Source organism: Sphingopyxis bauzanensis (assembly GCF_002205675.1).
In the GTDB taxonomy this organism is placed as follows: Bacteria; Pseudomonadota; Alphaproteobacteria; order Sphingomonadales; family Sphingomonadaceae; genus Sphingopyxis; species Sphingopyxis bauzanensis.
On record NZ_NISK01000007.1, the window covers coordinates 1 to 57,205 of the forward strand.

Consider the following 57,205-nt stretch of genomic DNA (forward strand, 5'->3'; position numbering starts at 1 on the left):
CCGAGGTCATATGGCGCCAACGGTCATGGCCGAGCGCATCGGCGGTCGAGATGGCGACCTTGAACTGGGTCGAATGGTTCAACAACCATCGCCTCTTCGGCCCCATCGGATACATCCCGCCCGCCGAAGCTGAGGCCAATTACTATGCAACCGTTGAGACCCTCGATATGGTCGCATGACTCAAACGAAACAGCCTCCAGAAAACCCGGGGCGCTTCACCTGGTTTCCGTTCAGGTCTGGTGGAAAAGAAAGGGGTGATCACACTAATCGACGGTCCTCCACGACCGAGACGGATTCGATCCATCCCCTTCCGCCCGATCCGGGGTGGCCACCCCGGATCGGGCATCCCTTAATGCCTAAAACCAGCGGAAAAGTCATAAGACAAGACGACCCCATCAGTTCAAAGAAGCAGCTTCGCCAGATCGCCGAGAGGGTGCTGTCAAAGCAAATGCACCTGATTGAAAAGTGAGCGGGCGCGGGTAGGGGATGCGTCATGCCCAGACCTCGCAAACCAGCTAACGTACATCATCACAACTAGCCGGATGATCTCCGGCGACGAGTTGAAATAGCGAAACGGGCTGGTGGGATTCTTGGGTTTGGGCATGGGGATCCCCTACCCGATTACGCAAACCGGTGCATTTGCTCTGACAGTGCCCTTCAAATGGACCGCCGGCCCAAACAAAATTATCGCCGCTGTCAAAAGAGGGCACCAAGCGGTAGATTCTATCCACTATATCCGGCTAAGGGTTCTTGCCGGTCAATTTGAGGAGCGTTCATGTCTGAGGATGCCAGAAAATCTAGGAAAATGGCCAAGCTTTCAAAGGAAATCTGGCTGAAGTCTACACTAGATAAGGTAGGTGATGTAGGTGTCGCTTCTATTGAAGTAGAATCCTTGGCGATGGAGCTAAAAGTAACCAAGGGTAGTTTTTATTGGCATTTTCAGAGCAGGGATTCTCTTCTATCGGAAATGCTCAATTATTGGTATAATTCGGCTACCTTGGCAATTGGCTTGGTCGGAAAACGCGATTTCAACGACCCCCTGGATCGGTTGCGATACTTCTTCACCTTGGCTTTGAACAGAAGCCCGGACGTTCCTGGCGGCCCTATCGAGCAGGCGCTGCGTGAATGGGCACGCGTGTCCGACATTGCTGCGGAAATGACTAGGCGCGTTGATCAGGACCGAATCAGCTTGATATCCGATGCCTATATTGAACTTGGTCAGAGCGAGGACCAGGCACGTCTGACAGCGGAAATGGCTCTCGCCCAGCTAATTGGCCTTAACATACTCATGCGATCGAAAAGCTTGCGGCACCATGCTGAAGGTACCAAAGCATTCCTCGAACTGTTCCTTTCGGCAAAGGTCGGAGAAGGTGTCTGACGTGCTCACCTGGAATGTGACCTGAAATGGGTAGAGTCCCGAGCCGCAAGGAGTCGGACGCATGAAGCGCAGCGGGTTCAGCGAAGAGCAAATTATCGGGATCTTGAAGGAGCAGGAGGCGGCCATGGCGATGGTGGGGGTATGCCGCTGCCACGGGGGCAGCCCTGCGACGTTTTACAAGTGGAAGTGGAAGTTTGGCGGCTTGGAAGTGTCGGAAGCCAAGCGGTTTCGCCCGCTCGAGGATGAGAACGCCAAGCTCAAGATTGTGCAGGGCGGTCGGATTCCCGATTCAGGTTGTCCTTGACCTGACGTGCTCCCCTGAAATGTGACCGCTTTTTGGTAGAGTCTGACGCAAGGTGCACTGCTACTGACCTGCACCCCGATGCTGGACCACTTGGCTGGCGGCCTTCCAGCGTGCGTGCATCAGGGCGGGCCATGTGCCGCTGATGCCAACATGAGCGATATCGGCGGTTTGTTGCCGATCGCGCTGTGCGGTCGTACTTCGTTGTAGTCTCTACGCCAAGCCTCGCATTTTCGGACCGCGTCATCCAGGCTCATGAACCAATGCTGGTTCAGGCATTCCGCCCGGAACTTGCCGTTGAAGGACTCGATAAACGCATTATCCGTTGGCTTGCCAGGCCGCGAGAAGTCGAGCGTCACTCCTTTCATGTAGGCCCACAGATCCAGCTCGCGGGATATAAACTCGCTGCCCTGATCAACCCGGATCGAGGCTGGATAGCCGACCTCGGCACAGACCCGTTCCAGTACTTCCACCACATCCGGAGCGCGGAAGCGGAACCGCGGAACTGATCTTCCCCCGTTTCGGCGGACACACTGGGTTATCCGGTCATGCTCTGCTCGGCTTGCTCGGGGGTTAGATACCCGAGGGCCGAGTGCATGCGGTGCCGGTTGTAATAGCATTCGATGTATCCGAACAGGGCCTGCCGCGCTTCGGCCTGCGTCGCCCATCGGCACTGATGGACAAGTTCGACCTTGAGGGTGTGGAAGAAGGTAACCGACCGGTTGTGGCCGCCTGCCGGGGTGTGGGTTGAGAGCGTAAGAGACGTCCTTAAGGACGCCCATATGGACGTCCTGAACGAGAGTGAGGGACGGCGATGGAGATATTGGGCCGGGAACGGCGTCGTCGATGGACGCAAGCGCAGAAGCTGGAGATTCTCGGTGCTGTGGGGGCGAACGGCGAGCCGTTGGCCCGCGTTGCGCGGCGCTACGATGTGTCGCGAAGCCAGATTTATAATTGGCGCCATCAGTTCAAGAAGAGTGGACTGTTGCCCGCGATGGTTGGGCCGACCTTTTTACCGGTAGGCATCGGCGCTCCCATGCTGGAGGCGGAGCCCGCACTCGAACGCCGCATGGGCTCACCCTCCATTGTCGAGCTGTGCCTGGCGCAGGGCCGGCGCCTTCGCTTTGATAGTGGCATCGCGGCCGCTGCCTTGACCCGGCTCATCCGGTCGGTGGAAGCTGCATGATCGGACCAGGAACCGGCGTTCGGGTCTATCTCGCCTGCGGCGTCACGGACATGCGCAAAGGGATTTCGGGTCTCGCCATGCTCGCCCAGGTCGTGCTGCGGCAGCAAGCAACCAGCGGTGCCGTATTCGCCTTTCGGGGGCGGCGCGGCGACAGGCTGAAGCTGCTTTACTGGGATGGCCAAGGATTTTGCCTCTATTACAAGATCCTCGAGCGGGGCCGTTTTCCTTGGCCCTCTGCGGCCGACGGGACGGCGCGACTGACCTCGGCCCAGCTCGCCATGCTGTGGGAAGGGATCGACTGGAGGCGTCCGAACTGGGGCGCGCCGCCGGCACGCGCGGGGTAGGGTTTTCTACCTGAAAGCGCCTGTTTTTCTGGACTTTCTGGCTGTTTTTCGGTAGCAAAGGTCATGCTGAACGCGGCATCTGATCTTCCCGAAGACCCGCATCTTCTCAAAGCGATGATCGCCGAGCTGCAGGCCGAGAACGCCAAGCTGACGACGACGCTGCACGCCCATGACCTGATCGTTCAAGCGCTCCGTTTGCAGATCGCCAAGCTGAAGAAGCAGGCCTTCGGCAAATCCTCCGAGAAGATCCAACGCGAGATCGAGCAACTCGAGCTCGCGCTCGAAGATGTGCTCGTCTCTGTCGCGCGGCAGGACCTTGTGACGAGCGACCAGGACGATCCGGACGAGGAGCCCGCGACCGCTTGTGCCGACACCAGCTCCAGGCCGCGTCCGTCCCGGCGCCCGCGCGTTGCGGCGGACACGCCGCGCGAACGCCGCGAACTCGATCCCGGCAACACCTGTCCGGATTGCGGGGGCAACCTACGCCTCGTCGGCGAAGACGTGAGCGAGATCCTCGAGTTGATCACGGCAAAGCTCAAGGTCATCGAAGTCGCCCGTCCGAAGAAGTCCTGCCGCTGCTGCGAGAAGATGGTCCAGGCGCCGGCCCCCAGCCGCCCGATCCCCGGCAGCATGGCCGGCGCGAGCCTCCTCGCCTATGTGCTGGTCTCCAAGTTCGACGACCATTTGCCGCTGTACCGCCAGCACGAGATCCTCGCGCGCATGGGCGTCGACATTCCGCGCAGCACGCTTGCCGACTGGTGTGGCCGCTCGATGCGGATCCTGCAGCCCGTGATCGATCGGATCGAGGCGTCGGTCCTGGGCAGCGACATTCTGCACGCCGACGACACACCCATCCGCGTGCTGGCTCCGGAACGCCGCACCAAGGGGATCGGCAAGGGCGTCAAGCAAGGTCGGATCTGGGCATATGTCTGCGATCAGCATCCCTGGGCCGGCGCCGCGCCGCCCGGCGTCGTCTATCGCTATGCGCCCGACTGGAAAGCGGAGCATGTCCAAGACCATCTTCGCAACGCGAGCGGCATTCTCCAGGCCGATGCCTACAAAGGCTATGCGAAGCTCTACCAGCCCGGCGCTGACGGGAACCCGCGCTTCCGGGAAGCCGCCTGCTTTGCCCATTGGCGACGCGATTTCCACGACATCTGGACGTCGCAAAAATCCGGGATCGCGCACGAAGCGCTCGAGCGTATCGGGCAGCTCTATGACATCGAGCGCGAGATCATGGGCAAGCCCGCCGATATCCGCCGTGCCGTGCGCCAGGAACTGAGCAAACCCAAGCTCGAGGCTTTGCATGCCTGGGCCGAGACGCAGCTCACCCGGATCCCGGGCAAAGGGGATCTCGCCACGGCCTTTCGCTACGCCCTGGGGCGCTGGCACGCGTTCAGCCTGTTCCTCGACGATGGCCGCGTCGCCATCGATAACAACGCCGCCGAACGCGCTGTCAGACCCATATGCCTGGGCAAGAAAAACTGGCTATTCGCCGGATCCGAGTCCGGTGCCGAGACTCTCGCGCGTGCCATGACGCTCATCGAAAGTGCCAAGATGAACGGCCTCGATCCCCAAGCCTACATCGCCGATCTGCTCGAGCGCATTCACGACCACAAGATCAACAGAATCGAAGAGTTGCTCCCATGGAACTGGGCGCCGCTGATCACGTCGCGAGCCGCGGCCGCCTGATGGCCACCGTCACCCACGTCTGCACCGTCGACTATGTTGCCAGGTTATTCGACGAGGATCCCGAGTTGCTGGATGCCATTCTCTCGAACAGCGACAACTTGACCTACGGCTCCGTCATCACCGTCCACACTGGCACGGATGAGGCCATCACAGCTCTCACTGACGACGGCATCGACGAACTGACGAACATGCTCAGCGAAGCACGCCTCACAACCACGGCCTGGCACCAGTTCCTCGATGACTTCGTCGATGATCCCGAACTCGCAGCCCGCCTCAAGACCTCGGCATCGCGTTAGCAATCGGACGGTTACCGATCAACGACGCCCTGGATCAGTTCCTGACATGATTACGCCTCGCTTGGCGAGATGGTGAAATCCGGCCGACTGCCCGGGCGGCGTCGAAACAGAAGAGAGAGCGGCGGCGGCCTGATCCCCTTCTATCCGTGACGGGCGAACTGCACGACTGGTTCCTGGCCGAGCCATGGCGGACCGGGCGTGAACTGCTGGACAAGTTGCAGGCCGTCCATCCCGGAGAACATCCCGACGCCCTGCTTCGGACGGTGCAAAGACGCCTGAAGATCTGGCGCGCAGAGCAAGCGCATCAACTGGTGTTCGGCCCAATGGCGCAGACGCCAAGCGTCTCCATGGCGAGCTGACGCTGGAGGGGCGATGGGCGGCTACGCTTCGGCAATATCGCAGGCCTGCGCTTCGCCGCCCATCGCCCCTCCAGCCCAAATATGCTACGGGAGCATTTACCTGAGGCAACTGAAGGTAACTTCGGGAGCATGAATGAATGAGGCAATACGTGTTCTCACCTTGATTGTCGCGCAGCATCGGTTGGCACTCCGGCGCGCTTGCCGCTGTTCACCTCCGCCTTCTTCACCCGTCCAGCATCATGCGCACCGCACGCTGGCGCACCTCAGGTGCAAACTTGTTCGTTGTCTTGCTCATAACAGGCCCTTTCTCTCAGGAGTTGGGGCCTCCGGCAGTCTCGGGGCGCTTCACTTCATATTCGACGGCGTATACGACCATGCCTTCGACAAACGATTTTAACCGGTGCAACTGAGGCCGAGCCAGCAAACCCAAGCATACACCGCTACGATCGCGACATCATCGATCGGAGAAAGATGCAAAAACCCCTCTTGACGGTCACGCTATTTAGTCGACCGTTACAAGTCCACGTTATTTTACCAGGTCCTTGGATATGACCTCGCGCTGGATTTCGGAGGCGCCGCCGAAAATAGTGCCCGCCAAACCGTTCAGATGCCTACCGACTATTGCCCAACCGTGTTCTGGCACGGGAGCCTCATTGGAAACTGCGAATGCTGGACCATCGAATGCCAAATCAGGCAGCGCATGGGGCCCAAGGGCTTCCACCGAAGCTTTTTCGATCTCTTGGAGAAGCTCAGAGGCGAGCGTCTTGATGAGCGAAGCTGACGTGCCGAGACGTTCTCCGGTCTGTCGCTTTGCGACTAGCCGCATGTCTAGCGCTTCGAGCGCCATCACTCGCGCCTCCAGTTCGCCCAATCGAAATTGCCTATCTTTTTCGTCAATCAGGCGACTGCCATGGGAATCGCCGACTTCGTTCCGCAGGACATTCTTGAATCGCTCAAGCGCCACGCGCGATCGAACGGATGGCGCGCCGCCGCCTCGTTCGAATTCAAGCAGGTACTTGGCCTGGTTCCAGCCTTTTCCTTCTTCACCAACGAGGTTTTCGACCGGCACGCGAACGTCGTCGAAGAACACCTGGTTAACTTCATGATCGCCGCCAAGAGTAATGATCGGTCGAACCGAAACACCCGGTGATTTCATGTCGATGAGGAGAAAGCTGATCCCTTGCTGCTGCCGTTCCTCCGGCGACGTGCGCGCGAGCACGAAGATCATGTTCGCGAAATGCGCATGGGTCGTCCAGATCTTTTCACCGGTGACGATGTAATGATCGCCATCCCGCACGGCCTTCGTCTTCAGGCTGGAAAGGTCAGAGCCGGCGCCAGGCTCGGAAAAGCCCTGGCACCAGTAGTCTTCGCCGGATCGAATGCGAGGTAGATAGAACTCCTTCTGCCAGGGTGAACCGAACTCGCAGATGACTGGTCCGACGAGATTGATTCCCATGGGCGCGACGGCAGGAGCGCCACAGAGTGATGCCTCGCTCTCATAGATATATCGCTGCATGGGAGACCAGCCACATCCGCCGTATTCCCGAGGCCAGGCATGGGTAATCCAGCCCTTCCGGAATAGCGCCTGATGCCATTCTTTTGACCAGGGGGGATCGACGAATACGCCGGTGGATAACCGACTCGCGCGACGGACGTCCGCCGACAGATGCTCCTCAAGGAAGGATAACACTTCCCGACGGAATTCGAGATCCTCTGGGGCTAGATCAATATCCAAGTTTACCTAACCTTCCATGTTTCAGCCATGCCCCCGCAGAAAACGTGACAAAGCGCTTCGAACCAATAGTGGTCAACCGACGTTGCCGCTAAATTGCGCGATTTCTCCAGTGATACCAAGGTGCCGGGATGCCGATGCACCACACCTTGAAATATCCGGCTACGTTCCCGGTTTAACCGGAATGCGATGAGCCATACCCATCCTATCCTAGCATAAGACAGACCGGCAATAGCCACCGCCTTAGCCTTACCTAATTAATATAACGCGTATCAAAATTTAAGTCAATCACGGGCTCTAAACTGAATTTGCGACAATTCGTCAGCCCACACGGGCCGACGTTTTGCAATAAAGGCGTCTACGGCCTCAATGTGATCGGCTGTGTGATGGGCCAAGGCCTGATAAGCAGCTGATAGTTCCAAAAGGGGGCCTAACTTCATGTCCTGACCTTCTCGCAGAAGCCGTTTCGCCAAACGTGTCGAATGGCCGGGGTTCGCTGCGATTCGGTCGGCGATATCCAGGGCTCGATCGAGACAGGTCTCGGGCTCCACCACCTCGGTCACCAGTCCGAATTCAAGCGCGGTTGCCGCATCAATCGCGTCCCCGGTCAATGTCATGATGCTGGCGCGCGCCATTCCCACTATGCGCGGCAGGAGCCAGGCACCACCATCTCCCGGGATAATTCCCAGTTTGACGAAACTCTCTGCGAATGCTGCAGTTTTCGAGGCTATTCGGACGTCACACATACAGGCGAGATCAAGTCCGGCGCCAATCGCCGGTCCGTTGACCGCCGCAACCACGGGAACTTCGAGTTCGTACAGGGAAAAGGGAATCTTTTGAATGCCAAGCCGATAGTGATTTCGCTGTTCATACGGATTGCCTGCAAACATTCCCTGCCTGGCCGCCATATCCTTAACATTTCCACCGGCACAAAAAGCGGATCCTGCGCCGGTCAGGACGATCGCTCTGACAGTATGATCTTCGGTCATTTCGCGGCAAAATTCCTCAATTTCCCTGCTATCATCGCGCGTGGAAATGGCGTTGCGTTGCTCAGGCCTGTTGAGGGTTGCAATAGCCACCGGCCCTTCGCGAGAAACCTTTAGGAATGAGCTCATTTCAAATTATACTCCGTGTTGGACTTTTGGCCGGAATGGGTGTTTAGTCAAACCGCTGCTATATCCGCAACCCCAATCGGTACGGATGCAATGATCGGTGAACCAGGCGTGCCACACGCTTTCGGGGAGTGTGCCTCATACATGTTCAGTTCCTTTTCTCTTTCCGACATTCCGGGAGCGGATGAGGAATTCCGCTCGCGCGCGCGCGATCTTGCGGCAAGTGCGGTGGCGAATATGCCTATGGACCGTCGCGCACGATCATGGATGGGTTTCGATGCCGAATTCAGCCGCCGTTTAGGCCAGGCCGGTCTTATCGGACTGATGCTGCCAGAAGAGTATGGCGGGGCGGGGCGAGGCCCATTCTCGCGCTTCGTGGTCGTGGAAGAATTGCTTTCGGCGGGCGCGCCGGTCTCGGCCCACTGGATTGCTGAACGTCAGAGCGCGCCCCTGCTTCTAAAGTTCGGCACCGAGACCCAACGCCACAAGTATGTTCCCGGGATTTGCCGCGGCGAAATATTTTTCTGCATCGGTATGAGCGAACCAAACGCGGGTTCCGACCTGGCAAGTGTCAGGACCAGGGCCGAACCGATCGACAACGGCTGGCTCCTCAATGGCCAGAAAATCTGGACCACCAACGCTTTACATTCGGATTACATGATCGCTCTGGTCCGCACTTCCGGCACGCCGGAAGATCGGCACAAGGGCCTTTCCCAATTGATAGTGGACCTGCGCTTACCGGGCGTGGAAATCAGGCCGATAAGGGATCTCGCTGGAGACGAACATTTCGCGGAGGTTTTCTTCGATAACGTGGAACTCGATACTTCCGCGCTGATCGGTGAAGAAGGAAAGGGCTGGCAACAGGTAGCCGCAGAGCTCGCCTTTGAAAGAAGCGGTCCTGAACGGATTTACTCGTCTCTGGTGTTGCTGGACGGCTGGCGACAGCACTTGCGGAATTCTGGGCGATCCGACGAAACGACCGCACGCACCTTGGGATCGCTGGTCGCGCGATTCAGCAGTTTACGCGCTATGTCGCTCGCTTGCACTGCGCAGCTGGCTTTAGGCGAAAGTCCTGTCGTCGAAGCCTCGATGGTCAAGGATCTCGGCACAGCGTTCGAGCAAGACATACCCCGCATCGTGGGCGATGACCTAGCGTCCCATCCCGAGGAAGACGTCGATCAGGATCTGTACAAGACATTGGCTTACATCGAGATGATCTGTCCGAGCTTTTCTCTAAGAGGAGGAACGCGGGAGATTCTCAGAGGCATCATCGCTCGCGGAATGGGGTTGCGATAATGGACGAAATCGGCCTTCTTGAACCGTTTGACCGGATGCTTGCCGATCTGTTCAGCAGCGCGACCCTGCGGCAAATCGGACGGGGTGAGCTGGATCCAGAAATTTGGATTACTCTGGAATCTTCGGGTTTCCTTGATGCACTAGTGTGCGAAGAGAGCGGCGGGGCGAATCTGTCTTTTGCCACTGTCCTGCCTCTCTTCTTGGCGCTGGGACGAAGAGCGGTTCCGCTCCCGGTCGGCGAGACCATCTTGGCCCGCGCCTTGCTGGCGCAAGCGGGAAGCGATTATCGCCTCGGGCCAATCGTGCTCGGCGTTCCATCATTGATACTCCCAGGTGCGGAACACGCAAATTTTGTTCTGACGGAGGATTCGCGCGGAGTGAAACTACAACGTCTGGATGGCGTCGAAACGGTCGGCGCTTCCCGCGATCCGCTTTCGAGGAAAGAGCCAGCCATCGGGATGGAAGAAGGCCGCGTGACAAAGACCGCCCCGGCTGCCGCAGTGCTGTATGCCGCCTTGATTGTCGGCGCGAGCGAGGCAGTTCTGGAAATGTGTGTGGACTACTCCCTCCAGCGTACCCAATTTGGGAAACCGATAGCGCGCCAACAGGTGCTTCAGCAGAATCTTGCGCTTGCTAGCGAACATGTAGTCGCCGCGCGAATGGCCTGCGAGACGGCAGTCCGGCATAGCAGTTGGCCAAGTCCCCTGGCAGCTGCAAGCGCCAAATTGATCGCCTCGCGTGCGGCACCGGTCGTTGCCGGGATCGCTCACGGCCTGCACGGGGCAATTGGAATCAGCGGCGAACACGATCTCAATCTTCTTATTCGACGAATCCATGCCTCGCGCCTGGCGGGCGGAGCCGAGAATTACTGGGCGGGCCTGATCGGTCGCGAAATACTGGCTGATCCTAGATCCACGCTCGATCTCGTTCGCGAAGAGATGTTTTCGTAGAGTCTGAATTCAGAATCATTGGTGATGATTTTATGAGCTTGCGAGTCTGCGGGTGATGAGCTGGATCAAGGCGAGGTAGAGCCACGCCGCGGCGCTTCCTGCCCTTGATCTTCTTGCCCGCATCAGAGCCGCCCCGCGGCTCAGGACGTTGAAAGCTTGGCTAGTCGCAGAGCGTGCTCTCGCTTGTTGCCGTACATCTCTTGCAAAGCGAGTCCGCGCTTGTAGTGGTGTGAGAGTTCATATTCGTCCGTCAATCCGATGCCCCCGTGAAGTTGGATTGACTGCTTGCCAATGAAGTCAAAGGCTTTTGCGACCGTTACCTTGGCGGCGGAAACGAGCTTGGCAGCGTGATGTGTTCCCGCCGGAAAGATGCACAGCCCGGCAACTACACTTCGTGCCAATTCGTAATGCATGAGCATTTCGGCCAGACGGTGGCGGACTACCTGATTTCCGGTGAGCGGACGCCCAAACTGAACACGACTGTTCGTGTACTCGGTCGTCAGTTCGAACATCCGCCTCAAAATCCCCAGGCTTTCGGCGACAGCTGCGCGGGCACCCCGGTCATGCATGCCTTCAATAGCGCGGACAGCACCTGCGCCACTGGCGACCATCGCTGCGGATGTTAATCTGGTGTTTTCGAATTCAAAGTCCGCCGCCAAGGTCCCATCGATGAGCCTGTACGTCCTGGTTGAAATCCCTTCGGTTCCTGCCGGCACAAGCAATAGTATCAAACCATTCTCAGCGTCCTCATTCGCCAGAAGGGCGCTAACCAGGAGAAAGTCTGCCTCTGGATAGGAAACGACGTGCTTGGTGCCCCATAGTGTAATGTTTCCGCCATCGATCTTCGCTCGGCACGCGATTGCGGCAGCGTCGAACCGCCTGGCACCTTCTGAGAGCGCAACGCCGACGGTTTTGGTTCCTGCCTGCATCTCGGCAGCCAGGGTTCGCGCCCGACCCTCGTCGTCGAATTCCTGGAGGGCTACCGCAGGTATGACAATGTTTTCCGAAAATGGCTCAACGGCCAGCCGGTAACCCAATTCTTCCTGTATGATAGCGATTTCCGCTGCTGTTCCGCCAAGACCGCCCAAACCATCAGGGATTGGCAAGGACAACACGCCCAGATCCGCCAGCGCTGACCAGTTTTCCGGATCGTATCCGCGGCGCTGCTCCAGAAACTGCTGTCTGTGCGCAACGGAATACCGGTCATCAAGAAACCTTGCGATGGTTTCACGGTACATCGCCTGCTCTTCGGTAGGGTTGAAATGCATAATAATCCCAAAAAGAGTTTCGTGTATAAATTTGATGCCGCGCTTTGATTGCGTTGGCAAGAGATTTAGCAAGTTTAGGTCCTTATCACTCTGTCACGAGAGGCGAATCGCCGAACGATCCGGCGCGATCTGAGTGCTCGGAGTCTGCCAGAAATGGCTGAATTCCGTGCCTTGATGGCAGCGTCGCGAAAGAGTGCAGGGAAATCGCAGGTCACTGCCCGCTTCGCCATGCGTCAAAAGTATAACAGTGCGTATATAGTGTTGCAATCCAGTTCTGTGGCTGTTATCTGGCGGGCAATCAGAGCGTCCGGGATTCATGCCGCGCTGAGGGAGATGGAGAGGAAATGAAAGCCCTAGAGCCGATCTCGATCGCCGGTGTCGAAATCCCGAACAGGGTGGTGCGAACCGCTCACAGCACGCATTTTGGTAGCGGCGGAATTGTCCCCAGCCTTATAGACTATCATGTCGAACGTGCGCGTGGCGGCGTTGGTCTGACGATTCTCGAAATCGCAGGGGTGCATCCCACCTGCCCGTCTTCGATCTGCAACTTCGACGATTCGGTAATCGAAGGGTACGAACAATTGATGCGGGCCATCCGGCCCCACGGCATGCGGGTGTTCCAGCAATTATGGCACGCGGGACATAACGGGGTCCCAATTGACGGGAGCCCCCCATGGTCTTCCTGCGATCTTCCAAGCCCGGTACTCGGGATAGTGCCCATCACGATGAGCCAGTCCCAGATCCGGGAGATGGTAGAGGCTTTCGCTGCTGCTGCGGAGCGCTGTCAGAGGGGCGGGGTCGACGGGGTGGAGCTGCATGGCTCGCATGGTTACCTGCCCCAGCAATTCATGTCCGCCATGCTCAATCGGCGAGAGGACGAATATGGCGGCAGCTTCGAGAACCGGATGCGCTTCACCGTGGAAGTGCTGGCGGCAATTCGCGAGCGGGTCGGCCCCGGCTACCCCGTGGGCATTCGCCTCAGCCCCGAAATCGTCGAAGGCGGAATGACGCCCGAGGAAACGGCCCGCGCGGCCAGCTATCTCGAGGAACGGGGGCTGATCGATTTTCTCGACGTATCGATGGGCGGGTATTTCGCCTTTCCCAAGATGATCGGCGGAATGTTCGAGCCGGCGGGTTACGAGCTGGCGACCAGTGCGCCCGTGACCGCGGCGGTAAAGGTTCCACGGATCGTTACAGGCAGGTTTCGCACGCTTGAGGAGGTCAGTCAGGTCATTGCCGAGGGGACGGCGGACCTGGTCGGCATGACCCGCGCGCACATTGCCGATGCCGCGATCGTCCGCAAAACGCGAGAGGGGAGGGAGGCAGAAATCCGCCCCTGCATTGGCTGCAATCAAGGTTGCGTCGGAATGCTGCTCGGTCCGGAACGGCGTATGGGGTGCACGGTCAATCCCTATATCGGGCGGGAAGGCGAAGTGAGCGACGATCGCCTGCCGCCCGCAGATGCAAAACGAACGGTACTGGTCATAGGAGGCGGGCCGGCAGGGATGGAGGCGTCACGGGTTTCCCGGCTGCGGGGACACAACGTCATTCTCGCCGAAGCAGCCCCCCAACTTGGCGGCCAGGTGAGGATCGCGGCGCTGGCTCCCCGGCATCAAGGGATCGGCGATTACACTCTTTGGCAGGAGGCGGAAATCTATCGCCTGGGCGTCGATGTGCGGCTCAGCACATATCTGGATGGGGGCGATACCGACGCTTTCGGAGCGGACCGGATCATCATTGCCACCGGTTCCAGTCCGCGGGTGGACGGGGTCCAGATGGCTATTCCCGCCCGCCCCATGAAAGGCATCGAACATCCCGATGCAATATCATCGATCGACTTTTTTTCCGGTCGGCATAATTCCTGCCCTGCAAGTGCGATAGTGGTCGACGACGTCGGGCATTACGAGGGCATTGCGGTCGCCGAAGCGCTCATCGAGCGTGGCTCGGATGTCACTTTCGTCACCCGTCACAAGTCCTTCGCCCACCTGCTCGAATCGGCGTTGCAGCCAGAGCCGGCGCTGCAGCGTCTCAACCGCGGGAGCTTTCGCCTGCACCTGCGCTCGCACGTGGATTCGTTCAACGGGTCCGAGGCAGTCATAAGCGATCTGAACGGCGGAGGCACAAGCACCGTCCGGGCAGATTGGGCAGTTATGGTCAGTCATAACCGGCCTGCGATCGAGCCATTTGCCGATCTTCTGGGGACCAGATCCGACATCGCAATTGTCGGGGATGCCAACAGCCCACGCTTTCTTCTCCGCGCGATCGCCGAGGGGAACCGGGCAGGCTGTATGGCATGATAGAGTTCGTATTGAGAGCCGAGAGTGCAGTTGCTGCTAGATAAATTGATGGAAAGAGGACGACCATGACTTCTACGGTACAAGATGCGGATCCCGCCCAGTTGGATTTTGCCAATCCGCAGGTGATGGAGTGTCCCTATCCCATCTACGAGAGCTTGCGTGAAAAAGCGCCGGTTTACTTCGCGGAGAAGTTGGGATTCTGGCTCATTACCCGCTACGACGATTGCCTGAATGCCATCCGCGATCCGCAAGTATTTTCGAGCAAGATGGGTTTTCGGCCCGGCTCGGTTCCCGATGAGGTAATGCGGATTTACAACGAAGAAGGCTTTGGGGATCTTCCCGATACCTTGGTCAGCAACGATCCGCCATCGCACACGCGTTATCGCAAGCTGGTCGACCGCGCTTTTACCGCCGGTCGCGTGCGTCAGATGGAAGATTACATGGTGGTGGTCGTCAGGGAATTGATCGACGCCTTTATCGAGAAGGGTCGCCTCTCGGTCATGCAGGACTTCGCTGTCCCCGTTCCCATGTATGTGATTGCGGACCAGCTGGGCGTGCCGCGCAGCCACCGGGACAGGTTCAAGGAATGGTCGGATTCGGCGGTTGCCCCGCTCGGCCTGCTTTTGTCTGACGAGAGAAAAATCGAATGCGCCAAAAGTGCAGTCGAAATGCAACATTACTTCGTTGAGGTCTTTGCCGATCGCCGGGCAAATCCGCGCGACGACATGATTTCGGATCTGGTCACCAAGGAAATCGACGGAGCTCCGTTGAGCATCCCGGAACTCCTGTCGATCCTCAATCAGCTTCTCGTCGCCGGCAATGAGACCACGACCAGCGCAATCGCTGCGTCCATAGTGCGCCTGGCCAACGACCCCGAACTGGTCGAACTCCTCGCCAAAGAACCGGGCAAATGCGACAATTTCGCAGAAGAAATTCTGCGTCACGAGTCTCCCGTCCAGGGACTGTTCCGGATGACGACTGCGGATGTCGAGGTCGCCGGCGTTACCATTCCCAAAGGCAGCCTTGTAAACCTTCGCTATGGCTCGGCGAACCGCGACGAGCGAAAGTATGAATGCCCCGAAGCATTCAACGTGGCTCGCGCGAACGCGTCATCCCATCTAGCATTCGGGGCCGGCATCCACCACTGCATCGGCGCTCAGCTGGCGCGTCGCGAAATCGCGATCGCCGTGCGGGAACTGACGGCCCGGCTGAAGGACATCCGCCTGGTCGAGGCGGACAAGATTTCGCATGCGCCGAGCGTGATCCTGCGGGCTCTCAATGAATTCGAGATCGAATTCTCGAAGCGGTGAGATCCCAGGTGAGAACAGACATGACCTACGACTATGATGTAATCGTGATTGGCGGCGGAGGGGCCGGGATGGCAGCCGCCATCACGGCTTGTGATTCCGGCGCGCGCGTGGCGCTTCTGGAAGCCGCAAACCAGCTTGGCGGCTCGACGGCATTGTCGGGCGGTGTGGTTTATGGTGCCCCGACCAGCATCCAGCGGGCTGCCGGCATCGACAGCGACACAGTCGATGCAATGTTCGAATATTACATGACCTTGAACCAGCACAAGGTGGAACCGTCGATCGTTCGGCGGCTCTGCGAGTTGTCCGGACCGGCGATCGAATGGCTCATCTCGATGGGGGTCGAGTTCGATCCGGCTGAACTGTATGCCTCCGGTGTGGAAAGCGTTCCGCGAGGCCACAAGACAACGGGCAACGGCGCCGCCTTGTCAGAGGTGCTGGACCGCGAGGTCAACCGCCGAAATATCGACGTTTCGCGGGGCTGCCGCGTGACCGCGCTGCACACAGACGAACACGGTTGTGTGCGCGGTGTCGTACTGGATGGCGAGACCGTAAGCGCGAATAGCGTGATAATCGCCACAGGAGGCTTCGGTCACAACCGGCTCCTGCTGAACCGTCACTATCCCGAAGCCGCCCAGCACGGCGATTGGACTTGGGCCATAACCGCCAAGACCTGCACTGGCGATGGCCTGTTGATGGGCCAGGAAGTCGGCGCGGATATTGCCGGTCACAATCGCGGGTTGCTGCTGACCACGCCCGGTTTCTATCGCGATCTCGAAGTCTTCGTCCCGGGCTGGCTGGTCTATGTCAACCGCGAGGGGCGCCGCTTCATCAACGAAACCACCGAATATGCGGTCATGGCCGGGGTCGTGAAGGACCAAATTGGCGGGTCTATCTTTGCTATCTTCGACGAGAATGCACGCGCCACTGCCGTGCCAGAGCCTCGCTATGCCGCAGCCCACAAGGCGGGGATCATCACGCTGAACTGGGTGACCGACAAGATCGACGAACAGATCGCCAAGGGCAAGGTCATCAAGGCGCAGACCTTGGCCGAACTCGCCGACCTGGTCGGTATCGAAAGCGGCGCGTTGGAAACCACGATCGCCCGTTACAATTCGGATTGCGAGCAAGGGGTGGACAGCAAATTCCACAAGGACGGCGAACTGATGAAGCCTGTCGCCCAACCGCCCTTCTATGCCGCCGAAATCCGCCCTGCGATTGTCTGTCTGACCTCGACCGGCTTGCGGGTGGACAGGGACATGCACGTTCTCGACTGCGCAGACCGCCCCATCGGCGGGCTCTTTTCTGCCGGAGAAGTGTCGGGCGGTGTTTTGGGTGACAGATATATAGGCGGCGGAAATTCGATCGCCAACGCGATCGTCTTCGGACGTGTCGCAGGTGAGCAGGCGGCGCGTGAAGCGGGCCTTGGAACCGACAGGGAGCAAGCATGATGGCAAACGAATTTTCGCTAGACGGCAAAGTGGCGGTCGTCACCGGCGCGGCACGGGGCATTGGCCTCGAAATCGCTTGCCGGCTTGCGCAAAGCGGCGCGCAGGTGGTTTTCACCGATGTCGAACCAGAACTCGGTCCCGAGGCGGCCGCTTCGGTGCAGGGTGGCTCATACCGCAATCTCGACGTCACGGTGCAATCCCAATGGGAAGACACGATCCAGGAAATTCGTGACCAGCATGGTCGCCTGGACATTCTCGTCAATAATGCCGGGATCAGCCCGGCCGGGAACATTGAACAAAGCGATCTGGCTTTGTGGCGGCGCGTTCAGACCATCAATGTCGAGAGCGTGTTTCTCGGGTGCCGAACCGCGCTGCCGCTGATGCGCCAATCTGGCGAAGGCGGTTCGATTATCAATCTCAGCTCGATTCAGGCCCTGCGCCCCGCAGCCGAACTGGCTGCCTATTCCGCATCGAAGGCCGCCGTGCGGGCTTTGACCAAATCGGTGGCACTCCACGCTGCCCGTGACCGGATACGTTGCAATTCGGTGCACCCAGGCGGGGTGCATACCCGAATGCTTGACGATTTCGCCGCGCTTACCGGCGATGCGGAAGCGGCGCTGCTCAAGCTAAATGCCGCAAACCCCTTGGGGCGGGTGGGTTTGCCGCTCGATATTGCGAATGGCGTTCTCTATCTCGCCTCAGACCTCTCGGCTTGGGTCACGGGCCTCGAACTTGTGATCGATGGAGGTTCGACCCTGTGAGGGAAGGTGTCCTCGATCCTTCAGGCTGGCGGTTGTGGCGCAGCCAGGACGAGATGAAAGATCTGGCCAAAACGGGCGTGTGGGAAAACCGCACCACTTGGCAGGATGCCGTGGCCTTTGCTCAGTCAGACCCCGACGGCGTCGCTATCTGGTTCGACGACGGTTCCGAGTTGACTTACCGTCAGGGATGCGAGGAGGCGATTACGCTTGCTGCCTCGCTGACGGAACTGAGCCTGCGCAAGGGTGACGTGGTCAGCGCCAACCTGCCGAACTGGCGGGAGATGGCGATCATCAACCTAGCTTGCTGCGCCCTCGGCCTGGTCATCAACCCGATCATTCCGATTTACCGCGATCGCGAGGTGGGCTTCATTCTGAAGGACGCTGGCTCGCGCCTGCTGTTCACGCCGGGCGGTACGGGGAGCTTCGACTATCTCGCCATGGCGGCGCGCATTGCGGCAATGACCCCTTCGCTGGAGCACATCGTGACGGTGAGGCCGGGCGAAAGCGAGAGCGCAACCCTGAGCTACGCTGAGCTTATCGAGAAAGGGAATCCCGAACAATTTGAAGCTGCGGAGGTCGATCCTAGTCACGTCAAGCTCTTGATGTATACCTCCGGCACCACGGGAATTCCCAAAGGGGTTCTGCACAGCCATAATACGCTGAGGCGTTCTGCGGCCAATTCCCGCGAGGCGCGAGGAGTGGGGGAAGGCGACATCACCCTGATGGCGTCGCCGGTTACTCATGTGACGGGCTATTCGTCGCTCGAGCAGGCATTCAATTCCCCGATCAAGACTGCTCTCATGTCACGCTGGGATAAGGCAGCGGCCATTGATTTCATCAATCGCACAGGGGCCACCCTGACGGTTGGCGCAACCCCTTTTCTCAAGGAGCTTCTGGACGAAGCGGAAGCGCGCGGCACCGGCCTGCCGAGCCTGCGTCAATTTGCCTGCGGTGGCGCGGAGGTGTCTCCCCAGCTGATCGTCCGGGCTCATGAGACGCTTGATAATTGTCGCTGCTTCCGGGTCTTTGGAAGCACTGAGGTGCCGCTCGTCACACAAGGATACCTGCGGCCCGAACATGCAAATCTGGCCGCCGAAACCGACGGCCGGATCTACAATTACGACGTGCGCATCGTCGATGCAGACGGCCGCGATGTCGCACCTGGCGAAGAGGGAGAAATCCTCGCGCGGGGGCCGTCGATGTTCCTTGGGTACACCGATTGGCAGGAAACGATGAAGGCGGTCGACGGGAATGGCTATTTTCATACCGGCGATCTCGTTCGCGCTGGGCCAGAAGGCAGCATTGTCGTCAGCGGGCGGTTGAAAGATCTCATCATCAGGGGTGGCGAAAACCTCAGCGCGAAAGAGATCGAGGATGTCCTGAGTCTTCATCCTGCCATTCAGGAGGCTGCGGTGGTCTCGATGCCTGATCCAAGGCTGGGAGAAGGTGTCTGTGCCTTTCTCGTTCTGCAGGCCGATTGTCCGGCGCCAAGCGTCGGCGAACTCAGCCAATTTGTGCGGCAACAAGGCCTTGCCCCTCAAAAAGCACCAGCCAGAATCGAAGTAATCAGCAAATTTCCAATGACTGCTTCTGGCAAGATTCAGAAAAATGTTCTGCGTGAGAGAATTCGTGAAATTATATAAATATTTGGGGAGAGAACTTATGAACAATAATCACAACTTTTTGTCGGGTTGCGCAATTGCTGCTCTTGCCTGGAGTGGATTTTATGCGCCGGCCTTTGCCCAGAACGCCAGTGAACAGGTTGCGGAGACTGCGGATCCTGCCGAGAGCGATGAGATCGTAGTTACTGCCCGTCGGCGTGACGAAGCGCTCCAGGATGTCCCGATTACCATCGCATCCATTGGTGGTGACGAACTCGAGAAGTCGCAGATCACCAAACCGGAAGCACTTGCGGCGCGCGTGCCCACATTGAATATCGCGGTGGGCGGTTCGGGTTCGGGTGGCCAGCTGAGTCTTCGTGGGATCGGATCCTCGAATGTGTCTGCGGCGTTCGACAGTGCAGTTGCGCTCGATTTCGATGGCATTGTGGTCAGTTCCATGCGCCTGGTCCAGTCTGGGTTTTTCGACGTCGCCCAGATCGACATTCTGAAGGGGCCGCAGTCGTTGTATTTCGGCAAGAGCGCTACTGCTGGCGTGGTTTCGATCCGGTCTGCCGGTCCTACGTCGTCACTCGAAGCATCACTGCGCGGGTCCTACGAATTCGAAGAGAAGGGCTATACTGTCGAAGGATACGTTTCCGGACCGATCAGCGACACTCTGGGTTTCCGCATCGCTGGCCGCTATAACAAGATTGACGATCTTTATTTCAATGCGGCACCAAATGTTGTCCATCCGCATCGCGGCGAGAAGAACATCAATCTGCGCGGCACGCTCGAATGGAAGCCGAGCGCAGACTTCACTCTCAATCTCAAAGCGAATTATGTCGGTCATAATAACAACGGCGAGATCCGGCACACGCAGGTTTTCTGTGGGCCGAACGGCGTAGCCGACAACCTCTTTGTGCTGGGCGGGGCTGTGGTCATTCCGGCCGGGTACGATTGCAACTCGTTCGACAATGTTTTCTGGCTGCCCGATTCCGCGGTTCCCTTGGGCCGCAAGGCACCTCCGGGCATGGATAATAACGGCGGGGTTCCGTTCAACGATACGGATACGTTCCTGATCCGCGCAAAAGCGGACATAGCGCTGCGGGATAATCTGTCGCTGACCCTGGTGACCGGATATTTCGACTTCCAATCGCGCGGTCAGGATTTCTACGCTTATGGCGGCACGTCCGGGATCGGTACCGATCTCAATCGCAACCGGAATAAGCAGTTCAGCCAGGAAATTCGCTTCGCCAGTGACAATGAAGGACCGGTCAACTGGCTGGTCGGCGGTTTCTACGAGCGCCGCGACATCCTGTTCGAAGCAGCGCAGAATGCAGTCAACATTTCATTTCTGGCGGCCGACCCCATCACGGGTTCGACATTTGACTGGCGCCGCCAGCATTACACCAAGACTGACGCATATTCAGTCTTCGGGAACGTGCTGGTGGAACCTACGGAAAACATCGAGTTGTCCGCCGGCCTGCGTTATACCAAGGAGGAAAAGACGAACCGGATCGAGGTGCCTTACGTTCACGCCATATTGTCCGGGCCGCAGTTCAACTTCATCAGAAGCGGTTTCCAATCACCGCAGATCCGCTTCCAGGACGATAATTTCTCACCAGAAGTATCGGTGAAATACAAGCTTTCCGACGATGCCCAAGTCTATGCTTCCTACAAGAAGGGTTTCAAGTCAGGCGGAATCGACAATAGCGCCTTGCCCTCAAGCGGGTTGAGTGCCATCGTTGCTTCGGGCGACTATTCCTCGCTCATCTTCGCTTCCGAGACGGCCGAAGGTTTTGAGGTCGGATTGAAAAGTTCACTGGCTCAGAACAAAGTGCGATTGAACATGTCGCTGTTCAACTACACCTTCTCGGGCTTGCAGATACAAAGTTTCGATCCAGTCGCCATCCAATATAGCACAAGCAATGCTGGCCAACTGCGATCACGCGGCGGCGACCTTGAGCTCCGCTGGAAAGCGCCGACAGATGGCCTGACCCTTAGTGCGGCAGTCGCTTATACTGATGCCGAATTTACCGAGACCTTCATCAGCAATGCCGGAATCGACCTCAAAGGCAGGGCTGCACCAAGAGCGCCCAAGTGGTCAGGCAATCTGTCTTTCGACTGGGAGATCCCGATCTCTGATAGCCTCGACTTCAGTGTGTTCGGTTTGGCTAACTACAGCGGTTCCTATTTTGCCGATGCAACGACCTTGAATGACTATGTTCAGAAAGACTACGTCACATTGGATGCCAATGTTACGATCAGTTCGTCGAATGATCGTTGGCGCCTTTCCTTGGTTGGAAACAACCTGACCGACAAGATCTACGTCAATCAGGCATCTGGCCGACCGTTCCGGCAAGCCGGAGTGGGTGACGACTTGGCACTCACACAGAACAGGGGCCGGCAGGTCTTCGTAGAGTTCGCCGTTAAGTACTGAGTCTCTTAATTTTGATGTCATTGTGGATAGAGGAGTCTCGATCATGGTAGAAACGCTGACCGGAACAAATCGATCAAGAGGATTATCCTATCAGGAACTCCTCAAGACTGATTCGAAAAGCGTACCTGCGTCGCTGAAGAAGGAATCGGCGCTGGATCATACTCCTCTATCTATCGATGTTGAGCGATATTACAGTCGCGAATTCCACGATCTGGAAGTCGAAAAACTCTGGCGGCGCGTGTGGCAATTGGCTTGTCACGAAGACGAAATTCCCGAGGTTGGGGATGCATTGGTCTATGACATCGCGTCGCTTTCTTTTGTTGTGGTGAAGACGGGAGAAGATGAATTCTCCGCCTATCCCAACGCCTGCCGCCACAGGGGGCGCCGCCTGCTGGATTGCCCCAAAAAGGGGCTCACCAATTTCCGATGCCCTTTCCACGGTTGGTCATGGAAACTTGATGGGACACTCAAAGAGGTTCCATGCCACTGGGATTTCCCAAACGTCACCGAAGAAACGCACTCACTTCCCAAGGTGAAAACCGGCCGCTGGGGTGGGTTCGTGTTCATCAACCCAGACCCGGACGCGCAGCCCCTCAAGGAGTTCCTGGGGGACATTGACGAACACTGGACAACCCTTCCCTTCGAACGTCGCTACAAGGCCGTGCACGTCGCCAAAAAGCTGCCCTGCAATTGGAAAATTGCACAGGAAGCCTTCATGGAATCCTATCACGTGATCGCGACGCATCCTACTCTGCTGTATGAGATGGGGGATGCCAACTCGCAGTACGACGCTTTCGGGGTGCTTTCACGCGCCATCTCCGCGCAAGGCATAGCCAGTCCGCATATCGAGGCCGAACTTGCGGGCGAGCCGTTTGACGATACCACGCCCTTTACCGTCTACCGTCACCCCATAACTGGTGATCTCTATGAGCGCCTCAGTGAGGGCCGCATACGTTTGACAAAGGCGGATGGCCGGGTCGGGGTGTTCAATGCACAGGCAGAGCCGCTGGAGGGCGAGTTGAAGAATGCGGACCCTCACATTTGCAACTGGTTCGCGGGCAGGTTGACCCCCGATATGGAAGCGGCAAGCCATGCTTTCGGCGCCTTGCCGGTGGTCGAAGCCCGTGCGAGGCGCGCTGCTGCCAAGCGGGAGCAATTGCGACCGCTGATGGGGGACGAGATCGATGGGGTGTGTGACGCCGAATTGGTCGATTCAATATATTACAGCATCTTTCCGAACATCAGTCCGTGGGGGTGCTACAATCCAATCTTCTACAGGTTCCGACCAGATGGCGATAATCCGGAACAATGCATCCACGAAATCATGTTCATGCTTCCGGTTCCCAAAGGACAAGACCGGCCGAAGCCGGCTTCGATCCATTGGCTCGGCCTGAATGACGACTACATGGAGGCTCCCGAACTCGGTTCGTTGGCGAAGGTGTTCAATCAGGATAATTTGAACCTGCCGGCAGTACAGCTGGGGTTGCGCAGTGTTCCTGGGGGCAAGATCATGCTGGCGGAATATCAGGAAGCCAAGATCCGGCATTTTCAGGCCACTTTGGACGATTGGCTCGATCAATAGTCCTGCGCAGGATCGTTGGTGCCCACAGAGAAACGTTTTTCAAGGTCAATGTATGAACAAATCAGATTCCTCCCACGCCTTCACGCCTGAGTTGGCGAGATCGATTTATCGCAAAGCGTATCTCATCAACCGCACGGACCAACGATTTCGGGCGATGCTGACAAATGGTGAATTGGCAGTTGCATACTACCCTGTTCGTGGACAGGAGGTCACCGCAGCCGCTGCGATGTCTGCATTGCAGCCCGAAGACTATCTGGTGACAACCTATCGCGGCCTTCACGATTCCCTGGCCAAGGGGATTCCATCACGCTTGCTATGGGCCGAGTTTGCCGGAAAACGCACCGGGACCTGCAAGGGCAAGGGCGGACCGATGCATATCACTTATCCCCCGACCGGGGTAATGGTGACGACAGGAATCGTCGGGTCGGGCATTCCGATCGCCAATGGCCTGGCAATGGCCGCGCAAATTAGAGGCGAGAACCGGGTAGCGGTGGCGAGTTTCGGTGACGGGGCCAGCAATATCGGCGCGTTCCACGAAGCGCTCAACATGGCGTCGGTTTGGAAACTGCCGGTTGTTTTCCTCTGCCAGAACAACCAATACGCCGAGCATACGACGCTCGCGGCAGGTACTTCAGTGACGAGCATCGCCGAAAGGGCTGCGGGTTACGGAATGCCCGGCGTGTCGTGCGACGGTCTCGATCCCGAAATGATGTATCAAACAATGGCCGCAGCGGTTGCTCGTGCCCGTGCTGGAGACGGCCCTACCCTGGTCGAAGCACATACGTACCGCTTGCAGGGTCATATCTTCGGCGCTGATTACAGTTACATTCCCAAGGAAGAGCTCAAGGCTGCCGAAGAGCGGGCCAGCATGATGCGCCTTCGCCAAAGGATCAGCGAGAGACAGGTCACCGAATCCGATCTCGCGCAGATCGAACAGGAGGTGGACGCCGAAATCGAAGATGCCGTGGCGTTCGCACTGAAAAGTGATCCGCCGGATCCGGACGAGATCAGGTTCGACATCTACGAAACGGAGCAGGCAGCATGAGCGGAAAAACTATCAGCTTCGGCCAGGCTCTCAATGCTGCGCTCGATGATGCGATGGCGGACGACGGAAATGTCATGATCCTTGGCGAGGATGTTGCCGACGAGCAGGGCGGCGGCGTGTTCAAGGTTAGCAAGGGCCTTTCGAGCAAATACGGAACCAGTCGCGTTCGTTCGACTCCCATTTCTGAACAGGCCATCCTGGGTGCGGCAGTGGGTGCGGCGATTATTGGCATGCGTCCGGTGGCCGAGATCATGCTGATGAATTTCATCACGGTCGCGATGGACCAGCTGGTCAATCACGCCGCGAAGCTGCGCTTCATGTCGGGCGGCCAGACCAATGTGCCGCTGGTTGTCCGAACGACGACCGGGGCTGGTGTTGGTTTCGGAGGTCAGCATTCCGATATGCTGGAAGCCTGGTTTGCTCATGTTCCCGGCCTGAAGATTGCGACCGCCTCGAATCCGGCGGATGCCTATGGCCTGCTTCGCTCTGCGATTGACGATGAAGATCCCGTTATCCTGATCGAGAATATCACACACTACGGAATGACAGGCCCCGCCCCAGAGGCTGGTTATCGCGTGCCGCTGGGCAAGGCAGCGATTGCGCGCGAGGGAAGGGACGTCACTCTTGTTACTTACGGACGCGGTGTAGGCGATAGCCTGAAGGCGGCCAGCCTGTTGGCTGATGAAGGTATCGCCGCCGAAGTCATTGACTTGCGCACCATAGCCCCGTGGGATGAACAGGCGGTTTTCGCCTCTGTCGCCAAGACAAAGCGCGCTGTAATCGTCCACGAAGCAGTGCGTCCTTTCGGGGCCGGAGCCGAGATTTCCGCTCGCATTCACGAAGAACTGTTCTCTGATCTACTAGCGCCAGTTCAGCGGGTCGCGTCCTATCCCTCTCCGGTTCCCTTTGCGAAGCCACTGGAGACAGCATTCCTCTATAGTGTCGATGACATTGTTCGTGCGGCACACGCAACAACAGATAAGGCAATTAACTCATGACTATAGAAGTTCGCATACCAAAGCTTGGGATGAGCATGGAAACTGCAACCCTTTTGGAATGGTGCGTTGAAGATGGTGCGCAGGTCAGTGCTGGCATGCCACTTTATACGGTCGAGACAGACAAATCGACCACTGAGGTGGAAGCCCCGGCCGACGGACAGATTGAGATAATCGGCTTGGTCGATACTGAATATGAGGTGGGCACTCTCATTGCTCGTATTTCCTGAAGCCCGTTGGGAAAGTGGAGAAGACCCGAAATGCGTGACGAGGTATTTGTTGTCGACCAGGCCGGGAAGGCTCGCATTGTCGCCGGGAAGAACCGCACCAATGGACAGATTGTCTTTCCATATCCAGATGGAGAGGGCGAGGGGGCATACGAACGGATCGAGCTTCCGCAAAGCGGGACTTTATGGACGTTTACCATACAACGTATTCCGCCGAAGAACCCGCCCTATGTAGGCGTGACCAATCCCGACGACTATGAGCCGTATGGGGTGGGGTACGTCCGCCTCGGGGATGAAATCATGATTGAAGGTCGGCTCGTTGCCGATCCCGAGAGCCTTAGAATTGGAATGCCGATGGATTGTGTTGCGATTTCCCTGGCCAAGGCCGATGGCGGAGAGATGATGACATATGCGTTTGCCTCGAGCGAGCAGGACAACAATTCATGAGCGAAGTTTATGTCATCGGCGCTGGAATTCATCCGTTCGGTCGACACGACGGCAAATCTGGTCTCGATCTAGGTGTCGATGCCACAAAGTTGGCGTTGAACGACTGCGGACTGGAGTGGTCGGATGTCGAAGCAGCATTCGGGGGATCGTCAGCTTCGGGGAATGCCGATGCCTTGATGCCGCGAATGGGTCTCACGGGAATTCAGTTCATAAATGTAGCGAATGGCTGCGCAACCGGTGGTTCTGCCGTGCTGTCTGCGTACTGGGCGATCAAGGCCGGTGAGTTTGACACGGCTTTGGCGGTAGGGTTTGATAAGCATCCTCGCGGCTCCTTCAATCCCGATCCAGAGAAATATGGGCTCCCACAATGGTACGGCGATACCGGCCTTATGTTGACGACCCAGTTCTTCGCCCTGAAGATTCAGCGCTATATGCACGATCATGGCATTTCGGCTCGGACGCTCGCCCGGGTCGCGTCCAAGGCATTCGAGAACGGTTCGCGCACTCCCCACGCCTGGCGGCGTGCGGCGATGGACCAAGGCGCAATCCTGGCTTCCCGCATGATAAGCGATCCTCTAACACAATATATGTTCTGCAGCCCCTCGGAGGGCGGCGTGGCGCTGATACTTGCTTCCGAGAAAAAGGCTCGCGCATTGGGGCGGACGCAGGTCAGGTTGAGGTCGGCAGCGATGAAGACAAGGCCAGAAAACAGTTTTGAAGTGTTTTCTCCTTCTCTTTCTGTCGAGAGGGGCGAAACGCCGACAATGCTTGCAGCTCGCGCCGCCTTTGATAAGGCGGGTCTCGGTCCGAAAGACATTGATGTAGCCCAGTTACAGGATACCGAAAGCGGCGCAGAAATCATGCATATGGCGGAAAACGGCTTCTGCCGTGATGGCGATCAGGAACAATGGCTTGCCGACGGACGAACCGCTCTTGGCGGGCAACTGCCAATCAATACGGACGGTGGGTGTATTGCCTGTGGGGAACCGATTGGCGCGTCCGGCTTGCGTCAGGTTTATGAAAATGTTCTGCAGTTACGCGGGAATGCCGAAAACAGGCAGGTCGAAAACGCCAGACTTGCTTATTCGCAAGTATATGGGGCTCCAGGACTTGCTGCAGTTGCGATCTTAGAAAAAGTTTAATTTACTAAGAAGCACAGCTGCATTTTAAGGGTTTGTTCTAATCTTGGAGATGATAAATATTGGGAACAATAATAGGTGCTAAAAGTAAAAACAACATATGATAGCGTCACGATGGCTGAACGGCGTCAGCGGATCCTTTATGAAGTTCGGAAGCTCGTCAATGAGGAGGGGTTGGAAGGCTTCAGCATGCGCGAGATCAGCAAGAGGGCGAACGTCGCGCCCAAGACTCTCTATAATGCCTTTGGCGATCGTGATCGCTTGATCGGTTGCGCCATTCGAGAGGTGTACGATGCGGTTCGACAAAATGTCCAATTCAGGACTTCAGACAGAACGCTTGAGGGTTTGTTGGATCGCGCCATAGTGCTCAATCGAGGAAATCTGAAGGCGCGCAATTACGCACAGGCAGTGGCCACAATCTACTTCTCGCCTAGTACAAATCCATACTTGCGCTCGTTGCTACAGGAAATGGCGGTTGGCAACACGCGAGAGTGGTTGGAAGATGTTCGTGCCAAGGGTGGGCTTCACGATTGGGTGAATATCGATCATCTGACCCGCCACATGGCAAACATGGAATATGGTCTCATACTTGAATGGGCGACGAGCAGTGTGAAAGATTCGGATTACCTTTTTCACTTCGTCGAAATCATTCTCTTCAGTGCGTTGGCGGCAACGCGAGGAGAAGTCAGAGAAACAGCAAATTCCATTCTTACAAAAATGGTCGCTACAGGCGAGCTACCTAAGTTCGAGAACCCAATTATTCGCCCGATTGACGTGCCAAAGTAGACTGCAATGGTGTGCGCTAGATGCCGTAATGGGCCGGCGTTTCAAGCATCGCCATTTCGGTCGGATGCAACCATTAAATCGCGCCAGACGTCGCTCAAGTCGGCGCTTCCCAAAGGCGCAGAAGGCTCCTCAACGCGGTTACGAACGCCAGCGGCTGGTCGAGCATCAGATGGTGGCGGGCTTGAGGCACGGCAATGATCGGAATGGCTCCTCCCCCCAGTTCACGAACATATGCCACGGAATCCCGGTTGAAGAGCTGGCTCTCCTCGCCGTGAACGATAGCCTTGCGGCCCGGCGCGTTCACTAGGCGCTCGCCGATGGTGAGCCACTCGTCGGGCCGGTTGCTCCTCCGGAACACTTCGGGAGAGAATTTCCACGTCCAACCCTCCCCGTCACGCCGCAGAGAATGAAAGGCCATATAGTCCAAAAGAAATGGCTCACCGACAGGCTGGGGTGGGGAAAGGACGTATCGACTGCGCGCCGCGTCGTAGCTGGGATAGCGACTTTTGGCTTTGTCCGGGTCGCCGGATCCGGGGCTGGCGCGGCGGAGATTCCAATACGCTTGCAAGAGCGCAGGTCGCATGACCATCAGGTCGCAAACCACAATGCCGGAGAAGGTATCGGGCGATTGGGTGACGGCCGTCAAAGCTGCGCCAGAACCGAAACTGTGGGCAATGATCGTGGGTTTGTGGCCATCCGCAAACAGTCCAAGCGCTTCGGCAATTTCGCCGAACTCGCGCCCCCTGGCCAAGGGGTCGGCGTGCCCGCGCATTTCGCTGTCGCCCATGCCGGCAAGATCGAAGGCTACCACATCATAATCTTCGGCCAGAAACGGCGCGATGAAGGAAAAGCAGCGGGCATGCGAGAGAAAACCGTGCGTCATCAATACCTTGGGTTTCGCCCGGTCGCCCCAGCGAAAGTAATGCGCTTTGGCACCCTCGATCTCTACATAGCCTTCCTCGCGCGGCACCCTGAGAGCGGAAACGAACCATTCGGGCAGATGCGAACCATCGCCCGCCCAGAGAGCGTCGATGTCCTCGGGGCAATCTTCAATCTTTACCGCCTCGTTCATATTGTTGGGCCGTCCTTGCGTGTGAGTTTTTCGAAAGCGAAGCCAGCATAGCTGCCGGCCGCCTCTTCGTCGCAGAGCGCGGCATAGCTAGACACGCTCGGAAAATTGATGAGCTGGCGCTTCTTTCCCGGAATATTCGCGCCCATGTACCATGAGGCCGCCTCGGGAAAGAGCGTCATCGCGCCAGCCGCGGCAACCATTTCAGTCCAGCCAGTTTCGGCAGCCGGTTTGCCCTCGAAAAGATCGATGTCCCTCCTACGCAACCAGACCATGAAATCGCAAATCCAGTCGCCTTGTATTTCCGCGCTTGTCGGGCCATTGGCGAAACCCGACGGGCTGAGAGGACCATAAGCGAACAGCATGTTGGGAAAACCCGATACCGCCATGCCGAGATAGGCGCGCAGACCGTCTTCCCACGCCTGCCAAAGGGGAAGCCCCTCCCTCCCGGTGATGTTCATGTCGATCAACCCGCCACGCCCGGCATCGAAGCCGGTCGCAAAAATGATCAGATCGCATTCGACCTCACCGTCTTCCATCTTGATGGCCTGGGGCTCGATACGGATGATCGCGTTTGCCTTCAGATCGACCAGCGCGACATTATCCTGCTCGAAAATTTCATAATATCCCTGTTCGAGCGAGGGTCTTTTCGTGCCGAAAGGATGCGGCGGCTCCGCAGGCGCAAGTTTCTCAGCCATAACGGGGTCGATGATCCGCGCGAGAACCTTTTTGCGCCAGAACTCATAGGCGTAGCGGTTCGCTTCGCGATTGGTCAGTATGTCGGCAAAGTTGTTGTACCAGAATTTGAGGCCGCCCTGCCGCCACAGGGTCTCGAAATGGTTGTTGCGCGTCGTGGCGTCTACATCGAGCGCGGAGATGTCAAGCGACTGGCATTCGAATCCCCCGTTCGTTCGCTTGCGCCGAACAAAAATGGCGGGATAGCCCTGCTTATCACGCTGCTGAATGTCTTCGGTAAGCCGTTCCTGGCGCATGGGCAGGCCCAGAATAGGAGTCCTCTGAAACAAGGTCAGCTTTTCTGCACATTTGGCGGCCTCCTGCGCGATCTGCACTCCGCTCGCACCAGTGCCGATGACGGCGATCCGGCGGCCCGAAAGATCGATACCCTGTTGCGGCCATCGCGCCGTGTGACACCAATCGCCTTCGAACGCCGCGATTCCTGGCATATCGGGAATATACGGCTTCGATGCGAATCCCAAAGCGGGCAGAAGGAAGTGTGTCGATATTCCTTCCCCGCCCTCAAGCTGCAGGCGCCACCGTCGTCCCTCTTCATCGAACCTTGCGCTTTCGACCCTCGATCCCATCCGCATAAGCGGCCAAAGGCCCAGCGTATCGCAAACATGCCGGAAATAGGCTCTGAGCTCCTTCCATCCGGGAAAGCGCTCGCTCCAGGCCCATGATTTCCAAACCTCGGGTATCGAAAACTCATAGAGCGGTACCTGCGAGTCCACGCGGGCACCGGGATAGCAATTCCAGTACCAAATGCCGCCGGGCTGGGCGGCCGCATCTACCAGCAGCACCTTGAACCCGGCGTCACGCAATTTGTGCAGCAGATAGATGCCGCTGAAGCCTGCACCGACGATCACGGCATCGTAATCGGGAGAGCCAGTCGATCTCACGTCGCGACATTCGATCGTTCGGCAATCGCTTTTGCCGTTGCATAATCGGCCTTGCCGTTCGAGGCTCGCATGGGGATGTCTGTCGGAATTATGGTCTTGGGGGTTTTGTATCCCGCCAAATGTGCGCGCACATGGGTTTTGACCGCTTGTTCGTCGAACTGGGCGTGGTCGTTGAGGTGGACGATCGCGGTTACGGCTTGGCCCCATTTATCATCCGGCACGCCTAGGACCAGCGCGTCCCCGATGGCGGGATGGGTCTTGAGCACTTCCTCGACCTCCTCGGGATAAACTTTCTCTCCCGCCGTGTTGATGCAGACGCTTCCGCGGCCGAGCAAGGTAAGGCTGCCATCGGCTTCTACCCGACACCAGTCGCCCGGAATGGAATAGCGCACCCCATCGATCGTGCGAAACGTCTTCGCGGATTTCTCGGGGTCCTTGTAATAGCCTATGGGGATCGCACCCTTCCGGGCGATAAATCCCGGCACGCCGCTCCCCGGTTCGACTTTCTGGTCGGTTTCGTCGAAAACATCGCAGAACTCGCCGATCCCAAATTTCGCGGTGTTCGTGCCGCCCTCCGCAGTGGTGACGGCAAGGCCGAAGCCGAGGCCTTCGGATGCGCCAAAACTGTCCATCAGTACGATTTGCGGAATATGCCGGCACAGGCCGGACTTGACCTCCTTGCTCCACATCACACCGGAAGAGAGGATTGTAACGAGGCTGCTGGTATCCCAGCGGCCAGGGTGGTCGTCGAGCGCGGAAAGCATTGGCTTGGCAAAGGCGTCGCCCACGATCGCTATGCCTTCCACCTTGTGCCTTTCCACCGTATCCCACAGTTCCTCGGCATCGAAAGACCATGCCTCCAATGTAACTACCGCGCCGCCAGACATCAGCGTGCCGATCGCAGTGATAAAGCCCGTTCCGTGCATCAGCGGGCAAGAGGAAAGCGTACGCCTGCCCGGGCCTTCGCGGGCGATCAGCGCGACATTCTCTTCGAGTGTCTCTGGAACGGGGCCGAGCAACTTCTGTGCGTCGAGTTGGGCCTTGCGCATGTCATCATGACGCCACATCACGCCCTTGGGCATTCCGGTCGTACCACCCGTATAGATGAAAAGCAGATCGGCGGGCGAGCGTGTAATGCCGAGCGCCGATCCGTCCCCCTCTTGCGCGAGAGTCTCATAGTGGATCGCAAAGCGCGCGATTGAAGACAGCTCGCCAATTTCGACGAAGGTGCGAACCTTCCTAAGCCGGTCGTTGAGTTCGACGATAGTGTCGCGGAATTCCGAACTGTAAACGATGACCTCGCTGTCGGAATCGTCGAAGATATAAAACACCTCTTCGGCCCGATAACGGTAATTGATGTTCACATGCGTCAAACGCCCCTTGAAGCAGGCCGCCATCAACTCGCCATATTCGGGTCGGTTGCGCATATAGAAGGCGACCTTCGCGCCATCGCGGATGCCGCGTTGGCGCAACCCGCGGGCGATATTGTTCGAGCGCGCCGACATCTCGGGCCAGGTGACGATCCGGTCTCCATGTATCAGAGCCGGCGCATCTTCGGGCATGACGGGCTCGATCGCGTCGAGAATATCCCCGAGATTCCAGTCGATCACATTGATTCTCCTCTCTGGACGGGGCCGCAGCATCGGGGCGCACGACTCCCAGTACTATCAGGCTGCTCTCGTCCAACCCTGCAGAGCCGCTGCCTCGGCTCGCACCGCTTCGGGGCCACCCAAGACCTGCCGATCGAAGCCGATCCGTTTGAACCAGTAGTGCAGGCCGAGCAGATCGGTGAACCCCATCCCGCCATGCACTTCAGTGGCGGTGCGGGCGACAAATCGGTGGACGTCGCCCGTGAGGGATTTCGCATGGCAAGCCGCGAGAGATGCATCCTCCGGCAGCGCATCGAAGACATGGGCGGCGTACCAGACCAGCGCGCGGCACGGTTCATGGCGTGCGGCCATTTCGGCGCACATGTGCTTTACCGCCTGGAAGCTGCCGATAGGGCGGCCGAACTGCTCTCGCTGACCAGCATAATCGACCGCCTTTTCAATCATGGCCTGCCCTGCGCCCAAGCTGTCGGCGGCAAGGATCACGCGGCCAGCATCGCGCAGCCGAGCCGATGCTGTGCCGCCGTCGTCGGCAAGCGGATCGGTCTCGACAGCCGCAAAGGACAATTCTCCCACGCTGCGCGTGCGATCGATGGTGGTGAGGCGGGTCGCCTTGAGTCCCGATGCTAGGGCTGGGACGAGGTGCAGCCTGCCACCGGCGTCCGCTACGAGATACGCGTCCGCGCCTTCGAAATCGAGGCAGAACAGGGCGGTGCCGCTAAGCTTCCCTTCGGCGAATTGAACTCCCGCGCCGTCGCGCGCCTGGACCGTCGCGGAAATCGCGACTCCGATACGGGCCTCGCCACGCGCGATCTTCGGAAGCCATTGGCACTTTTGCTTGTTAGTTCCTGCCTCGCTCAGCGCGATCGGGGCGAGAACTACGCTGGCTAGAAATGGCGCTGGTGTGACCGCATAGGCGAGTTGTTCCGCCACGACCGCAGCGTCGAGAAGGGTCATGCCTAGGCCACCATGCTCTTCGGGGACAAGCATGGCTGGGACCGCCAGATCGTGGAGGGCTCCGAAAATAGTGTCACTTAACGGGTTGTCGCGCCCGGCACATTCGCGGACATGCTCAAGCGGGGAGGTATCGGCAAGACACCGCGCAACCGCGTCGCGCAGTATCTGCTGATCCTGCGAAAGGCCGAAGTCCATCACGCCGCTCCCTGCCTGTCGGTCTGCATGCCTGCAGCTCCCTTCGCTTCGTCGGAAATCCGCGCCAGCTTCGGCTCGCGCGGCATCTCGAGGCCACGTTCGGCGATGATGTTCTTCTGGATCTGCGCGGTGCCGCCACCTATTATGAGGCCGAGTTGGAACATATAGTTCCATTGCCAAGCCCCTCCGTCTCGTTCCCGCGGGCTGCGGTGATACAAAATGCCCATCTCGCCCATCGCGTCGATCGCCAGCGCAGAGATCTGATGCGCGACCTCGCAACTCTGCAGTTTGACGATCAGCTTCGCCATGCCGCCAGGCTCGCCCTTGAGGCTGTTCGATAGAATGCGCATTCCATTACATTTCATCGCCGTCACTTCGGCCTGGAGCGCCACCAGCCGGTCGCGCAGGACCGCATTGTCGATCGCCCGACCTTCGCCGATGGATTCCTGCTGCATCAGGCCAATCAATGCCTGCAGCCGGTTCTCGAGTGCGTCGGGATCGCCCAGCATTCCGCGCTCGTGGCCAAGCGTTGCGTTCGCGACGAACCAGCCCTGTCCTCGCTGGCCGACGATCTGGTCCACCGGAACCCGCACATTAGTAAAGAATGTCTCGTTGAACTCGGCGTGACCGGTCATCGTCTTCAAGGGGCGTACCTCGATCCCCGGTATGTCCATCGAGAAAATCAGATAAGAGATACCGCTATGCTTCGAGGCCTCGAGTTCGGTCCTCACAAGGCAAAAGATCATGTCGGCTTGCTTCGCGGTGCTGGTCCAGATTTTCTGGCCATTTATAACGAATTCTCCATTTTCGATGCGCGCGCTGGTCTTGAGGTTGGCGAGGTCCGATCCCGCACCGGGTTCGGAATATCCTTGGCACCACACGACTTCGCCCGTCAGCGTTGCTGCGATCCACCGCCGCTTCTGTTCATCGGTGCCCAACTCGAGCAAAGTCGGGACGAGCATTGAGATGCCCTGGTTCGCCAAGCCGCTCGGAAGCCGAGCTCGCGAAAACTCTTCCGCGATAATGCGCAATTTGAGTATATCCGGCGCCGCTCCGTAGCCGCCATATTCGGCCGGTATCGTGCGCGCCGTATAGCCGTGCTCGATCAATAGCTTTTGCCATCGGATAGCTTCGGCTGAGGGCCGGGAGAACCGGATGGCGGAGGGTGGCGCCAAATGTCTGTGCGCATCGATAAAGGCGCGGATCTCCGCGCGGAAGGCGTCATATTGGGGGCCGTAGTCGAGATCCATGTCGTCTCTACCCTTCACGCGGACGAAAAACAGGAAGGCGAAAGTCCCCCCCGATCATTTCGAAATCGAGTTCGACCGGCAGATCGAGTGCGAGTCTGTCACGCTCGCAATCCACGAGGCGCGTGGCCATGCGCACGCCTTCCTCAAGTTCCACCACGGCAGCCACGAACGGGACGTCGGCGGCAAAAGCGGGGTGCAGCGCCTGATGGGTCACGGTCCAGGAAAAAAGCGTGCCCTTGCCGCTGCTGGGTTCCCAGGAATAGTCTGGCGAGCCGCATCGTGCACACATGTAGCGAGGCAGGTGGCGAAAGATGCCGCAACTTCCGCAACGCTGGAAATAGAGTTGACCGTCCTGGCACAGCCTCCAGAACTCCTGTTCGATCGGGTCCTGCGGCCGCGGCCGCGGCTTGGCCGGCGTTGCCTGCGCGGAGGGCCGCGCCTTGGGAGGCACATCATGCTCGTCGCTCATGCAAACCTCCTGAGGATCGCGATGCTGCCATCGCCAAGGTCTCCCCAGCCTGTCACAAGGCCGGTCTGGGCTCCGATCACTTGACGCTCGCCGCAGTCATGGCGCAGCTGTCGTACTGCTTCCACAACATGGTTGAGACCCCAGACATGCGCCTCGCTAAGCAAGCCGCCATGGGTGTTGATCGGTAAGCGCCCGCCCAGCTCGATCTGGCCATTGGCGACAAATTCGGCCTGCGCGCCAGGCTCGCAATATCCGAGCGCTTCGAGCTGCAGCAGAACGATATAGGTGAAACAATCGTAGATCTGGAGGAAGTCCATGTCGTCGCGCGTGACGCCCGCCATATCGAATGCGCGCGGGGCGGCATCGCTGAGGCCGATCTTGAAGGGGTCGGGGCGGGAAGGGATGTCGTCGGCGGGATAGGGATGGCCTTCGGCCGCGCCGGCGATGCTGACGGGCACATGCGGCATGTCTTTGGCACGGTCCATGCGCGAGAGGACGACAGCACAGGCGCCATCGGTCTCGAGGCAGCAATCGTAGAGGCGAAACGGCTCAGATATCCAGCGCGCCGAATAATAGGTTTCCGCGTCGAGTTCGCGGCCATAGGTAAAGGCGCGTGGATTCAATTGCGCATGACGGCGGCAGGCGAGCGCCACGGCCGCCATCGCATCTTCGCCAACGCCGTAGAGCTTCGAGTGACGGGTCGCCAGCCAGGCGTACATCTGCACCGGCAAGAATACGCCGTAGGGGCTGTAGTAGCCTTGGATCGTATTGGTCAGGGTGTTCATGTTCATCGGCCGGGTGGGCGGGGCGCCCGGCTTAGGTCTGAGAGCGGAATAGCCGTTCCAGCCCAGTGTCACGAGCACATGATCGCATAGACCACAGGCGATCGCCATGGCGGCATTCTGTAGTGCCGTTGTCGGGCTGGCGCCGCCCATGTGCACGGTTGCCGCATAGCGCAGCACATCAATGCCCAGATTGGCGGCCATCTCCTCCGACGTCGTATAGATTGGCGGCGGCACCATGCCGTCGATATCGGAGGGTTTCAGTCCAGCATCCGCGATGGCCCGGCGCGAGGCGGTGAGCATCATTTCCACTGCAGTCCGCTCGGTGCCCTTGACGAAATCGGTCTGGCCGACCCCGGTGATTGCTGCCTTGTCGGCAAAGGAAAGGGTGGATGAAAGATTCATGCCGCGTCCCTGTCTCGCTCGCCGGTCAGAAATGAGTTCCGGCGCCGGCCAATGCTCTCTCCGCGCCCTCTATAAGGTCGCGCATCACGACTGCCGCTGGGCGGATCGCATCGATCAGACCAATCCCCTGGCCTGCGAAGCCGGGCATGATGTCCTTGCGTGCGGCCTTGATGCCAGACGCCATGACAGGCCCCGAAACCATCGACTGATAAGGCATCGGAAGCGGCTCTTTGCCGGCCGCCACCCAAGCATCGGCCCATTTGTTCCGAATCATCCGGGCAGGCTTGCCCGTTAGCGATCGGCTGACCACCGTATCGGCATCGCCGCTTTCGGTGATGGCTTCTTTCTGAAATTGTTCGATACCTGCTTCGTCGGTTGCGAGGAACGCCGATCCGATCCACGCCCCCTGGGCGCCGAGCATCATCGCTGCGGCGACTCCGCGACCATCGGCTATTCCTCCCGCACCGATTACGGGAACACGATCGCCGACTGCATCAACCACTTGCGGAATCAGCGAGAAGGTTCCGACAGGAGAGTTGTGGCCGCCGCCGTCGTGACCCTGCGCGACGATCAGGTCGATACCCGATTCCACTACCTGCAGGGCGTGCTTGACCTTTCCGATCACCGCCATGACCTTAGTGCCATTGGCATGAAGGCGTTCCATCCACGGTTCGGGATTGCCAAGGCCTGCGGCATAGACCGGCACTTTTTCTTCGATGATTACTTCCATCTGCGCTTCGAAGAACTCCCGCGAGAACAGCTGCAGTCCGCCCTTGCCCATGTCCGGGGCGCCCGCCGCGCGCATCGCCGTGGCGGCGTCCACTGCGGGCAAATGCTCGCGCTCCATGAATTCGCGGGTGAACTCCTGATATTCGCCGAGCAAAGCCAGGGGGTTTTCTGCTACACCTCCGCTCTCCGGCGCCGAACCGCGCCTGACAGACGCCGGCAGCAAGGTATCGACCCCAAAAGGCATGTCGGTCATCTCGCGGGTTTGCCTGATCCAGCTACGTAACTGGTCGGGCGAGCATGCGGCAGCGCCGAGAACACCAAGTCCGCCTGCGTTCGACACCGCGGCAGCGAGTGCAGGCACGCTCGCCCCGCCCATTCCAGCCAGAAGAATCGGATATTCGATCCCGAGAATTTTGCAAACAGGGCTCTTCAGCGCCATTATCCTACCCTCTCCGTTCCGCGCCCGATCAGACGCAATTTTCTAAATCTGCCCCCACCTGACACGCTGGGATACAAGTTCGGGGCTTCGCTCTGCCAGATAGGACGCGGATCCCGAGACGAGCCGGGCCATGGCCTGACGCGCCGCTTCGGAATCCCCGGTGCGTACTGCTTCGAGGACACGGCGGAGGAATCGCAATTGGACCGCTCGCTCCTGCGCCGAATAGCCAAGTGAGTGAGAGAATTCGCGCGTAATTAAATGCAGCGTCGACGTTAATAGCCCGAACAATGGATTGCCGCTGGCCCAGCCGAGAAGGTCATGAAAACGACGGTTCAGTTCCTCGAACTGGCCTCCGGCTTCATTTCGTTCCAGCTCTTTGAGGCAATCGGCGAGTGCGCTCAGGTCGCCGGTAGTCGCGCGCTGGGCGGCGTAGGCGGCAACATCCGCGGCGATCGCTTCACGTAGTTCGAGCAGGCCTCTGAGGTCGGCGTCCATGAAATGCAGAATTAGCGAGAGACTGTTTGCAAAGTCGCCGGTCTGCGGACGCGCAACCACCGGACCGCCGCTACGGCCCAGCTGAAGATGGATAACGCCCTGGAGCTCAAGGAAGCGGAGCGCTTCGCGCAAGGTCGCTCGCGCGACATCATATCGCGCAAGCATTTCTTCCTCACGCGGCAACCTGTCGCCCGGGGCGTGTGCACCTGCCTCGATATCGCGAACGATGTGCTGGGCAAGCGAGAGTGCGCGCTTAGCTTTCTTCGCGTTTTCGACTTTCAGCAACATCACTCTGTCTCACCCCTGTCACGAAGCCTTATAAGATTTAAGTTCCGTTTATGTCCATGGGCGTGAGATAAAAATGTTTCAGATGCAAAAAAATGATAAAACCTTATAAGCATTATTGACTGAGCCTCAGAAGGGATTTACGATTTCAAGTAGGGCAATTGTGCTGTTATCGACGAAGGGCGCGACATGGATACCAACATGGTGGAGCCGAATATCCGCGAAAAGGTCGCTTTCATCCCGATCGACGAGATTGATGTTGCGCGTCCGAGCCTTTTCCAGAAAGACACGGTCGGCCTGTTCTTCGAGCGGCTTCGCCGAGAGGAGCCGGTCCACTACTGCCGCGAAAGCTATGTCGGACCATATTGGTCGATTACAAAGTTCGACGACATCATGGCCGTGGACACCAACCATAAGGTATTTTCGTCAGAGGCGAAGCTCGGCGGTATCGCCATCGAGGACATGCACTCGGCGAAAAGCGCGCTTGAACTTGAAATGTTCATCGCGATGGACCCACCAAAGCACAACCAGCAACGAAAGGCCGTTACTGGTGCGGTCGCGCCGTCCAACTTGCTGCTGCTTGAGCCAACTATCCGCGAACGAGCATGCCAAATCCTCGACGACTTGCCGGTCGGCGAAGATATTGATTGGGTTGATAAGGTGTCGGTCGAATTGACCACAATGACCCTTGCGACTCTGTTCGACTTCCCGTGGGAGGAACGCCGCAAGCTCACGCGCTGGTCCGACGTCACAACGGCCGCCCCTGAAACTGGGATCGTCGCATCCTATGAGGCGCGGCGCGCAGAGCTGATCGAATGCGCAATGTATTTCAAGGGTCTGTGGGAGCAGCGCATCAATGCGGAGCCGAAGAATGACCTGATCTCCATGATGGCGCATTCTCCGGCGACACGGGACATGCCCTTCCTGGAGTTTCTGGGCAACCTCTTGCTGCTTATCGTGGGCGGCAATGACACCACGCGCAACTCGATCAGCGGTGGTGTCCTGGCACTGAACCAGAACCCGGACGCGTATTTGAAATTGAATAACGATCCAGGGCTCATCACTAGCATGGTGCCAGAGATCATCCGCTGGCAGACACCGCTGACCCATATGCGCCGCACGGCGCTGCAAGATTGGGAGATCGGCGGCAAGAAGATCAGAAAAGGCGACAAGGTTGTGATGTGGTACCTGTCGGGTAACCGCGACGAGACGGTCATCGACAGGGCGGACGAGTTCATCATAGACCGTAAGAACCCACGGCATCATCTGTCTTTCGGCTATGGCATTCATCGCTGTATGGGCAACCGGCTCGCAGAACTGCAACTACGGATCATCTGGGAAGAGATCCACAAGCGGTTCGCGAAGATCGAAGTGACCGGTGAACCCGAGCGCCTGTTCTCGAACCTAGTGCGAGGGATTACGAAACTGCCGGTGAGGCTCCACGCCCGCTGATTGGCTGATTCAAAAAAAGCGGAGCTTGATATGGTCAAAGTGACGTTCGTTTCCAGCGATGGAACGCGGAGGGCAGTCGACATAGCCGAAGGTGAGACAGCGCGCGAAGCGGCGCTGTTCAACGATGTGCCGGGCATCGACGGTGATTGCGGCGGGGTGTGCGCTTGTGCAACCTGCCATGTGTTTGTGGATCCGGCCTGGATCGACAAGGTCGGCCGCTTGGCCGAAGGCGCTGCGGAGGCAGACCTCCTGCAGTTTGCGGAAGGGGCGAACGAATATAGTCGCCTCGCTTGCCAGATCCCCATCGAGCCCTTGATGGAAGGTCTGATTCTGCATGTTCCCGAGCAGCAATACTGACATGCCTGCGTGACGCGTGTTTCACACGACGCTGAACTGTCTGAAATCGCGAGTAGAGCTCAACCAGGAGGTACTTGCTACCTTTCAGAGGTTCCAGCATCAAATGGCGGATCTGTGCTGACCTAGCTCTCGTGCGCCCGCGAGTCGAGGGGGGCGTGCCAACAGTGCCTTTCAACTTAAAATTTCATACGCTGCGCCGTATCCTGCGTTGGCGGGAATAGTGAGGATGTTCTTGCCGTCTCGCTGGATGACTTCTGGAAGGACCGGCACGATTTCGCGAGCCTTGGCCCGCGCGACGCAATCGTCTGCGCTCGCAGCTTCGGCTAGCAGTTGCAGGTTCAATCGCGTGGGAAAGATGATCGTTCGTTCACCGCTGACACCCAGTTTCAGGGCTTTGCTTGGCGAAAGCCATTCCGCATCAACGGTTTCATATCCATCACATGCTGCGATCTGGCGCTCTGGGGCGCGAACGACGAAGAAATGAGTGTCGAAGCGCTTTTGCATAAAGCTGGGCGTGATCCACCGCGCGAACTCGCTCAGGCGATCAAGGCGCAGTTGCACATCGGCCTCGCGCACAATGTCGAAAAATTCGCGCTCGCCTCGCTCGACGGCTTTGCGGCTTTCAAGATCGCAAATATCCTCGAACTCGCTACCGTCGCGATGATCGGCCAGCAGGATGCCTGCTTCCTCAAAGGCTTCACGAATCGCGGCAATCCGAAGGGTGCGCTGCGTAGGATCTAGCGTTTTCCAGCCCCTGCAATAATCGGCCCATTCAGGCGCTTCATCGGCAGCAGAAGGCTTTCCACCGGGAAAGACCAGCGCGCCGGATGCAAAATCGATCTGGTGATGCCGCTTGACCATCAGCACCTGGAACTCCGGCTCGTCGCGAAGCAACAGCATGGTGGCTGCGGGGACCGGATCGACTGGCTTCTGCAGTGTCATCATAAACTCCAGTTCTCAGTTGGCCTGATATTGGACGCTGGCCCGTTCAAGCTGAGCAACGATCTTATCGCCATTTGCGCAGAAGAACCAATCCGGCAAGAGCCACTGCAACACTTGCAAGCACCCAGGATTGATTCGCAAGCAGCGCCGCGGAGACGATAAGTGCGGCCGCCACAGGACCTTTGACAGGCTGGCTCGCGCGGCGAATGGCTGCGAGCTTCTCAAAACTTGCCGGATCAATCTGGACAGGCACATGCCCGGACTTGGCTATAGCGGCGGCGTTATCGAGAAGGTCAGGCATGATCGCCGCTAGGGCGAGGAGTTGTCGGCGAACTTTTTTTAAATTGGCGCGATTCCTGCCAAGGGAGAATCTTTCTGCGAACAGCTCCAACATGATGGGGCGTGTTTCCTCCCCGATATTATAGTCAGGCGCAAAGGAACGCGCAAACCCTTCCGCCGTGAGCAATGTTCGAAGAAGGATCGCCAGATCAGGCGGAAGTGCGAGCTGATAGTCTCGCAGGAGATCGAACACGCGGCTGAAAATATGCGAGAACTCAATCCCCGAAAGGACCGTTCCCCTGAACTCACCGATCAGCTGGTCCAAATTCTGGGTGAGCCCATCACGGTCAACTTTCGGATCTCCAGCCCATTCGAGCAACACGTTCGCGACGTCTGCTGTGTCTTCGTCGGCTATAGCCATGACAAGTCGTACCAGTTCCTCGCGCCTCGCCTTTGTGAGAGTGCCGACCGATCCGAAGTCGATAAAGCCCACATCCTGTTCCCCGATAAGGAAAACATTGCCTGGATGCGGATCGCCATGAAATTCGCCATTCAGAATGATCATGCGCAGGACTGCATTCGCATATTGTCTCGCGAACGCCGCCACGCGTGGGTCGGTCGATTCGGCCTCGATCGCAGACGCGGGCGTTCCATACAGCCGCTCCTGGACGTTGACCCGTATCCCCGTCAGTTCCCAATGAATTGTTGGAGTCTTGATCCCAAGCGTATCAAGATAGCCACCGATACGCTCGCATGCACGAGCTTCTGCTGCCAGATCCATTTCCCAGGCAAGATTTCTGCCAAAGGTTCGCAGGAACTCTACGGGGCGATAGCGGGCGATTTCAGGGGATCGATCCTCGGCAACGGCGGCGAGGCGCGTCAGGAGCCGCACATCGGCCTCCATTCGCGCAGCAGTGCCCGGACGCCGCACCTTTATGATAACGTCGGCGCCGTCGAGCAGCGAAGCAGAGTAGGTCTGCGCTACCGAAGCCGAAGCCAGTGGTTGTTCATCGAATTGGGTGAATTCCCCTCGCCAGTCAGCTCCCCAGCTTGCGGCAAGGATGGGCTCGATTTCTTCGAATGGCACCGGAGAAACCTGATCGTGGAGCGTCGCGAAGGCAGCAATCCAGGACCTGGAAAACAGATCGCTGCGCGTCGCCAGCAGCTGTCCAAGCTTTATTCCGACCGGACCAATGTCGCGCAGGAGTGCGACGACCGCCGCCGGCCGCAATTCACCTGGATCGATTGACTTGGCCGGATGCGGAATGACACCGAGCGCGCCCGCCAGGCTTTTGGCGCCGTGCCGGACAAGAATCTGTCCTATCTCGGCGGCGCGTGCGATGTCTCCTATCGGTTTATCTCGGAACCCAGGCATATGTCCTATTCCGCATCGGTCCGGCTCTGATCGAGATTCGACGCAATCCGCACAAGAATGTCCAGCAACGTCCGTTTTTCGTCGCGCGTAGCGTTCCGCCATAGGACCCTATGCAGCCCGTCCGCGGATTCTCTCAGTTGGGGCAACAACCTGTCGAGCTCCTGGGTCAGGATGAGCTGCCATGCCCGGCCGTCCGTTTTGGCTCGTCGCCTTTCCATCAATCCTTTCCCACAAAGGCCAGCGACGGCTTGACCGATCGTGGCGGATTCCAACTCTAGTCGCTTGGCAATTCCGGCCTGCGTCAACGATGGTTCGCGGAGAAGTTGTCCGATGATGCGCCACTGCGTCTGATTGAGGCCAATCTTGGCAATCCGTGCGTCATAAGCGCGCCTCGCCCCCCGACTAATCTCGTCCATCAAATATAGCATACGGTCGTCGTCGGTGAGGGCGCCTTCGCGAAGCCGTGGCGGCATTGTGTCGAGATTTGCGTTCATACCGCTGCCTAGTCCGTTTCATGGGAATGCCAAAACGCAAATTACTAAACGATTTTACTAACCGGATGGAACGGTCTACGCCACGCCATGAAGCGACTTAGCACATGTCCAAAATCCTTCGAAAGAGGCAGATGACCGACGAACCAAATGAGCGGGAACAGGATCGCGCGCCCGCATCCAGCCTGAAATCGCAACCCAAATTTCGCCTCATCCTCATCATAGCCATCACTGCTGCGCTGATTGCAGGTGGTTGGTGGTATTACAGGCATGTCACCTATGGGCAGTACATGCAGTCGACCGACAACGCCTATGTCGCGGCCGACAGCGTTGTGGTTTCATCAAAAGTGGCCGGATACGTGGACGCGGTGCTCGTCTCTGAGAACGGGTGGGTCAGTCCCGGCGAGGCGCTCGTGCAACTGGATGTGCGAGATTATAGAGCCCAGGCGCAACAGGCGCGTGCGCAGATTGCGGCGACGCTGGCCGGCGCCGACACAATCCGCTCGCAAGTAACCGAACAGGACTCAGCGATTCGGCAGGCGCGGGCCCAACTCGCCGCCAAGCGCGCGGCGCTCGACCTCGCCAATGAGCAGGTAGCGAGGTATCGCCCCCTCGCCGCGACCGGTGCGGAGCCGCGAGAAAAGCTTCAACAATATGAGACACAGGCGCAGCAAGCGCACGCCGACTTTGTTGCTGCCCAGGCAGCAGTCTCTGCCGCCAACGGTCGGAGGGCCACCTTGTTCAAACAGATCGACCAGACCGAAGCCCAAGCTGACGCGGCCCGCGCGCAGCTGGAAGCGGCCGACCTAGATGTCACATCGACTCTGCTGCGAGCCAGCAAGGGAGGTCGCGTTGGCGATCTAACAGTAAGGGTCGGCCAATTCGTTCAGCCCGGTCAGCGATTGATGACGGTGGTTCCGGTAAACGAAATCTACGTCATCGCTAATTTCAAGGAGACGCAGGTCGGCCTTTTGCGGGCGGGGCAACCGGTCAGGCTCGAGGTCGACGCACTTCCCGACTTTGAGATTGCCGGACGCGTTGAGAGCATCTCGCCCGGAACCGGAGCAGAATTTTCGATCCTGCCGCCCGAAAACGCCACAGGGAATTTCACCAAGATTGTTCAGCGGATAACGGTTCGTATCGCGATAATAGCCTCGCCCAAAGTGCGTCGTCTGCTCGTCCCGGGCATGTCGGTTGTGGCAGTTGTCGACACGCGAAACGCTGCCGGAGAGCTGAAAGAGATCTCGAGTACCGACAAATGACCGCCGAGTTGGCATCGAACAGCGCCTCTGGTACTCCGACTGCAGAAAGGCGGAATGCCGATGTCACCGCGTGGATAGCGGTCGCAGCGGGTGCACTTGGCGCCATGCTCGCAACACTCGATATCTCTATCGTCAATTCCGCGCTTCCGGTGATCCAGGGCGAAATCGGAGCCAGCGGCACCGAGGGAACCTGGATTGCCACCGCATTTCTCGTAGCCGAAATCGTGGTAATTCCGCTTAGCGCCTGGCTTGAACGCCTTTTTGGACTGCGAAATCTGCTCATCATTGCGGTTTCCGCGTTCACCGGCTTTTCAATTCTTTGCGGTATGGCGACCGACCTCACGACCATGATCATCGGTCGCACGGGTCAGGGTTTCATGGGTGGTGCGCTGATACCGACTGCGATGACCATCGTGGCGAAAAGATTGCCGCCCCATCAACAGCCGATCGGCATGGCGCTGTTCGGCATGACAGTGATTCTGGGTCCGGTCATGGGGCCGCTGATCGGGGGCTGGCTGACCGAAAATTTGAGCTGGCACTATGCCTTCTTTGTCAATGTTCCAATCTGCGCCGTGCTGCTGCTGCTGCTATTCGTCGGGCTTCCTCACGAAGAGCCGAAGTGGGAGTATCTGACCGATGCTGATTGGGCGGGCATTGCCGGCCTGATTCTGGGGTTGGGCGCTTTGACTGTGTTGCTTGAGGAGGGGCATCGCGAGGAATGGTTTGAATCCGCTCTTATTCGCTGGCTGGCACTCATTGCCGTCATCGGTTTCGCTTCACTCATATACGGGCAGCTGAACGCGTCGAAGCCCGTCCTGAAACTCCGCCTCCTTCTCAATCGCCAATTCGGAAGCGTTGCGGTGATGGCTCTCGCCCTGGGAATGGTCATGTATGGTTCGACCTACGTCATTCCCCAATTTCTTGCGATCATATCGGATTATAACGCTTTTCAAACCGGGCTCGTTATATTTTGGATGGGTATTCCGGCCTTTGTGCTTATGCCGATCCTGCCCTTCATGATCCGTAGGCTCCACATCCGCATTGCCGTCGGAGTCGGAATGCTTCTGATGGCGGCCAGCTGTTTCGTCAGCATAAGCCTCACCGCGGAATCTGGGGGCGCCGTATTCATCGAAAGCCAGCTTATTCGGGGTGTTGGCATGATTCTGTCCATGATGTTCCTGAACCAGGCTACCGTAGCCTCAGTGGCAAATACAGATGCTGGAGATGCCTCCGGTATTTTTAACGCCGCTCGAAATCTCGGAGGATCTTTCGCTTTGGCCGGACTGGCTTCGTTTCAGGACCAGCGGATCTGGCACCATAGCCGGCGCATGGAAGAGACGCTGAATGCCAACAGTGTTTCGCTCCAGATTTATCTTGATGAACTTGCGAAAAGCTTCGGCGGGATGGAGGGTGCCATGTCGATGCTAGGCCGGACCATCCAGCGGGACGCGTTCATAATGACCTACAATGATGTGTTCTTGGTGATGGGCGTCCTGACCTTGATGACCGTTCCTTTGGTCATCTTTTTGAAGCCGCTTCCCAAGAATGTTTCCCTTTCGATGCACTGAGCCTGACATGATAAGAAAATCTGTAATATCGCTTCTCGCCTCGTCTCTGCTGGCCGGTTGTGTCGCGGGCCCAGACTACGCCGGGCCTCCAGAAGTATTCGCGGCGAACCGAAATGACGGCTTTGTCCGTGCCGGCGGTAACGTCAGCGATACCGAGCCCGAGCTGGCAGAGTGGTGGCTCCTTTTGAACGATCCGGAATTGACCAGGCTTATCGAGGCCGCGTTATCGGACAATCCTTCGCTTCAGGCTGCGCAAGCGCGGATCGCGCAGGCGCGGGCATCCGTGAGACAGGAGAAGGCCGGAAGATTTCCGACGCTTGGAACCCAGGCGACGGCTATTCAGGGCCGCTTGCCGGGCCTTGATATTCAGAACAGTGCCCCGCCTTCGGCGAGCGCGCCTGTTAGTCCGCAGGGACAGGCGGATGATAGCCTCAGTGTCTACAATCTCGGGCTCAACGCTAACTGGGAGCTGGATTTCGCAGGAGGAACGCAGCGACGGATCGAGGCCGGCAACGCTCAGGCAGCGGCAGCGGTTGCCAATGTGGAGGATGCCAAGGTCCAGCTGACCGCCGAAGTCGCCAATGCCTATGTCAACCTGCGCGAGGCCCAGTTTCGAGCCAAAGCGTACCGAACCGAGTGCGAGTTGCAGCAGCAAACCCTCTCGCTAACCTATCAACGGTATCAGCAAGGCGTGTTGCCCCTGTTCCCTCTCGGCAATGCAAATGCCGAGCTCGAACTGCTCAAGTCTCAGCTCGCCGAGGCCGAAGCTGACACGGCGGTATTGCTCGATGCGCTTGCCATTCTAGCTGGACAGATCCCAGGGACAACGGACGAAGCGCTGAAACAGATCTTCGATGTTCCCCTCCCGCCGGAACAGGTCGCCGTGGGCGACCCCTCCAACCTTGTCGCACGTCGGCCCGACATCCGCGCGGCCGAACGCAGCCTGGCGGCAGCAACGGCTCGGATCGGTGTTGCGGAGGCTGCACGATTTCCGAAGCTGTCATTCATGGGAATCTTGGGACTTGGCGGAACGTCGCCAGACGATCTCTTTGATGTGAGCAACCCGTCAATTCTCGCCATTCCGCAGTTGCAGTGGAACTTCCTCGATTTCGGTAGGGTCGATGCCTCGGTCGATCAGGCGAGCGCCGTCCGTGCCGAGGCAGTTGCCAACTATCGAAAGACAGTGCTTTCTGCACTTCAGGACGCCGAGCGCGCGTTGTCGCGCTTTAGCCAGCAGCGCTCTGCCCTGGTGGCGTTCGCGCAGATCAAGTCCCAGGCAGATGGCGCAGCCGATCTTGATCGACAACGATTTGCCGGCGGAGTGATCTCGCGCGCCGACCTAAATCGCACGCTTCGCAAACAGCAGCAGGCGGCAACCGACCTCGTCCGGGGAAAGGCGGCGCTCACGCTGTCATGGATCGCCCTGCAAAAATCACTCGGCCTGGGATGGCAAGTGCAAGCAAAAATTTAATGTCACCTACGAGTGTCGTTAATATGAACTCCAAGGTGCGATATCGGTTCAGAAAGAATCTCATAGGGATTTCACCTGACAATTTTATCTAACCTTAGCAAGAGTATCCTGTGCTTATTCAAACGATCTGTCGGCCGATTTGTGCGCAGCATACTCCTTGCAAGCGACCTGATATAACGCTACGGTGACGTTTACATAATGTCATTGAGGCAAGGCGCGATGTGTGGATCGGCATGGTTAAATGTGTGGGGTCAGTGGTCCCGCTTGCTGGCATGATCCGCTCGACGACGGGTTATGGGAGAGGGAGTTGCCACGGGCGATCCGCTCTCCCGACACCGGTTGGAGACTTGCTGCGATGAATGCGCGCACAGCACCGAACATCTTCGTTCGCGAAGGAGATGGCATTTCAACGTTGGTCGTTGAAGGTGACTGGACAGCGATTTCGATCGCAGGCCTTTCCGGGCATGTTCTGAGTCCCTCGAACCTCTCCTTCTCAAGCGACTTCGGAAACCTGGGAAGGATAGACAGCGCAGGCGCGCTCGCCATCCTGACGCTCGCACCCAATGCGGCATTTACCGCAGACCTGCCCGCCAATCTTGCTGATCTGTTCGCGCTGGTGGGCTCGGCCATGGCCGACCGCGATGTCCCGCCTATCAAAACTCCCCCATTTCACGTGCGTCTTGGCCAAAAAGTTTATCGAGCTGTCCAGGAAATCGGCGCAAGCGCTCGATTTCTCGGGCAACTTGAGGTGGCGCTCATGAAATCTCTTGCACATCCCAAAAGGATGCGACTGATCGCACTGGCGTCGTCAATTCAGAAGGCCGGCTTCGATGCGCTGCCACTCATAGCGATCATGACATTCTTTATCGGCGCAGTAGTGGCTCTCATAGGAAGCGATCTGCTCAAGACATTGGGTGCATCGGAACTGGTCGTCGAACTGGTTGGCATATCCGTCCTCCGCGAGTTCGGCGTCCTCATTCCCGCGATACTACTTGCCGGTCGGTCCGCTTCCACTTTCGCGGCCCAGATCGGCGCAATGCGAATGAACCAAGAGACGCAGGCAATGAAGGTGATGGGCATCGACCTGTTCGACGCGCTGGTTGTGCCACGCGTATTGGCATTGCTTGTAATTATGCCCCTCCTGGCGATTGTTGCCATGCTGGCTGGTTTGGCCGGCGGGCTTGTCGTCAGCTGGGGCATACTCGACGTGAGCCCGACATATTTCGCCGAACGACTCTCGGCTGCGGTCGATATCCGACACTTCTGGGTTGGAATGGCAAAAGTACCGGTGCTGGCCATTGTGATTGCGCTTGCCGGATGTCGCCACGGCCTTTCGGTACGCGGAGATGTTGAGGATCTGGGCGGGCGGGTGACCGTCGCCGTTGTCCAAGCGCTATTCGCAATCATCCTTCTGGATGCCGCCTTTGCAATTCTCTTCAACGTGCTCGAAATATGATTTGCGATCCGGACATCGTTATTCGGGTGGAGAATCTTAAAACCCGATTTGGCGATCACATTATCCACCAGGATTTGAACCTAGAAGTCCATCGTGGCGAGATTCTTGGTGTCGTCGGAGGGTCCGGTAGTGGAAAATCCGTCCTGATGAACACCATTTTGGGCCTGATTGCGCCTAGCCATGGGACAATCGAAATCTTTCAGAAAAAAATTGGGAGTCGCTTTGATCGTACGGAAATTAATCACCGAATTGGCGTCATGTTTCAAAATGGCGCGCTTTTTTCTTCTCTTAGTGTGCAAGAAAATGTCGAGGCTCCTCTCATCGAACATACCCGTCTTAGAGAGCCGTGGCTCGAGGCCGTGGCTCTGATGAAAATCGGCCTTGTCGGACTCGATGCCGAGGTGGGCCGGCAAATGCCCGCTGAACTTTCAGGCGGAATGCGAAAACGTGTAAGCGTAGCGAGGGCCTTGGCGCTCGATCCAGAATTGCTGTTCCTTGACGAACCCACTTCGGGCCTCGACCCGATCGCCGCCGCCGAATTTGACCAGCTGATACGGACGCTGAGCGACACGCTGGGGCTTACTGTCGTGATGGTGACCCATGATCTCGACAGCCTGTATTCCATCAGCGACCGCGTAGCCGTGGTTGCGGATCAGAAAATTGTCGAGGTTTCGCCAATCGCGGAACTTGAGAGGTCTGACCATCCTTGGATCAGGGCGTTTTTGGGAGGGCGGGCGGAGCGCGCCAAGGAAAGGAACCGTTAATGGAACGCGACGCGAACTACGGTCTGATTGGGGGCCTGACGCTGGCTCTGCTAGCGGCGGCTTTCGGCTTCATCCTCTGGCTCGGTCAATCCCAATTCGCCCGTAATTTCGACGAGTATCGGATCATTTTCGATGGTCCCGTCCGCGGTCTTAGCGAGGGAGGCGAGGTGCAGTTCAACGGAATTCCGGTGGGAGAAATCACGCGTATTAGTCTTGATCCCAGAAATCCAAACAGGGTGCTTGCGGGGGTGCGCCTGCGCGAGGATACGCCTGTGCGCGTCGATTCTACCGCCGCGACGGAGTCGCAAGGCATAACCGGCGGAAGCTACATCCAGATCAGTGCGGGGACGCCCTCTAAGCCGTTGTTGAAGGAGGTTTCCAAGGAAACGCTCCCAGTGATTAAGGCGGAAAAAAGTTCGCTACAATCCCTGATGGATGGAGGTGGCGCATTGTTGGCGGACGCTTCGCAGGCCCTGGAAAGGGTCAACCGGACCTTGTCCGACGAGAATATCGAAAATGTTTCGGCTGCTATTGCGGATGTAAGAGCTACCACGGCGGAATTGCGATCTAGTCGCGGAATGTTCAGCAAGGCTGAACAAGCGTTTGCACGCCTGGACCGGGCGGCGGCCGATATCGAGGCCGCGGCCGCATCGGCGCGCACGGCGATCGATGGCGACGGTCGCAAGACGTTTGCCGATGTCTCGGCAGCCGCTCGAGATCTTCGAGAGGGGATCGCCGAGGCGAGGGTGGTCATTCACAGGCTTGATGACGCCGCGAGTGGATTGGCGGCGCCCGACGGCTCCGGGATTGCTGCAACTTTGAAATCGCTCGATAGCGCGGCGCAGGAAATCGAGCAGCTCGCCGGCCAGCTACGACGGACCCCTCGTGAAAGGAAGCTCCCCCAATGAAAACGATCTCTGCAAGAATGTTTTTGCTGACGGGCGCGCTAATTTGCCTTTCTGGTTGCGGGAATATTCTGGGAACTGGCGGCAAATCGACGTTGTACCGGATCAGCAGCACGCCCGTACCGGAGCGTGAAATTGCACGACAGTGGATTCCGGTGTATATTACGCGACCGACGCTTCCGCCTGGGGCCGATGGAGACAGGATCCTCACGATCGAGAATCGCGAAGTCACGTATCTCGCCAAAGCACGGTGGATGAGGCCTGCGCCCGAGATGATCCGCGAGGCTATTGCCGGAAGCGTAGCGCGCAAAATCGATCACGCATATATCCCTGTCCAGAGCGTTGCTTCCGATCATTACGTCCTATCCGCACGGCTTTCTTCTTTTGCAGCCTATTACGAGCAGGGGCCCGACGCGGCCCCGATCATTCGCATCGCCGCGCAAGTGGAACTAAGCCGATCCAAAGAATCGGAACCACTGGCAGTCACGCGCATCGTCCTTGATAGGTCAGCAAGTGCAAACAGCGTTTCGAGTATCGTCGAAGCCTTTGATCGCGCGAGCCTTGAAATGGCCGACGAAATCGCGAGTTGGACGGCTGCGGCGATCAACTAGCGTGAAGCCAATGGAAACTTAGTCGGGACAACGGCCCAGCCCAAGATGAAGCAGGAATGTTATGGGTGGCTCCCCTTCAGGGAGGGGCGGCAACCGTACACAAATAGATCCACAGCTTGCCTCATTCGAGCTGAAGAGGTTTCATTGTGACTGGTCACTCCCACTCCAAGAGCGGCCCGACGAAAAGGTGACAAAATGACGCTGGAGATAAATTGCTCCGCAGCAAAGTTCGCGTCTGACACCCCGATTTCTCCCCTCTCCTCGGCTTTGCGCAAGACCTCTGCCACCAATCTCGTCGTGCGTCCTACCCCGAATTCGTAAAGGTTTCGCGCTAAAGCGGGAAAACGTGCAGCCTCAGCCATTACAACGCGTTCCAACGCGACATGAATGTCGGTAAGCATCCAGGACAGCAGTTCATCGGACAGCTCTTCAAGCTCGAGCCGAACGTCGCCATGTTCGGGAACGTGCTGTTCGAGGAAGGAGAGCCGATCCTCGATTTCCATGAGTATTGCCGCTTCGAAAAGCAGCTGTTTGTTCCCGTAACGGGCGTACAACGTGCGCTTGGAGATGCCTGCTTTTGCAGCAATCCGTTCAGCCGTTGAACGACCGAATCCGTCGGCAAAGAAGACATCGCGGGCGACACGGAGAATTTTCCTCGAAAGTGCTTGCGAGGCTTGTCGAGTGGGCCTCCCTGTCCGTCCGGAGCCTGGTTTTTTGGTTTTCTGGGTCGACGTCATGCCTCATCTTGGCCATACCTTGACCGCGCTGCAAGCGTAGAGCGCTTTGCCTTGGACAGCGCGACCCCGAGATTGCCCGGGCTTATGCAAGACCCACGAGGCCCGCTGAACTTTTCCCGCCTGAAAGGATCGCTGCCATTCGCACGGAATGGACGCAGTGTGACCTCGCCTAGGCAAGGTGGTCGCGATATGTTTCGCGTAAGGCCTTTTTGTCGATCTTTCCGGTCGCTGTAAGCGGCACTTTTGCAAACAGGATGTCGTCCGGCAGCCACCAGCGAACGACCTTCGTTTCTAGGTGCGCGCGAATGTCGGTGGCGGTAACGACCTGGCCCGCATGCGTTTCAATCACGAGAAGGGGACGCTCTTCCCATTTTGGATGATATACGCCAACGACCGCCGCGACCCGGACGCCGGGGTACCCAACCGCCGCATTCTCGATATCAATCGAGCTGATCCATTCGCCCCCGGACTTGATCACATCTTTCGCGCGGTCGGTCAGCCGGAGAAAGCCGAAGCGATCGATCGTACCGATGTCCCCGGTGTCGAACCAGCCATCGCTCCCGGCACCCTCAATATCGGGGAAATAGCGATCGACGACCCACGGTCCGCGGACCTGGAGCGCACCCGCCTGCTCACCGTCCCAGGGGAGCGGCGTGCCATCGCCGTCGATAATGCGCAGTTCGATGCCAAATTGCATGCGACCCTGCTTCGTCAGCAGGAGGTCGTTCGCGAAATCCTCGCCTTCGGCCATCAGGAGCGGGGAGGGCGTCGAAATCACGCCGAGCGGATTGGTTTCGGTCATGCCCCAGAGCTGCAGCACAGTGATACCATATTTGGCTCGGAATGTCTCGGCCATCGCCCGGGGGACGGCTGAGCCACCAATAACGAGGCGCTTGAGATTGCCGACCCCCGTCCCCGTGGTGTCGAGATGAGCGAGGTACATGGTCCAGATCGTGGGCACACCGCCCGAAAAGGTGACGCCCTCTTCGTTGATCAGATCGGCGAGACTGGCACCGTCCATCCTGTCGCAAGGAAGCACTAGCTTGCAGCCGTTAATCGCTGCCGTGAACGGAAGTCCCCATGCCGTCGCATGATACATGGACGAGCAGGGCATGATGACATCAAAAGCGCTGAACCCGAAGGCACTGCTCAGACCGGCCGCCATCCCGTGGAGAACGATTGATCGGTGGCTGTATAGGACGCCCTTGGGGTCGCCCGTCGTCCCCGAAGTGTAGCAAAGAAATGCGGCTGCCTTTTCATCGAAGCTCGGCCAGGTGAGGGCCCCGTCCTCGCGTGCCAGCAACGCTTCATAGTTCAACGCTTCAGCAACATCTGGCGCGGTCGCTCCGCGATCCGCGAGAAGGACATAACGCTCGATACCTGGAAGGAGAGGGCGCAGCCGTGCGACGAGCTCGGCTAGATTGGGCTCGAAGAAGAGAATGCGGCTGCCTGCATGAGCGATAGTAAAGGCGATTTGCTCGTCGCTGAGACGCGGGTTGGCAGTGTGCAATACAGCGCCCATGCCCGGCGCCGCATAGAAGAGTTCGAGGTGGCGGTGCGTGTTCCAGGCGAGCGACGAGACGCGGTCGCCCGTTGCAATCCCGAGGACACCAAGAGCCTGCGCAGCCTGACGTGCACGCTGGTCGCAGCGGTGCCAGTCATACCGCCAAACCGGCTCATCGACAGCCTTCGAGACGATCTCCCTCTCGCCGTGCGCGCGCGCGGCATATTCCAATATTCCGCTGATCAGCAGCGGCGCGTCCTGCATCAATCCCCGTAACATGCTGCATCCTTCTTCGCCCCACTGCGGCGTCGCGTGCAAGATCCCGCCCCTCGGGTATGATTGCCGCGCGGGCTGTCAATGACCGTCATCATTTTGGTCCAGCGGCAAACTCCACGTGCCGCGTTTCCATTCGGCCAGCAATTCTCAATGATCATATTGCGGCGGCACGGCCTAGGTTCGATCGGCCCCGACATGTTTTCGGCCGCGTTTCAAATTAGTCACTCGCCGCTTTCAGCAACAGTGACAGGAACCGCCAATCGGACCAATCGCCTTTTTTCCCCGCCGCCAAAGCCGCCAGATCGAGTTTCGCCTGCCTCACGATCGTAAGCCGAAGCGACGGAATGATATAGAGGCGTTGATCGCCCGCGCCCGCGGCGACGACCATATCCGCCGGGAGTTCGTTGGCATGACTGGTGATATCGGTGGACCGGGTAACAATATCGACAGCCGGCGTGCTACGGGGCAACCACCAAGTGAGACCGTAGGCCGGATTGGCCTGGCTACCCTCGAACATCTCGCCGAACGCCATTTCATCGACAAGCGGCTTGCCGTCGATCTTTCCGCCGCCGCGGACGAACTCCCCGATCTTCGCCCACTCGGACGCGGCCAGCGCGAGGCCCTGCGGCATGAGCGGTGCGCCATCGGGGTCGCTGCGCCAACTGCCGATGGTCACCCCAAGCGGAGTGAGAATGCGCCGCTCGATATATTGGCGAGCGTTGCCGTCTTTGCCTTTGGCAACGAGCTTGCGGCGCATGATCTCTCCAAAGATTTGCATCGGGGCGGGACCATATTGGAATTTGCTGCCGGGCGCCGCCGTGAGCGGTGCCTTCACCGAGTCCAGATACCCTTGGGGCCTGCCGACGGTCGATGCCTGGCCGCCCGTCATCGACAGCAATTGCCGAAGCGTGATCTGTTCCCTTTCGGGTTCGCCCCTCCATTCAATGAGTGTCTCCGATGCCCGCTCGTCGAGCGTTAGAAGTCCATCCTGTGCGGCCGCCGCCGCCATCAGCCCGACCAGGCTCTTGGTGCCTGACCAGAGTTCCTGCGGCGTCGCAATGTCTGCCGATCGGCAGCGCACTTTGCCATCTTCAAGTATCAGCAGCGCAACGCCGGAATTAGCCTCAGAATAGGCGATCGCTTCGGCACAGCCGGGAAGAGGGGCGGGTTCGCCTGCCGTGGCTGGCTGTGCCGCAACGGCGGCTGCGAAAAAGAGGATGGTGCGCTTCAAGATCCGGCTCCCATTTTCTGATGCTTGTCATTCCCCATATTATCGATAATAAATTCATTCGCAATCAACGATTGCTCGTGTGCGCCGCCCGATTAGGATGGCGCCGGGAGCCAGGAAAGCCGAACGGAGAGAAATGGCCGCGACGAAAACCGAAGACGACAGCGCGCCGACGCAGGACCGTGTGATCGCGCGTCTCTTGACCGACGACATCGTAGAATGGCGGATTCCGCCGGGTTCGTGGCTGCGCGAGCGTGAAATCGCGGCGCGGTTCGGGGTGAGCCATGCGCCCGTGCGAGAAGCCTTCCGTCATCTTGCGCGGATCGGTCTCGTCAAGGTGGTGCCGTGGCGCGGGACCTATGTGATCGACATCGACGAGCATGCCGCGAACGAGGTCTATGAGCTGTGGAAATCCCTGTTCGGTGTCGTTTGCCGCCTGGCTGCGGTCGAGATGACCGATCGCGACGGGCGCGAACTGATGCACAGGCTCGTCGAATATAAGGATGTCACCCAGCGCACCGAAAATACGTTCGAGCATATCAAGGTCTCGAACCGCATCGGCCGCTTCATCGCCAAGCGGAGCAATGCGCCGCTCGCGCTCGAGCTCCTCGACAGGGTCGCGCTGCTCGCGCGCTGGCAGCATAATGTCTATACCGACAGCTACATCGAGACGCATGGCAATGACGCCGCGAAGCGATCGGCCATCCTCTACGACGCGCTTTGCCGCCATATCGTCGCGCGCGATGGCGATGCCGCCGATGCGGTGGCGCGCGATCTGATCGGCGTTACTCAGAATAGTTTCGGGCGCGCACTCGAGGAATATAAGGCCCGCCACGCAAAGCCCAAGCCCAGCCGCCGCCGCGCAAAAGTGACATGAGCCGCCTCCCGACCGACCGCCGCACGTTGCTTAAGGCGGGCCTCGCGGCGCCGATCGCATTGCAGGTTGACTCCGCTGCCGCCGCATCCCGGGATTTGACCATGTTCGGCCCCGAACGCCTCTTCGCCGACATTCAAAGCTATACCGAGGCCGGCAACAAGCAGTCGGGCGGCGAGGGCGATCGCTGGACCGCCGACTGGACCGCGAAGCGGCTGTCCAGTGCCGGATTCGAAGTGGAACGCCAGACGTTTGATGTGCCTTGGTTCGAGGCCTCGCGCTGCGACCTCAGGCTCGGCGACCTCACGATACCGCTCGTCGCACAACCGCTCGCCATCGAAACCGGCGAGGCTGGTCTCGCTGCGCCGCTGCGCCTCGCAGAAATCCCTGAACACCTCGACGGCGCGATCGCCGTGGTGCGCCTGCCTTTCCGCCGCTGGTCGAGCCTCGTAGATCGTGCAGTGCGCGAGCCGCTCGCCGATGCGCTTGCGCGCGGTGCGAACGGGGTCATTCTCATTACGACCGGGCCGACGGGCGAGGCCTTGCTCCTCAATGTCCCGGCCGGTCATCCCGTATCGGACAAGCCACTTGCCTTGCTCGCGCCGCGACTCGCCGCCCCGGTGATTGAAGCCGCGCGCCACGGTGCCGCGGCGAAATTAGCGCTTCGCGGGCGCGGTGGGACTCGGGCAGCGCAGAATATAATCGGGCGGCGCGTTCGCTCCGGTCGCCCCTGGCTCGTCGTCTCGACGCCGCGTTCAGGCTGGACCGATTGCGCCGGCGAGCGGGGGCCGGGTATCGCGATGTGGCTCGCGCTTGCCGACTGGATGCCCCGAGCGTTTCCGCAGCACAGCCTGCTCTTCCTGTGCAACAGCGGGCATGAATATGAGAATCTCGGTGCGAGCCATATCGCCGACAAGGTGGGTCCAGCCCCCGGCGAGACAGCTTTCTGGTTGCATCTCGGCGCCAATGCCGCGGCGCGCGATTATCAGGAAATGCCCGGGCGCCTGCTGCCGCTGCCAAGCGCCGATCCCTATCGTTTTCTCATGACATCGCCCGAATTCGTCGCGCGTGCGCGCGAGATATTCAAAGGCCAGCCGGGGTTGGAAATGGCCTATCCTTCGGCGGAAGGCACAGCGGGCGAACTCTCGGAAGTGATAAAGGCCGGCTACGTGCGTCATGCCGGCATCTTTGGCGCACACCGTCATCACCACGCTGTGACCGACGATTTATCGACGGTCACACCTGACCCCCTTGCCGCTACGGCGCGGGGCGTCCGCGACCTGCTGAGCGCCGTCGTCTCTTAGACCAGCGAACCACCTGCAGAGACTTTGCGCTTTCCGGC

The 57,205-nt window shown here is 58.5% G+C and carries 50 protein-coding genes and 5 pseudogenes; 34 read left to right on the top strand and 21 right to left on the bottom strand.

Translation table 11 applies throughout. The features are described 5' to 3' along the window. The 3 genes and pseudogenes from CDQ92_RS20970 to CDQ92_RS19495 all read left to right on the top strand — a co-directional run. Positions 1 to 179 (top strand): annotated as a pseudogene (locus CDQ92_RS20970) (IS3 family transposase); the annotation flags it as partial. 596 nt (positions 180 to 775) lie between these two features. Further along, positions 776 to 1,378 carry a TetR/AcrR family transcriptional regulator gene (locus CDQ92_RS19490; RefSeq protein WP_088443934.1) on the top strand — a complete coding sequence of 201 codons (603 nt, stop codon included), beginning with the start codon at positions 776 to 778 and terminating at the stop codon, positions 1,376 to 1,378. A gap of 61 nt (positions 1,379 to 1,439) precedes the next feature. Next, positions 1,440 to 1,640 (top strand): annotated as a pseudogene (locus CDQ92_RS19495) (transposase); the annotation flags it as partial. Between the two features lie 161 nt (positions 1,641 to 1,801). Here CDQ92_RS19495 and CDQ92_RS19500 read toward each other — a convergent pair. Beyond that, positions 1,802 to 2,182, bottom strand: a pseudogene (locus CDQ92_RS19500) (integrase core domain-containing protein); the annotation flags it as partial. Positions 2,183 to 2,217: 35 nt separating this feature from the next. Further along, positions 2,218 to 2,391, bottom strand: a pseudogene (locus tag CDQ92_RS19505) (IS3 family transposase); the annotation flags it as partial. Between the two features lie 102 nt (positions 2,392 to 2,493). Between CDQ92_RS19505 and tnpA the strand changes: the two are divergent. From tnpA to CDQ92_RS20985, 5 genes are all read left to right on the top strand, one after another. Next, positions 2,494 to 2,865, top strand: a complete 372-nt coding sequence (gene tnpA / locus CDQ92_RS19510; protein ID WP_088443936.1) for an IS66-like element accessory protein TnpA — start codon at positions 2,494 to 2,496, stop codon at positions 2,863 to 2,865. Next, on the top strand, positions 2,862 to 3,209 hold the full coding sequence (gene tnpB / locus CDQ92_RS19515; RefSeq protein WP_088443938.1) for an IS66 family insertion sequence element accessory protein TnpB: 348 nt from the start codon (positions 2,862 to 2,864) through the stop codon (positions 3,207 to 3,209). The genes tnpA and tnpB overlap by 4 nt, the downstream gene beginning before the upstream one ends. A 63-nt stretch (positions 3,210 to 3,272) precedes the next feature. Next, positions 3,273 to 4,901: an IS66 family transposase gene (gene tnpC / locus CDQ92_RS19520; protein ID WP_088443940.1), complete on the top strand. Its 1,629-nt coding sequence runs from the start codon at positions 3,273 to 3,275 to the stop codon at positions 4,899 to 4,901. Beyond that, positions 4,856 to 5,197 (top strand): hypothetical protein, encoded by a 342-nt coding sequence (locus CDQ92_RS19525; RefSeq protein ID WP_229667588.1) that lies wholly within the window; start codon positions 4,856 to 4,858, stop codon positions 5,195 to 5,197. The genes tnpC and CDQ92_RS19525 overlap by 46 nt, the downstream gene beginning before the upstream one ends. Before the next feature lie 146 nt (positions 5,198 to 5,343). Beyond that, positions 5,344 to 5,556 carry a hypothetical protein gene (locus tag CDQ92_RS20985; RefSeq protein ID WP_144035838.1) on the top strand — a complete coding sequence of 71 codons (213 nt, stop codon included), beginning with the start codon at positions 5,344 to 5,346 and terminating at the stop codon, positions 5,554 to 5,556. Positions 5,557 to 5,714: 158 nt separating this feature from the next. Here CDQ92_RS20985 and CDQ92_RS20990 read toward each other — a convergent pair. From CDQ92_RS20990 to CDQ92_RS19535, 3 genes and pseudogenes are all read right to left on the bottom strand, one after another. Beyond that, positions 5,715 to 5,851, bottom strand: a pseudogene (locus tag CDQ92_RS20990) (IS3 family transposase); the annotation flags it as partial. A gap of 231 nt (positions 5,852 to 6,082) precedes the next feature. Further along, on the bottom strand, positions 6,083 to 7,291 hold the full coding sequence (locus CDQ92_RS19530; RefSeq protein ID WP_088443942.1) for an acyl-CoA dehydrogenase family protein: 1,209 nt from the start codon (positions 7,289 to 7,291) through the stop codon (positions 6,083 to 6,085). A 281-nt stretch (positions 7,292 to 7,572) separates the two neighbouring features. Further along, a complete protein-coding gene (locus tag CDQ92_RS19535) occupies positions 7,573 to 8,403 on the bottom strand; it encodes a crotonase/enoyl-CoA hydratase family protein (protein WP_088443944.1) in 831 nt (276 codons plus the stop codon). A gap of 141 nt (positions 8,404 to 8,544) precedes the next feature. On the opposite strand from CDQ92_RS19535, the gene CDQ92_RS19540 reads away from it, so the two are divergent. Beyond that, positions 8,545 to 9,696, top strand: coding sequence for an acyl-CoA dehydrogenase family protein (locus tag CDQ92_RS19540; RefSeq protein WP_088443946.1), 1,152 nt, complete (start codon positions 8,545 to 8,547; stop codon positions 9,694 to 9,696). Then, on the top strand, positions 9,696 to 10,646 hold the full coding sequence (locus CDQ92_RS19545; protein ID WP_088443948.1) for an acyl-CoA dehydrogenase family protein: 951 nt from the start codon (positions 9,696 to 9,698) through the stop codon (positions 10,644 to 10,646). Before CDQ92_RS19540 ends, CDQ92_RS19545 begins: the two co-directional genes overlap by 1 nt. A gap of 140 nt (positions 10,647 to 10,786) precedes the next feature. Here CDQ92_RS19545 and CDQ92_RS19550 read toward each other — a convergent pair whose 3' ends face one another. Further along, positions 10,787 to 11,986 (bottom strand): acyl-CoA dehydrogenase family protein, encoded by a 1,200-nt coding sequence (locus CDQ92_RS19550; protein WP_144035839.1) that lies wholly within the window; start codon positions 11,984 to 11,986, stop codon positions 10,787 to 10,789. Positions 11,987 to 12,258: 272 nt separating this feature from the next. On the opposite strand from CDQ92_RS19550, the gene CDQ92_RS19555 reads away from it, so the two are divergent. The 13 genes from CDQ92_RS19555 (at position 12,259) to CDQ92_RS19615 (ending at position 27,992) form a co-directional block, all read left to right on the top strand. Beyond that, entirely contained in the window at positions 12,259 to 14,211 is a 1,953-nt protein-coding gene (locus CDQ92_RS19555) for an oxidoreductase (RefSeq protein WP_088443953.1), read from the top strand. Positions 14,212 to 14,276: 65 nt separating this feature from the next. Further along, complete coding sequence (locus CDQ92_RS19560) at positions 14,277 to 15,521, top strand: cytochrome P450 (protein ID WP_088443955.1); 1,245 nt, start codon at positions 14,277 to 14,279, stop codon at positions 15,519 to 15,521. A 20-nt stretch (positions 15,522 to 15,541) separates the two neighbouring features. Next, positions 15,542 to 16,969, top strand: a complete 1,428-nt coding sequence (locus CDQ92_RS19565) for an FAD-dependent oxidoreductase (RefSeq protein WP_039575443.1) — start codon at positions 15,542 to 15,544, stop codon at positions 16,967 to 16,969. Positions 16,970 to 16,998: 29 nt separating this feature from the next. Continuing rightward, a complete protein-coding gene (locus tag CDQ92_RS19570; protein ID WP_229667586.1) occupies positions 16,999 to 17,730 on the top strand; it encodes an SDR family NAD(P)-dependent oxidoreductase in 732 nt (243 codons plus the stop codon). Further along, positions 17,727 to 19,373: an AMP-binding protein gene (locus CDQ92_RS19575; protein WP_201792078.1), complete on the top strand. Its 1,647-nt coding sequence runs from the start codon at positions 17,727 to 17,729 to the stop codon at positions 19,371 to 19,373. The genes CDQ92_RS19570 and CDQ92_RS19575 overlap by 4 nt, the downstream gene beginning before the upstream one ends. Positions 19,374 to 19,392: 19 nt before the next feature. Next, a complete protein-coding gene (locus CDQ92_RS19580) occupies positions 19,393 to 21,771 on the top strand; it encodes a TonB-dependent receptor (RefSeq protein WP_158213909.1) in 2,379 nt (792 codons plus the stop codon). A gap of 43 nt (positions 21,772 to 21,814) precedes the next feature. Then, positions 21,815 to 23,353, top strand: a complete 1,539-nt coding sequence (locus tag CDQ92_RS19585; protein WP_088443961.1) for an aromatic ring-hydroxylating oxygenase subunit alpha — start codon at positions 21,815 to 21,817, stop codon at positions 23,351 to 23,353. Between the two features lie 52 nt (positions 23,354 to 23,405). Continuing rightward, on the top strand, positions 23,406 to 24,398 hold the full coding sequence (locus tag CDQ92_RS19590; protein WP_088443963.1) for a thiamine pyrophosphate-dependent dehydrogenase E1 component subunit alpha: 993 nt from the start codon (positions 23,406 to 23,408) through the stop codon (positions 24,396 to 24,398). After that, positions 24,395 to 25,396 (top strand): alpha-ketoacid dehydrogenase subunit beta, encoded by a 1,002-nt coding sequence (locus tag CDQ92_RS19595; protein WP_088443964.1) that lies wholly within the window; start codon positions 24,395 to 24,397, stop codon positions 25,394 to 25,396. The genes CDQ92_RS19590 and CDQ92_RS19595 overlap by 4 nt, the downstream gene beginning before the upstream one ends. Continuing rightward, positions 25,393 to 25,623 (top strand): biotin/lipoyl-containing protein, encoded by a 231-nt coding sequence (locus CDQ92_RS19600; RefSeq protein ID WP_088443965.1) that lies wholly within the window; start codon positions 25,393 to 25,395, stop codon positions 25,621 to 25,623. The genes CDQ92_RS19595 and CDQ92_RS19600 overlap by 4 nt, the downstream gene beginning before the upstream one ends. A gap of 30 nt (positions 25,624 to 25,653) precedes the next feature. Further along, positions 25,654 to 26,067, top strand: coding sequence for a Zn-ribbon domain-containing OB-fold protein (locus CDQ92_RS19605; RefSeq protein ID WP_088443966.1), 414 nt, complete (start codon positions 25,654 to 25,656; stop codon positions 26,065 to 26,067). Further along, a complete protein-coding gene (locus tag CDQ92_RS19610; RefSeq protein WP_088443967.1) occupies positions 26,064 to 27,209 on the top strand; it encodes a thiolase family protein in 1,146 nt (381 codons plus the stop codon). The genes CDQ92_RS19605 and CDQ92_RS19610 overlap by 4 nt, the downstream gene beginning before the upstream one ends. Positions 27,210 to 27,284: 75 nt before the next feature. After that, positions 27,285 to 27,992 (top strand): TetR/AcrR family transcriptional regulator, encoded by a 708-nt coding sequence (locus CDQ92_RS19615; RefSeq protein WP_144035840.1) that lies wholly within the window; start codon positions 27,285 to 27,287, stop codon positions 27,990 to 27,992. 94 nt (positions 27,993 to 28,086) lie between these two features. Here the strand turns inward: CDQ92_RS19615 and CDQ92_RS19620 are convergent, their stop codons facing one another. From CDQ92_RS19620 to CDQ92_RS19660, 9 genes are all read right to left on the bottom strand, one after another. After that, the gene (locus CDQ92_RS19620) at positions 28,087 to 29,064 is read right to left on the bottom strand and encodes an alpha/beta fold hydrolase (RefSeq protein WP_037557592.1); all 978 of its coding nucleotides are present in this window, start codon (positions 29,062 to 29,064) and stop codon (positions 28,087 to 28,089) included. Then, positions 29,061 to 30,698: a flavin-containing monooxygenase gene (locus CDQ92_RS19625; protein ID WP_088443968.1), complete on the bottom strand. Its 1,638-nt coding sequence runs from the start codon at positions 30,696 to 30,698 to the stop codon at positions 29,061 to 29,063. Before CDQ92_RS19625 ends, CDQ92_RS19620 begins: the two co-directional genes overlap by 4 nt. Beyond that, positions 30,695 to 32,341 (bottom strand): acyl-CoA synthetase, encoded by a 1,647-nt coding sequence (locus tag CDQ92_RS19630; protein WP_237246137.1) that lies wholly within the window; start codon positions 32,339 to 32,341, stop codon positions 30,695 to 30,697. Before CDQ92_RS19630 ends, CDQ92_RS19625 begins: the two co-directional genes overlap by 4 nt. 24 nt (positions 32,342 to 32,365) lie before the next feature. Beyond that, the gene (locus tag CDQ92_RS19635) at positions 32,366 to 33,457 is read right to left on the bottom strand and encodes an acyl-CoA dehydrogenase family protein (RefSeq protein WP_088443970.1); all 1,092 of its coding nucleotides are present in this window, start codon (positions 33,455 to 33,457) and stop codon (positions 32,366 to 32,368) included. Then, entirely contained in the window at positions 33,457 to 34,707 is a 1,251-nt protein-coding gene (locus tag CDQ92_RS19640) for an acyl-CoA dehydrogenase family protein (protein WP_088443971.1), read from the bottom strand. Before CDQ92_RS19640 ends, CDQ92_RS19635 begins: the two co-directional genes overlap by 1 nt. Before the next feature lie 7 nt (positions 34,708 to 34,714). After that, complete coding sequence (locus CDQ92_RS19645) at positions 34,715 to 35,176, bottom strand: Zn-ribbon domain-containing OB-fold protein (protein ID WP_088443972.1); 462 nt, start codon at positions 35,174 to 35,176, stop codon at positions 34,715 to 34,717. Beyond that, a complete protein-coding gene (locus CDQ92_RS19650; protein WP_229667585.1) occupies positions 35,173 to 36,264 on the bottom strand; it encodes a thiolase C-terminal domain-containing protein in 1,092 nt (363 codons plus the stop codon). The genes CDQ92_RS19645 and CDQ92_RS19650 overlap by 4 nt, the downstream gene beginning before the upstream one ends. 124 nt (positions 36,265 to 36,388) lie before the next feature. After that, positions 36,389 to 37,531 carry an NAD(P)H-dependent flavin oxidoreductase gene (locus CDQ92_RS19655; RefSeq protein WP_037557602.1) on the bottom strand — a complete coding sequence of 381 codons (1,143 nt, stop codon included), beginning with the start codon at positions 37,529 to 37,531 and terminating at the stop codon, positions 36,389 to 36,391. Between the two features lie 42 nt (positions 37,532 to 37,573). Further along, positions 37,574 to 38,314 (bottom strand): FadR/GntR family transcriptional regulator, encoded by a 741-nt coding sequence (locus CDQ92_RS19660; RefSeq protein WP_037557604.1) that lies wholly within the window; start codon positions 38,312 to 38,314, stop codon positions 37,574 to 37,576. 186 nt (positions 38,315 to 38,500) lie between these two features. On the opposite strand from CDQ92_RS19660, the gene CDQ92_RS19665 reads away from it, so the two are divergent. Continuing rightward, positions 38,501 to 39,763, top strand: coding sequence for a cytochrome P450 (locus CDQ92_RS19665; RefSeq protein ID WP_088443974.1), 1,263 nt, complete (start codon positions 38,501 to 38,503; stop codon positions 39,761 to 39,763). Then, on the top strand, positions 39,764 to 40,120 hold the full coding sequence (locus tag CDQ92_RS19670) for a 2Fe-2S iron-sulfur cluster-binding protein (RefSeq protein WP_229667584.1): 357 nt from the start codon (positions 39,764 to 39,766) through the stop codon (positions 40,118 to 40,120). A gap of 171 nt (positions 40,121 to 40,291) precedes the next feature. Here CDQ92_RS19670 and CDQ92_RS19675 read toward each other — a convergent pair whose 3' ends face one another. From CDQ92_RS19675 to CDQ92_RS19685, 3 genes are all read right to left on the bottom strand, one after another. After that, positions 40,292 to 41,065 (bottom strand): NUDIX hydrolase, encoded by a 774-nt coding sequence (locus CDQ92_RS19675; RefSeq protein WP_201792079.1) that lies wholly within the window; start codon positions 41,063 to 41,065, stop codon positions 40,292 to 40,294. Between the two features lie 61 nt (positions 41,066 to 41,126). Beyond that, entirely contained in the window at positions 41,127 to 42,716 is a 1,590-nt protein-coding gene (locus CDQ92_RS19680; RefSeq protein ID WP_039575416.1) for an ABC1 kinase family protein, read from the bottom strand. Between the two features lie 5 nt (positions 42,717 to 42,721). Continuing rightward, positions 42,722 to 43,210 carry a MarR family winged helix-turn-helix transcriptional regulator gene (locus CDQ92_RS19685; RefSeq protein WP_052208277.1) on the bottom strand — a complete coding sequence of 163 codons (489 nt, stop codon included), beginning with the start codon at positions 43,208 to 43,210 and terminating at the stop codon, positions 42,722 to 42,724. A gap of 131 nt (positions 43,211 to 43,341) precedes the next feature. Here CDQ92_RS19685 and CDQ92_RS19690 point away from each other — a divergent pair, with 131 nt between their 5' ends. The 7 genes from CDQ92_RS19690 (at position 43,342) to CDQ92_RS19720 (ending at position 51,244) form a co-directional block, all read left to right on the top strand. Continuing rightward, on the top strand, positions 43,342 to 44,469 hold the full coding sequence (locus CDQ92_RS19690) for an HlyD family secretion protein (RefSeq protein WP_088443996.1): 1,128 nt from the start codon (positions 43,342 to 43,344) through the stop codon (positions 44,467 to 44,469). Continuing rightward, positions 44,466 to 46,037, top strand: a complete 1,572-nt coding sequence (locus CDQ92_RS19695; protein WP_088443975.1) for an MDR family MFS transporter — start codon at positions 44,466 to 44,468, stop codon at positions 46,035 to 46,037. The genes CDQ92_RS19690 and CDQ92_RS19695 overlap by 4 nt, the downstream gene beginning before the upstream one ends. A 7-nt stretch (positions 46,038 to 46,044) precedes the next feature. Beyond that, the gene (locus CDQ92_RS19700) at positions 46,045 to 47,508 is read left to right on the top strand and encodes an efflux transporter outer membrane subunit (RefSeq protein WP_088443976.1); all 1,464 of its coding nucleotides are present in this window, start codon (positions 46,045 to 46,047) and stop codon (positions 47,506 to 47,508) included. A gap of 307 nt (positions 47,509 to 47,815) precedes the next feature. Further along, positions 47,816 to 48,964 carry an MlaE family ABC transporter permease gene (locus tag CDQ92_RS19705; RefSeq protein ID WP_158213910.1) on the top strand — a complete coding sequence of 383 codons (1,149 nt, stop codon included), beginning with the start codon at positions 47,816 to 47,818 and terminating at the stop codon, positions 48,962 to 48,964. Then, positions 48,961 to 49,728 (top strand): ABC transporter ATP-binding protein, encoded by a 768-nt coding sequence (locus tag CDQ92_RS19710; protein WP_088443978.1) that lies wholly within the window; start codon positions 48,961 to 48,963, stop codon positions 49,726 to 49,728. The genes CDQ92_RS19705 and CDQ92_RS19710 overlap by 4 nt, the downstream gene beginning before the upstream one ends. Further along, positions 49,728 to 50,636, top strand: a complete 909-nt coding sequence (locus tag CDQ92_RS19715; RefSeq protein WP_054588698.1) for an MlaD family protein — start codon at positions 49,728 to 49,730, stop codon at positions 50,634 to 50,636. Before CDQ92_RS19710 ends, CDQ92_RS19715 begins: the two co-directional genes overlap by 1 nt. Beyond that, the gene (locus CDQ92_RS19720) at positions 50,633 to 51,244 is read left to right on the top strand and encodes an ABC-type transport auxiliary lipoprotein family protein (protein ID WP_088443979.1); all 612 of its coding nucleotides are present in this window, start codon (positions 50,633 to 50,635) and stop codon (positions 51,242 to 51,244) included. Before CDQ92_RS19715 ends, CDQ92_RS19720 begins: the two co-directional genes overlap by 4 nt. Before the next feature lie 59 nt (positions 51,245 to 51,303). Here the strand turns inward: CDQ92_RS19720 and CDQ92_RS19725 are convergent, their stop codons facing one another. The 3 genes from CDQ92_RS19725 to CDQ92_RS19735 form a co-directional block, all read right to left on the bottom strand. Then, on the bottom strand, positions 51,304 to 51,981 hold the full coding sequence (locus CDQ92_RS19725) for a TetR/AcrR family transcriptional regulator (RefSeq protein ID WP_088443980.1): 678 nt from the start codon (positions 51,979 to 51,981) through the stop codon (positions 51,304 to 51,306). A gap of 169 nt (positions 51,982 to 52,150) precedes the next feature. Beyond that, complete coding sequence (locus CDQ92_RS19730; RefSeq protein ID WP_088443997.1) at positions 52,151 to 53,764, bottom strand: long-chain fatty acid--CoA ligase; 1,614 nt, start codon at positions 53,762 to 53,764, stop codon at positions 52,151 to 52,153. A gap of 214 nt (positions 53,765 to 53,978) precedes the next feature. Further along, complete coding sequence (locus tag CDQ92_RS19735; protein ID WP_158213911.1) at positions 53,979 to 54,992, bottom strand: serine hydrolase domain-containing protein; 1,014 nt, start codon at positions 54,990 to 54,992, stop codon at positions 53,979 to 53,981. Between the two features lie 133 nt (positions 54,993 to 55,125). Between CDQ92_RS19735 and CDQ92_RS19740 the strand changes: the two genes are divergently transcribed. Together CDQ92_RS19740 and CDQ92_RS19745 are read left to right on the top strand one after the other, a co-directional pair. Further along, positions 55,126 to 55,866: a GntR family transcriptional regulator gene (locus CDQ92_RS19740; protein ID WP_158213912.1), complete on the top strand. Its 741-nt coding sequence runs from the start codon at positions 55,126 to 55,128 to the stop codon at positions 55,864 to 55,866. Further along, a complete protein-coding gene (locus CDQ92_RS19745; protein WP_088443983.1) occupies positions 55,863 to 57,167 on the top strand; it encodes a hypothetical protein in 1,305 nt (434 codons plus the stop codon). Before CDQ92_RS19740 ends, CDQ92_RS19745 begins: the two co-directional genes overlap by 4 nt. Positions 57,168 to 57,205 lie beyond the last annotated feature (38 nt).

Coding starts and splice junctions, on each gene's coding strand:
- CDQ92_RS19690 (WP_088443996.1), top strand. CDS start 43,342: ATGACCGACGAACCAAATGAGCGGGAACAGGATCGCGCGCCCGCATCC.
- tnpA (WP_088443936.1), top strand. CDS start 2,494: ATGGAGATATTGGGCCGGGAACGGCGTCGTCGATGGACGCAAGCGCAG.
- CDQ92_RS19665 (WP_088443974.1), top strand. CDS start 38,501: ATGGATACCAACATGGTGGAGCCGAATATCCGCGAAAAGGTCGCTTTC.
- CDQ92_RS19585 (WP_088443961.1), top strand. CDS start 21,815: ATGGTAGAAACGCTGACCGGAACAAATCGATCAAGAGGATTATCCTAT.
- CDQ92_RS19610 (WP_088443967.1), top strand. CDS start 26,064: ATGAGCGAAGTTTATGTCATCGGCGCTGGAATTCATCCGTTCGGTCGA.
- CDQ92_RS19600 (WP_088443965.1), top strand. CDS start 25,393: ATGACTATAGAAGTTCGCATACCAAAGCTTGGGATGAGCATGGAAACT.
- CDQ92_RS19605 (WP_088443966.1), top strand. CDS start 25,654: ATGCGTGACGAGGTATTTGTTGTCGACCAGGCCGGGAAGGCTCGCATT.
- CDQ92_RS19645 (WP_088443972.1), bottom strand. CDS start 35,176: ATGAGCGACGAGCATGATGTGCCTCCCAAGGCGCGGCCCTCCGCGCAG.
- CDQ92_RS19685 (WP_052208277.1), bottom strand. CDS start 43,210: ATGAACGCAAATCTCGACACAATGCCGCCACGGCTTCGCGAAGGCGCC.
- CDQ92_RS19560 (WP_088443955.1), top strand. CDS start 14,277: ATGACTTCTACGGTACAAGATGCGGATCCCGCCCAGTTGGATTTTGCC.
- CDQ92_RS19525 (WP_229667588.1), top strand. CDS start 4,856: ATGGAACTGGGCGCCGCTGATCACGTCGCGAGCCGCGGCCGCCTGATG.
- CDQ92_RS19630 (WP_237246137.1), bottom strand. CDS start 32,341: ATGCTGCGGCCCCGTCCAGAGAGGAGAATCAATGTGATCGACTGGAAT.
- CDQ92_RS19640 (WP_088443971.1), bottom strand. CDS start 34,707: ATGGATCTCGACTACGGCCCCCAATATGACGCCTTCCGCGCGGAGATC.
- CDQ92_RS19595 (WP_088443964.1), top strand. CDS start 24,395: ATGAGCGGAAAAACTATCAGCTTCGGCCAGGCTCTCAATGCTGCGCTC.
- CDQ92_RS19720 (WP_088443979.1), top strand. CDS start 50,633: ATGAAAACGATCTCTGCAAGAATGTTTTTGCTGACGGGCGCGCTAATT.
- tnpB (WP_088443938.1), top strand. CDS start 2,862: ATGATCGGACCAGGAACCGGCGTTCGGGTCTATCTCGCCTGCGGCGTC.
- CDQ92_RS19655 (WP_037557602.1), bottom strand. CDS start 37,531: ATGGCGCTGAAGAGCCCTGTTTGCAAAATTCTCGGGATCGAATATCCG.
- CDQ92_RS19660 (WP_037557604.1), bottom strand. CDS start 38,314: ATGTTGCTGAAAGTCGAAAACGCGAAGAAAGCTAAGCGCGCACTCTCG.
- tnpC (WP_088443940.1), top strand. CDS start 3,273: ATGCTGAACGCGGCATCTGATCTTCCCGAAGACCCGCATCTTCTCAAA.
- CDQ92_RS19650 (WP_229667585.1), bottom strand. CDS start 36,264: ATGATGCTCACCGCCTCGCGCCGGGCCATCGCGGATGCTGGACTGAAA.
- CDQ92_RS19535 (WP_088443944.1), bottom strand. CDS start 8,403: ATGAGCTCATTCCTAAAGGTTTCTCGCGAAGGGCCGGTGGCTATTGCA.
- CDQ92_RS19740 (WP_158213912.1), top strand. CDS start 55,126: ATGGCCGCGACGAAAACCGAAGACGACAGCGCGCCGACGCAGGACCGT.
- CDQ92_RS19635 (WP_088443970.1), bottom strand. CDS start 33,457: ATGGACTTCGGCCTTTCGCAGGATCAGCAGATACTGCGCGACGCGGTT.
- CDQ92_RS19545 (WP_088443948.1), top strand. CDS start 9,696: ATGGACGAAATCGGCCTTCTTGAACCGTTTGACCGGATGCTTGCCGAT.
- CDQ92_RS19675 (WP_201792079.1), bottom strand. CDS start 41,065: ATGATGACACTGCAGAAGCCAGTCGATCCGGTCCCCGCAGCCACCATG.
- CDQ92_RS19680 (WP_039575416.1), bottom strand. CDS start 42,716: ATGCCTGGGTTCCGAGATAAACCGATAGGAGACATCGCACGCGCCGCC.
- CDQ92_RS19715 (WP_054588698.1), top strand. CDS start 49,728: ATGGAACGCGACGCGAACTACGGTCTGATTGGGGGCCTGACGCTGGCT.
- CDQ92_RS19540 (WP_088443946.1), top strand. CDS start 8,545: ATGTTCAGTTCCTTTTCTCTTTCCGACATTCCGGGAGCGGATGAGGAA.
- CDQ92_RS19700 (WP_088443976.1), top strand. CDS start 46,045: ATGATAAGAAAATCTGTAATATCGCTTCTCGCCTCGTCTCTGCTGGCC.
- CDQ92_RS19745 (WP_088443983.1), top strand. CDS start 55,863: ATGAGCCGCCTCCCGACCGACCGCCGCACGTTGCTTAAGGCGGGCCTC.
- CDQ92_RS19490 (WP_088443934.1), top strand. CDS start 776: ATGTCTGAGGATGCCAGAAAATCTAGGAAAATGGCCAAGCTTTCAAAG.
- CDQ92_RS19590 (WP_088443963.1), top strand. CDS start 23,406: ATGAACAAATCAGATTCCTCCCACGCCTTCACGCCTGAGTTGGCGAGA.
- CDQ92_RS19730 (WP_088443997.1), bottom strand. CDS start 53,764: ATGTTACGGGGATTGATGCAGGACGCGCCGCTGCTGATCAGCGGAATA.
- CDQ92_RS19710 (WP_088443978.1), top strand. CDS start 48,961: ATGATTTGCGATCCGGACATCGTTATTCGGGTGGAGAATCTTAAAACC.
- CDQ92_RS19725 (WP_088443980.1), bottom strand. CDS start 51,981: ATGACGTCGACCCAGAAAACCAAAAAACCAGGCTCCGGACGGACAGGG.
- CDQ92_RS19580 (WP_158213909.1), top strand. CDS start 19,393: ATGAACAATAATCACAACTTTTTGTCGGGTTGCGCAATTGCTGCTCTT.
- CDQ92_RS19620 (WP_037557592.1), bottom strand. CDS start 29,064: ATGAACGAGGCGGTAAAGATTGAAGATTGCCCCGAGGACATCGACGCT.
- CDQ92_RS19565 (WP_039575443.1), top strand. CDS start 15,542: ATGACCTACGACTATGATGTAATCGTGATTGGCGGCGGAGGGGCCGGG.
- CDQ92_RS19695 (WP_088443975.1), top strand. CDS start 44,466: ATGACCGCCGAGTTGGCATCGAACAGCGCCTCTGGTACTCCGACTGCA.
- CDQ92_RS19555 (WP_088443953.1), top strand. CDS start 12,259: ATGAAAGCCCTAGAGCCGATCTCGATCGCCGGTGTCGAAATCCCGAAC.